This window comes from Staphylococcus sp. GDY8P198P (assembly GCF_017891615.1).
In the GTDB taxonomy this organism is placed as follows: Bacteria; Bacillota; Bacilli; order Staphylococcales; family Staphylococcaceae; genus Staphylococcus; species Staphylococcus cohnii.
In genome coordinates this window covers 346,029-403,699 of sequence record NZ_JAESJQ010000005.1, presented here as the reverse complement: position 1 = coordinate 403,699, position 57,671 = coordinate 346,029, and the positions used below count along the sequence as shown (strand labels likewise).

At 32.3% G+C, this 57,671-nt stretch carries 48 protein-coding genes and 2 pseudogenes (1 of these 50 only partly in view); 39 read left to right on the top strand and 11 right to left on the bottom strand.

Annotation, left to right across the window (positions count from 1 at the left end; genetic code table 11):
- Window positions 1-479: the 5' portion of a TetR/AcrR family transcriptional regulator gene (locus KA824_RS06340; RefSeq protein ID WP_107384328.1), read on the bottom strand. Its footprint begins 76 nt before the window's first position; 479 of the gene's 555 nt are visible here — the first part of the coding sequence; its start codon is at window positions 477-479; the stop codon falls past the left edge of the window.
- Window positions 480-627: 148 nt separating this feature from the next.
- Here KA824_RS06340 and KA824_RS06335 point away from each other — a divergent pair, with 148 nt between their 5' ends.
- From KA824_RS06335 to KA824_RS06295, 9 genes are all read left to right on the top strand, one after another.
- The gene (locus KA824_RS06335) at window positions 628-3,165 is read left to right on the top strand and encodes an MMPL family transporter (protein WP_181187343.1); all 2,538 of its coding nucleotides are present in this window, start codon (window positions 628-630) and stop codon (window positions 3,163-3,165) included.
- Window positions 3,166-3,471: 306 nt separating this feature from the next.
- The gene (gene aryK, locus KA824_RS06330) at window positions 3,472-5,754 is read left to right on the top strand and encodes a transcriptional regulator AryK (RefSeq protein WP_181187344.1); all 2,283 of its coding nucleotides are present in this window, start codon (window positions 3,472-3,474) and stop codon (window positions 5,752-5,754) included.
- 329 nt (window positions 5,755-6,083) lie between these two features.
- Window positions 6,084-7,481 (top strand): MFS transporter, encoded by a 1,398-nt coding sequence (locus tag KA824_RS06325; protein WP_107383982.1) that lies wholly within the window; start codon window positions 6,084-6,086, stop codon window positions 7,479-7,481.
- A gap of 76 nt (window positions 7,482-7,557) precedes the next feature.
- Window positions 7,558-8,733 carry a M20 family metallopeptidase gene (locus KA824_RS06320; protein WP_107384012.1) on the top strand — a complete coding sequence of 392 codons (1,176 nt, stop codon included), beginning with the start codon at window positions 7,558-7,560 and terminating at the stop codon, window positions 8,731-8,733.
- 306 nt (window positions 8,734-9,039) lie between these two features.
- Window positions 9,040-9,507, top strand: a complete 468-nt coding sequence (locus tag KA824_RS06315) for a hypothetical protein (RefSeq protein WP_107383983.1) — start codon at window positions 9,040-9,042, stop codon at window positions 9,505-9,507.
- A 40-nt stretch (window positions 9,508-9,547) separates the two neighbouring features.
- Window positions 9,548-10,240 carry an alpha/beta hydrolase gene (locus KA824_RS06310; RefSeq protein WP_107383984.1) on the top strand — a complete coding sequence of 231 codons (693 nt, stop codon included), beginning with the start codon at window positions 9,548-9,550 and terminating at the stop codon, window positions 10,238-10,240.
- A 225-nt stretch (window positions 10,241-10,465) separates the two neighbouring features.
- On the top strand, window positions 10,466-11,842 hold the full coding sequence (locus KA824_RS06305) for an MFS transporter (protein WP_432576171.1): 1,377 nt from the start codon (window positions 10,466-10,468) through the stop codon (window positions 11,840-11,842).
- Window positions 11,843-12,307: 465 nt separating this feature from the next.
- Entirely contained in the window at window positions 12,308-12,841 is a 534-nt protein-coding gene (locus tag KA824_RS06300) for a methylated-DNA--[protein]-cysteine S-methyltransferase (RefSeq protein ID WP_107383986.1), read from the top strand.
- A gap of 165 nt (window positions 12,842-13,006) precedes the next feature.
- Window positions 13,007-14,566: a BCCT family transporter gene (locus tag KA824_RS06295; protein ID WP_107383987.1), complete on the top strand. Its 1,560-nt coding sequence runs from the start codon at window positions 13,007-13,009 to the stop codon at window positions 14,564-14,566.
- Between the two features lie 256 nt (window positions 14,567-14,822).
- On the opposite strand, the gene KA824_RS06290 is transcribed toward KA824_RS06295, so the two are convergent.
- The gene (locus tag KA824_RS06290; protein ID WP_107383988.1) at window positions 14,823-15,995 is read right to left on the bottom strand and encodes a hydroxymethylglutaryl-CoA synthase; all 1,173 of its coding nucleotides are present in this window, start codon (window positions 15,993-15,995) and stop codon (window positions 14,823-14,825) included.
- Window positions 15,996-16,098: 103 nt separating this feature from the next.
- On the opposite strand from KA824_RS06290, the gene KA824_RS06285 reads away from it, so the two are divergent.
- From KA824_RS06285 to KA824_RS12865, 16 genes and pseudogenes are all read left to right on the top strand, one after another.
- A complete protein-coding gene (locus KA824_RS06285; protein WP_181187345.1) occupies window positions 16,099-17,253 on the top strand; it encodes a thiolase family protein in 1,155 nt (384 codons plus the stop codon).
- On the top strand, window positions 17,253-18,533 hold the full coding sequence (locus KA824_RS06280; RefSeq protein WP_107383990.1) for a hydroxymethylglutaryl-CoA reductase, degradative: 1,281 nt from the start codon (window positions 17,253-17,255) through the stop codon (window positions 18,531-18,533). The genes KA824_RS06285 and KA824_RS06280 overlap by 1 nt, the downstream gene beginning before the upstream one ends.
- A gap of 207 nt (window positions 18,534-18,740) precedes the next feature.
- Window positions 18,741-19,715 carry an SMP-30/gluconolactonase/LRE family protein gene (locus KA824_RS06275; RefSeq protein ID WP_107383991.1) on the top strand — a complete coding sequence of 325 codons (975 nt, stop codon included), beginning with the start codon at window positions 18,741-18,743 and terminating at the stop codon, window positions 19,713-19,715.
- Between the two features lie 425 nt (window positions 19,716-20,140).
- Window positions 20,141-21,601: a Na+/H+ antiporter NhaC gene (gene nhaC, locus KA824_RS06270; protein WP_107383992.1), complete on the top strand. Its 1,461-nt coding sequence runs from the start codon at window positions 20,141-20,143 to the stop codon at window positions 21,599-21,601.
- Between the two features lie 245 nt (window positions 21,602-21,846).
- Window positions 21,847-22,722 carry a cidABC operon transcriptional activator CidR gene (gene cidR / locus KA824_RS06265; RefSeq protein ID WP_107383993.1) on the top strand — a complete coding sequence of 292 codons (876 nt, stop codon included), beginning with the start codon at window positions 21,847-21,849 and terminating at the stop codon, window positions 22,720-22,722.
- A 418-nt stretch (window positions 22,723-23,140) separates the two neighbouring features.
- On the top strand, window positions 23,141-23,527 hold the full coding sequence (locus KA824_RS06260; protein ID WP_019470016.1) for a CidA/LrgA family protein: 387 nt from the start codon (window positions 23,141-23,143) through the stop codon (window positions 23,525-23,527).
- Window positions 23,528-24,214, top strand: coding sequence for an LrgB family protein (locus KA824_RS06255; RefSeq protein WP_107383994.1), 687 nt, complete (start codon window positions 23,528-23,530; stop codon window positions 24,212-24,214). It begins immediately after the preceding gene.
- Window positions 24,215-24,291: 77 nt separating this feature from the next.
- Window positions 24,292-26,034 (top strand): pyruvate oxidase, encoded by a 1,743-nt coding sequence (locus KA824_RS06250; RefSeq protein WP_107383995.1) that lies wholly within the window; start codon window positions 24,292-24,294, stop codon window positions 26,032-26,034.
- Window positions 26,035-26,637: 603 nt separating this feature from the next.
- Complete coding sequence (locus KA824_RS06245; protein ID WP_107505103.1) at window positions 26,638-28,032, top strand: YfcC family protein; 1,395 nt, start codon at window positions 26,638-26,640, stop codon at window positions 28,030-28,032.
- Window positions 28,033-28,216: 184 nt separating this feature from the next.
- Window positions 28,217-28,780 (top strand): GNAT family N-acetyltransferase, encoded by a 564-nt coding sequence (locus tag KA824_RS06240; RefSeq protein WP_107383997.1) that lies wholly within the window; start codon window positions 28,217-28,219, stop codon window positions 28,778-28,780.
- 148 nt (window positions 28,781-28,928) lie between these two features.
- Entirely contained in the window at window positions 28,929-29,444 is a 516-nt protein-coding gene (locus KA824_RS06235) for a VOC family protein (RefSeq protein WP_107383998.1), read from the top strand.
- A gap of 28 nt (window positions 29,445-29,472) precedes the next feature.
- A complete protein-coding gene (locus tag KA824_RS06230; protein ID WP_107383999.1) occupies window positions 29,473-30,456 on the top strand; it encodes a D-cysteine desulfhydrase family protein in 984 nt (327 codons plus the stop codon).
- 117 nt (window positions 30,457-30,573) lie between these two features.
- A complete protein-coding gene (locus KA824_RS06225) occupies window positions 30,574-30,903 on the top strand; it encodes a thioredoxin family protein (RefSeq protein WP_107384000.1) in 330 nt (109 codons plus the stop codon).
- 218 nt (window positions 30,904-31,121) lie between these two features.
- Complete coding sequence (locus KA824_RS06220) at window positions 31,122-31,643, top strand: GNAT family N-acetyltransferase (protein WP_107384001.1); 522 nt, start codon at window positions 31,122-31,124, stop codon at window positions 31,641-31,643.
- Between the two features lie 324 nt (window positions 31,644-31,967).
- The gene (locus KA824_RS06215) at window positions 31,968-32,936 is read left to right on the top strand and encodes an alpha/beta hydrolase fold domain-containing protein (protein ID WP_107384002.1); all 969 of its coding nucleotides are present in this window, start codon (window positions 31,968-31,970) and stop codon (window positions 32,934-32,936) included.
- A 228-nt stretch (window positions 32,937-33,164) separates the two neighbouring features.
- Window positions 33,165-33,394, top strand: a pseudogene (locus KA824_RS12865) (hypothetical protein); the annotation flags it as partial.
- Here the strand turns inward: KA824_RS12865 and KA824_RS06210 are convergent.
- Together KA824_RS06210 and KA824_RS06205 are read right to left on the bottom strand one after the other, a co-directional pair.
- Entirely contained in the window at window positions 33,380-34,543 is a 1,164-nt protein-coding gene (locus KA824_RS06210) for an ArgE/DapE family deacylase (RefSeq protein ID WP_107384003.1), read from the bottom strand. The pseudogene KA824_RS12865 and the gene KA824_RS06210 overlap by 15 nt on opposite strands.
- A gap of 144 nt (window positions 34,544-34,687) precedes the next feature.
- Window positions 34,688-35,011: a hypothetical protein gene (locus tag KA824_RS06205; protein ID WP_107384004.1), complete on the bottom strand. Its 324-nt coding sequence runs from the start codon at window positions 35,009-35,011 to the stop codon at window positions 34,688-34,690.
- Window positions 35,012-35,416: 405 nt separating this feature from the next.
- Between KA824_RS06205 and pgsB the strand changes: the two genes are divergently transcribed.
- From pgsB to KA824_RS06180, 5 genes are read left to right on the top strand one after another with little or no spacing between them, the layout of a single operon-like run.
- Window positions 35,417-36,574 carry a poly-gamma-glutamate synthase PgsB gene (gene pgsB, locus KA824_RS06200; RefSeq protein ID WP_019470028.1) on the top strand — a complete coding sequence of 386 codons (1,158 nt, stop codon included), beginning with the start codon at window positions 35,417-35,419 and terminating at the stop codon, window positions 36,572-36,574.
- A 1-nt stretch (window position 36,575) separates the two neighbouring features.
- The gene (gene pgsC, locus KA824_RS06195; RefSeq protein WP_046206761.1) at window positions 36,576-37,028 is read left to right on the top strand and encodes a poly-gamma-glutamate biosynthesis protein PgsC; all 453 of its coding nucleotides are present in this window, start codon (window positions 36,576-36,578) and stop codon (window positions 37,026-37,028) included.
- 14 nt (window positions 37,029-37,042) lie between these two features.
- Complete coding sequence (locus KA824_RS06190; RefSeq protein WP_107384006.1) at window positions 37,043-38,113, top strand: CapA family protein; 1,071 nt, start codon at window positions 37,043-37,045, stop codon at window positions 38,111-38,113.
- The gene (locus tag KA824_RS06185) at window positions 38,103-38,261 is read left to right on the top strand and encodes a hypothetical protein (RefSeq protein WP_181187346.1); all 159 of its coding nucleotides are present in this window, start codon (window positions 38,103-38,105) and stop codon (window positions 38,259-38,261) included. The genes KA824_RS06190 and KA824_RS06185 overlap by 11 nt, the downstream gene beginning before the upstream one ends.
- 2 nt (window positions 38,262-38,263) lie before the next feature.
- Window positions 38,264-39,856, top strand: a complete 1,593-nt coding sequence (locus tag KA824_RS06180) for a gamma-glutamyltransferase (protein ID WP_107384007.1) — start codon at window positions 38,264-38,266, stop codon at window positions 39,854-39,856.
- Between the two features lie 84 nt (window positions 39,857-39,940).
- Here KA824_RS06180 and KA824_RS06175 read toward each other — a convergent pair whose 3' ends face one another.
- Both KA824_RS06175 and KA824_RS06170 read right to left on the bottom strand, forming a co-directional pair.
- Window positions 39,941-41,029: a YkvI family membrane protein gene (locus tag KA824_RS06175; RefSeq protein WP_107384008.1), complete on the bottom strand. Its 1,089-nt coding sequence runs from the start codon at window positions 41,027-41,029 to the stop codon at window positions 39,941-39,943.
- Window positions 41,030-41,046: 17 nt separating this feature from the next.
- Complete coding sequence (locus tag KA824_RS06170; RefSeq protein ID WP_107384013.1) at window positions 41,047-42,384, bottom strand: aspartate aminotransferase family protein; 1,338 nt, start codon at window positions 42,382-42,384, stop codon at window positions 41,047-41,049.
- 550 nt (window positions 42,385-42,934) lie between these two features.
- Here KA824_RS06170 and KA824_RS06165 point away from each other — a divergent pair.
- From KA824_RS06165 to KA824_RS06155, 3 genes are read left to right on the top strand one after another with little or no spacing between them, the layout of a single operon-like run.
- Window positions 42,935-43,519: an MptD family putative ECF transporter S component gene (locus KA824_RS06165; RefSeq protein WP_107385996.1), complete on the top strand. Its 585-nt coding sequence runs from the start codon at window positions 42,935-42,937 to the stop codon at window positions 43,517-43,519.
- 1 nt (window position 43,520) lies between these two features.
- Complete coding sequence (locus KA824_RS06160) at window positions 43,521-44,240, top strand: energy-coupling factor transporter transmembrane component T (RefSeq protein WP_107384010.1); 720 nt, start codon at window positions 43,521-43,523, stop codon at window positions 44,238-44,240.
- Window positions 44,241-44,249: 9 nt separating this feature from the next.
- On the top strand, window positions 44,250-45,710 hold the full coding sequence (locus KA824_RS06155; protein ID WP_181187347.1) for an ABC transporter ATP-binding protein: 1,461 nt from the start codon (window positions 44,250-44,252) through the stop codon (window positions 45,708-45,710).
- 19 nt (window positions 45,711-45,729) lie between these two features.
- Here the strand turns inward: KA824_RS06155 and KA824_RS06150 are convergent.
- From KA824_RS06150 to KA824_RS06140, 3 genes and pseudogenes are all read right to left on the bottom strand, one after another.
- A pseudogene (locus tag KA824_RS06150) lies at window positions 45,730-46,128 on the bottom strand (transposase); the annotation flags it as partial.
- A 317-nt stretch (window positions 46,129-46,445) separates the two neighbouring features.
- Entirely contained in the window at window positions 46,446-47,075 is a 630-nt protein-coding gene (locus KA824_RS06145) for a hypothetical protein (protein WP_181187348.1), read from the bottom strand.
- Window positions 47,076-47,179: 104 nt separating this feature from the next.
- Window positions 47,180-48,541, bottom strand: a complete 1,362-nt coding sequence (locus tag KA824_RS06140) for a helix-turn-helix domain-containing protein (RefSeq protein ID WP_210123557.1) — start codon at window positions 48,539-48,541, stop codon at window positions 47,180-47,182.
- Window positions 48,542-48,886: 345 nt separating this feature from the next.
- On the opposite strand from KA824_RS06140, the gene KA824_RS06135 reads away from it, so the two are divergent.
- The 4 genes from KA824_RS06135 to KA824_RS06120 all read left to right on the top strand — a co-directional run bounded on the left by KA824_RS06135 (window position 48,887) and on the right by KA824_RS06120 (window position 53,999).
- The gene (locus tag KA824_RS06135) at window positions 48,887-49,912 is read left to right on the top strand and encodes a LacI family DNA-binding transcriptional regulator (RefSeq protein ID WP_107384232.1); all 1,026 of its coding nucleotides are present in this window, start codon (window positions 48,887-48,889) and stop codon (window positions 49,910-49,912) included.
- 200 nt (window positions 49,913-50,112) lie between these two features.
- Window positions 50,113-51,408, top strand: coding sequence for an MFS transporter (locus KA824_RS06130; protein WP_224395352.1), 1,296 nt, complete (start codon window positions 50,113-50,115; stop codon window positions 51,406-51,408).
- Between the two features lie 16 nt (window positions 51,409-51,424).
- Window positions 51,425-52,909 carry a xylulokinase gene (gene xylB, locus KA824_RS06125; protein ID WP_181187350.1) on the top strand — a complete coding sequence of 495 codons (1,485 nt, stop codon included), beginning with the start codon at window positions 51,425-51,427 and terminating at the stop codon, window positions 52,907-52,909.
- 19 nt (window positions 52,910-52,928) lie between these two features.
- Window positions 52,929-53,999: an NAD(P)-dependent alcohol dehydrogenase gene (locus tag KA824_RS06120; protein ID WP_107384231.1), complete on the top strand. Its 1,071-nt coding sequence runs from the start codon at window positions 52,929-52,931 to the stop codon at window positions 53,997-53,999.
- 350 nt (window positions 54,000-54,349) lie between these two features.
- Here the strand turns inward: KA824_RS06120 and KA824_RS06115 are convergent, their stop codons facing one another.
- The gene (locus KA824_RS06115; protein ID WP_107384230.1) at window positions 54,350-54,613 is read right to left on the bottom strand and encodes a hypothetical protein; all 264 of its coding nucleotides are present in this window, start codon (window positions 54,611-54,613) and stop codon (window positions 54,350-54,352) included.
- A 206-nt stretch (window positions 54,614-54,819) separates the two neighbouring features.
- On the opposite strand from KA824_RS06115, the gene KA824_RS06110 reads away from it, so the two are divergent.
- Window positions 54,820-55,494 (top strand): haloacid dehalogenase type II, encoded by a 675-nt coding sequence (locus KA824_RS06110; RefSeq protein ID WP_107384229.1) that lies wholly within the window; start codon window positions 54,820-54,822, stop codon window positions 55,492-55,494.
- Between the two features lie 237 nt (window positions 55,495-55,731).
- Here the strand turns inward: KA824_RS06110 and KA824_RS06105 are convergent, their stop codons facing one another.
- The gene (locus KA824_RS06105) at window positions 55,732-56,901 is read right to left on the bottom strand and encodes an ArgE/DapE family deacylase (RefSeq protein WP_107384228.1); all 1,170 of its coding nucleotides are present in this window, start codon (window positions 56,899-56,901) and stop codon (window positions 55,732-55,734) included.
- Between the two features lie 160 nt (window positions 56,902-57,061).
- Here KA824_RS06105 and srtA point away from each other — a divergent pair, with 160 nt between their 5' ends.
- On the top strand, window positions 57,062-57,661 hold the full coding sequence (srtA, locus tag KA824_RS06100) for a class A sortase SrtA (RefSeq protein WP_107384227.1): 600 nt from the start codon (window positions 57,062-57,064) through the stop codon (window positions 57,659-57,661).
- Window positions 57,662-57,671: the final 10 nt, after the last annotated feature.

Below are 57,671 nucleotides of genomic sequence, written 5' to 3'. Positions count from 1 at the left end.
TGTTCACGCATCCATTCCATAAAACCATATAAAGTAGCACCGTAAACATAAAATACTAAATCTATTGGAACGCTTTGGTCAACCGTTATCCGATGTTCGTTTGCTTTAATATCATTTTGTAGTATACGAATAAAATGATTCTGAACCGTACGTTCAAATTCTTTATCATCTTCTTGTTTATGCTTTATTTTACTAAAATCGTCAATGTGTGTGACGGATTGATCCAAGCTAGTAAAAGGGTTGTTGATACGTTCTTTAATATCTGTTGAAAAGTAATCTTTGGTTAAGTAGGTCATTAAATAAATAAGTAAATCATATTTATCATAAAAATGCTTATAAAAAGTTGTGCGATGAACCAACGCTTCATTGCAAATTTGATTTACTGAAATAGTTGAAAATGCATATTTTTCTAATAATGCATATAAGCTTTGAGATAGTGCCCGCTTTGTTTTGATTACACGCAAATCTTTTTCATTCATTCTACAATTCTCCTAATCTGTAGTTTAAGTATACGGAATTGCATATTTAGTTCTTTTTTAAATAGGGTAAATCATTATAAGATGTCAATAGAAATAATCTACAGTATATGTATAAACTATAACGTTGTTTAATTGAGGAGGCAATAGTTTGGCAAAATTTTTATACAAATTAGGTTCATTTGTTGCAAAGCACAAATGGTGGAGTGTAGTTGCTTGGGTGATTATTCTTGCAGCAATTATTATACCGCTTACAATAAGTTCGCCTAAATTTGATAATGATATAACAATGAATGGCTTACAGTCATTAGATACGAATGACAAAATAGAAGACGAATTTGGACAAGATAGTGAGAAAGCTCAAATTAGAGTAGTCTTTAAAAGTGATTCAGATAATGGCATAGTGAAGCAAGATATGACTAAAGATATCAAAGATACATTGAAAGATATTAAGGATGATGATGAAGATATTAAAAATATCTCAGATCCTTATGACAATAAACAAATCAGTGATGACAAATCTACAGCAATCGCTGATATTAATTATGATGTGTCTGCAACGTCATTAAAAGAAAATTCAAAAGATAAAGTGAAAGATCAAGTTGAAAAATTAGAAGATGATCATAACGTACAAGTGGAACTAATGGGTACAGGTATGGAATCTACTGAAGTTGGTGGTTCTTCTGAATTAATCGGAATTATTGTAGCATTTGTTGTACTTCTAATTACGTTTGGTTCGTTTATCGCAGCAGGTATGCCGATTATTAGTGCTTTACTTGGTTTAGGTACTGGCGTAGGTATCATATCATTATTAACCTATGCATTTGATATTCCAAATGTGACTTTAACATTAGCAGTCATGATTGGTTTAGCGGTAGGTATTGATTATGCACTATTTATTTTATTTAGATATCGGCAAATTGTTAAAAGTGAGCCCAATCACATTAAGGCAATAGGTTTAGCAGTAGGTACTGCAGGCAGTGCAGTTATCTTTGCTGGTGTTACAGTTATTATTGCCGTTTGTGGCTTGTCACTTGTTGGTATAGATTTCTTAGCCGTGATGGGCTTTGCTTCTGCAATTAGTGTATTTGTCGCAGTGATTAGTGCATTAACTTTATTACCAGCATTGATCAGTATTTTCCATAAACAAATTCATCCTAAACAAACAAAAACAGAGTTTGCAGGAGATGTAGATACGAAATGGTCTAAATTCGTAGTTGGTAAACCACTTGCAGCAGTACTGATTGGACTTATTATTTTAGTCGTAGCTGCTATACCGATTAATGATATGCGTCTAGGTATACCAGATGATGGTATGAAACCAGCGGATACGACTCAGAAAAAGGCCTATGATATTGTATCTGATAAATTTGGAGAAGGATATAATGGTCAAATTGCAATGCTTGTAAATGTGAAAGATCAAAATGATAATCCTGAAGCGTTGCAAAAAGATTTACAAAGTTTGAGTAAAGATATTAATGATATGGATAATGTGAAGATGGTTGCACCGCCACAATTGAGCAAAAGTAAAGATTATGCATTAGTAGCGGTAATTCCTGATAAAGGTCCAAATGCTAAATCTACTAATGATTTAGTTCATGATTTAAGAGATTATAATGATGATGCTAGAGACAAATATAATTTCAAAACCGAAGTATCTGGACAAAGTGTAATTAATATAGATATGTCGCAAAAACTAAATGAAGCTATTCCATTATTTGCTGGTGTTATCGTAGCATTAGCGTTCGTACTATTAATGGTTGTCTTCCGTTCTATCATTATTCCACTAAAAGCAGTTCTAGGTTTCGTACTTTCTTTAGTGGCAACATTAGGCTTTACTACTTTAGTAATGCAAGAAGGATTTATGTCTGAACTATTTGGCGTAGATACAACGGGACCATTACTAGCATTCTTACCGGTTATTACAATTGGCTTGCTCTTTGGTCTGGCGATGGATTACGAAGTATTCCTTATGTCCCGTATTCATGAAGAGTATAGTAAAACAGGTAATAATGAACACGCGATAAAAGTAGGTATTAAAGAAAGTGGTCCAGTCGTTGTTGCTGCAGCACTTATTATGTTTAGTGTGTTTATTGCATTCGTCTTCCAAGATGATGTGATGATTAAATCTATGGGATTATCACTTGCCTTTGGTATATTGTTTGATGCATTTATCGTACGTTTATTATTGATTCCTGCATTAACACAATTATTTGGCAAAGCATCTTGGTATATGCCAGCATGGTTAAATCGAATATTACCACATGTAGATATTGAAGGGCATGCTCTACAGGGCGAGATGCCGGCATCTAATTATGCACATATCAATCAGTCTGCAGGTAATGATAGCTATGATCGTACATTTAGCATCCGCAAACAACAAAACGCATATAATGAAGAAAATAATACAATATCTGTGGATCAAAAAACGAAAATGCTATATAACGAAATTGCACAACAAACAACGCAACGCGCATTTTTATATGAAGCTTTAAAATCATATAAAAAAGATTTAACACAGTCGCAAAATGAAAGTGATAAATCACCGGCCATTTCAACTCGTGTTGATAACAAAAACGAAAATTCGTTTGGTAGTGAAGATGATGAAATTGTTAAGCTACTAGCGCAACAAAGTGAAAATATTCGTCATTTGAATGAATTAATTGAAAAAACAATTAATAAAAAATAAAAGTTTTAGTATGTAACACACATATTTAAAGCAAAAGACTAATCCGTACAACTACGGATTAGTCTCAGACTGTCGACAAAGTCTCCGACTTTGTTGGCAGTTTTTTTATGCACGCTTTCCGCGGGCACTACCTTAGCCTGTAGTCTTCGGCTAGTGCTATTCCCGCAGGAGTCGGCATAAATCACTGCCAATATTATAGTATATTTGGAGACGCACTCCTTTATGTCTAATTAACGACAAATTAAAAAACAAAATAGCAAATACACATTTATTTTATTAAAATATATTTTAATAAAGAGGTGTGCTATGGAAAAAATTTATAATATCGAATTTAATCACAACAATAATTCAGTGTTTAATTTTAATGATGGTGTACGTATCGTTCTCGTGTTAAAAAATAAGTTGAAATTCGTCAGTGGGACTAGTATTCATAAATTTCAAGCAGGCGATGTTTTTATTATCAATCATAGAGAGCGCTATCGACTTATAGAAGAGGAAGATACCTTATATACCGCCATTCATTTGAAAGAATCGTATTTAAAGCAATATATTAGTGATTACAATGACAAAATATATATTTTAAATCCACAGACATTGCAAAAAGTTATATACCAACAAATTCTGAATGTTGTGGCTAAGATAGGTATCGTCTATATTCGAAAAGGGAAGTTTTATAGATTATATATGGAACAACTGTTAATTGACTTAATGTTTATGATTGTAAGATATTTGCCAGCTTATGAAAATATAAATCATGAACATGATGTTAATGATCACCGCTTAGATTTTGTATGTAAATATATTGAAAGAAATTTCACCAAACCAATCACGTTAAGTGAGGTGGCTGAGAAGGTGCATTTAAGTCACACATATTTGTCAAAGTTATTTACAAAACATATGGGAATTGGTTTCAATCATTATGTTAATCATATTAGAATTGAACATTGTAAAAACGACTTAGTACAAACAAATGATGCTATTACTCACATTGCCTTGAAAAATGGTTTTAGTAACTCTAATATGCTGCTGAAATATTTTAAATTAGACACCAAATTAACGCCTTCGCAATATAGAAAAAGGTATCAGGTTGGAGATATTGTGGACACTGCCAAAACAACAATTGAATCGGAAAACTATCAAATGTATCTATACTATTTAAATACTTATATCCAACAAACGCTTGGTACTATGATTCAATCTCCTTATAATCAAAAAGTCATTGATATTACGCTGAATTACAATCAAACACACGATTTGTCAGATTATGATCATGTGATTCAAATAGGTAGCCTTGATACATTACTTTTTCAAAGATACAGAAAACAACTGATAGAAGTACAACAATTTTTAGGTTTGGGCCATGTGCTTATCAAAGATCCTATTTTAAAAGGTTATATTGAAAATAAAGTTATTGAAAGTGATGAACTTATTCCTACTATACATCCATATATGAAAGTAGATGAATGCTTAAGTTTTTTATTTGAACATCACATTGGTTTAGGAATTGAAATCGATCCTCCAACATTAACATCACAATTTGTACAATATACAAACGAATTAAGATTTTTATTAGAGCATATTTATAATACAGTGCCGAATAGAAAACAATTTAAATTAGTCATTTACTTGAAGGGTAAAAAAGCCAATGTACTATTAAAAATAATAAGGTTATTTAAAGAATATTTTGAGCATACTCAGATTATACTTAATACGGACATCACTGATGTCAATGAATTGGCAACTGCTAAACAAATTTTGGATAAATCAAGTGAAAGTATTAATAGTATAGCGTTTAGTGCAAATCAAAATGATATTATCAATTTCAATTCAATTGAAAGTAAACAGTATGATTTAGCTAAACGACATATCATAGAACAGTACAATAAGATTACTGATGTGTTCAATATAAAGGGGAAAGATGTTTCGGTTGTGTTGCTTAATTGGAACACATTAACAGGTAATACAAGTCTTACAAATGGTGAATATTTTAGAGCAGGTATCATTTTTGAACAGTTGATTGATATAAATCCTCAAATACAAGCAATTGGCTACTGGCTTAATCATGAATTACACCATCAATATAATTCAAATGAGATTACCTCCGAATTAAATGGTATTGATTTATATCATCAATTTGATGGGAAAAGGCCTGCATTTTTTACAAGTATGTTTTTTAAAAAGTTATTTAACCAAGTGCTTTTTAAAAACGAAGACTGCATGGTTGTAGGGCAGAGGGACCATTTTCAAATCGTAGTGTGGGATGCAGAACATTATAATCCGTATTATACAACAAATGAACAAACAGATTATTTAAGTCATAAAGAGTACCAACTCAATATATCAAATGCCACCACTGGCTCGTATAAAATAAAGCATTTAACATTAGATAGAAATAATGGTGCACTTTATCAAGTTTGGCAGCAGTACAATACACAACATGGCATGGATACAGAGACAATCAATTATGTTAACAGAATCTCTTACCCTAAGTTAGATGTCAGCGAAGTGGATGTCGTAGATACGATTTCTTATCATTTGAAATTACAAACCAATGCAATACAAATGATTGAATTTAAAAAATACTTTTAATTGTAGTTGTAGAGTGACATAAAAATTGATATATCGCTGTGTCGTATGTTTGGCGATAAAATAATCAGCTTATTCATTTGCAGTTTGGTACAAAATGACAAAAATAATATAGTTCATTTTTGTCATTTAAAACTACAATTGTTATTTAGAAAATAATCGATACTAAAAACCACAATTATTATATATTTTAACAAAATATATCCTACTACTATATTTTATAGAGAGGATAGCAAGTATCATTTATTGAAAATGTCGATAATAAGTACATTTTCCAACTAAGCTAATCTTCCCTATTTGTCATTTTAAAAATATTTTAGGAGGATGAACAAATGACTCAACAGGGAAATACGAAGAGTTATCAAGGTGACAACAAATTAATATTAGGTATTGTATTAGGAGTTGTCACTTTTTGGTTATTTGCGCAATCTTTATTAAACGTAGTTCCTACGTTACAACAATCATTTAATAGTAATATTGGCACAATAAGTATTGCTGTTAGTATTACAGCACTATTCTCAGGAATGTTTGTTGTTGGTGCTGGAAGCTTAGCAGATAAAGTAGGGCGTGTGAGAATAACATATATTGGTTTATGGTTAAGTATCATTGGTTCTTTATTGATTATAATTAGTAACCTGCCGATATTGCTCATTATAGGAAGAGTAATTCAAGGTTTATCAGCAGCAGCGATTATGCCCTCAACTTTAGCAATTATGAAGACTTATTTTGAAGGTAAAGATAGACAGCGTGCACTGAGTTATTGGTCGATTGGTTCATGGGGTGGATCAGGATTAGCATCTCTATTCGGTGGTATGGTTTCAACTTTTATTGGTTGGAGATGGATTTTTATTTTATCTATTATTATTGCCTTAGTTGCAATGTTATTAATAAAAGGCACACCGGAAACCAAATCTGATAATACAACAAACTTGAAATTTGATTTTACTGGGTTGATGCTTTTTGTAATTATGATGTTAAGTATTAACGTCGTAATCACTCAAAGTGGTACATTTGGCATGCTTTCACCTATAATAATAGGACTAGTTATTGTATTTATTATCACAACCATAGCTTTTGTAATAGTTGAAAATAAAAAACATAATCCATTAATTGATTTTAAATTATTTAAAAACAAAGCTTATACAGGGGCGACATTATCCAATTTCTTACTAAATGGTGTTGCAGGTGCTTTGCTTGTAGCCAATACATTCGTTCAAAAAGGTATAGGTTTCAACGCATTCCAAACAGGACTTTTATCGATTACATATTTGGTTACTGTATTGTTGATGATTAGAGTCGGTGAAAAAGTTTTACAAAAAGTAGGGGCTAAAAAACCTATGTTGTTAGGTACAACGTTTAATATGGTTGGTATTATTTTAATATCATTTACATTTTTACCTAGTGCGCTATATGTCGTTGTATGTATTATTGGTTATTTACTCTATGGATTAGGTTTAGGTTTTTATGCAACACCTTCTACAGATATGGCGATATCTAATTCTCCTGAAGATAAAGTTGGTGTAGCTTCAGGTATTTATAAAATGGCTTCCTCATTGGGTGGCGCATTTGGTATAGCTTTATCAGGAGCTTTATATGGCGTTGTTACAGAAGCTACAAATGTGAAGTTTGGTGCGATGGCTGGTTTATGGTTAAACGTATTAATGGCATTGCTTTCATTCGTCATTATTCTTCTAGCTGTGCCATCGTTTAAGAAGCAAAATAGAGCATAATTCATTAATACAACGTTGTCATTTGAAAAGTATATAATGGCATTAAGGTATCGTATATTTCATTGGAGGAATGATTATAATGAAACAATTGATTGAAACATTGAAAGAAAAAGAAACACGTATGATAGAAATACGTCGTTACTTACATCAACACCCAGAACTATCTTTTTGTGAGAAAGAAACACCTAAATATATAGAAGCATTTTATGAAGGTAAAGATTGTAAAGTTGAAACGAATGTGGGTCCAAATGGTTTGAAAGTTACTATTGATAGTGGTAAACCAGGCAAGACAATCGCAATTCGTGCTGATTTTGATGCTTTACCAATTCAAGAAGATACAGGCCTAGCATTTGCTTCGAAAAATGATGGTGTCATGCATGCATGTGGGCATGATGCACATACGGCATATATGTTAATTCTTGCAGAAACACTTATTGAAATAAAAGATCAATTTAATGGTAAAGTTGTTGTCATACATCAACCAGCTGAAGAAGTACCTCCTGGTGGTGCACAAGCAATGATTAAAGACGGTGTTTTAGATGGTGTTGATCATGTATTGGGTGTTCATGTCATGAGTCATATGCCTGCAGGTAATATCTATTACAGAGAAGGTAACGTGCAAACTGGACGTGATTTCTTTAAGCTTAAAGTCAATGGTCAAGGTGGTCATGGGTCGTCTCCACATACAGCAAATGATAGTATTGTAGCAGGTGCATACTTTGTGAATGCATTACAGACGATTGTTTCAAGACGATTAAATCCGTTTGAAACGGGTGTTGTTACAATAGGTTCATTTGATGGTAAAGGACAATTCAATGTGATTAAAGATAGTATTGAAATAGAAGGTGACGTACGCGCGTTAACCGATGATACTAAAAATACAATTAAAAAAGAAGTGACACGTTTGTCCGAAGGATTGGAAGCAATGTTTGGTGTCACATGTGAATTAGACTACCATGATGATTATCCAGCCTTGTACAATGATCCTGAATTCACAAAATTTGTTGTAGATACTATACAAGAAGCGGATACTGATGCAATTTCAAGTGTTGAAAGATGTGAGCCACAACCGCCTTCAGAAGATTTTGCTTACTACGCTAAGGCAATTCCTGGCACATTTATTTATGCTGGAGCTGCACCAGAAAACGGTGATATTCATCCGCACCATCATCCTAAATTTAATATCAGTGAAAGTTCAATGCGAGTTTCTGCAGAAGCTGTAGGATTAACAGTATTAAATTATCTTAAATAAAATATTTGTGTTCATTTGTGAATGTTACCATGTGTTTACTGTGGCATACACGAGTTTACAATATTATTTAAAGCCAATTAAAATTTGAGATTAAAAGTGTGCGCATACGGAGTTTATTACATGATAAACCATCTGTATACGCACGTTTTTCGTTGTATGAAAAACAAGCATATATAGAAAAAATAAAACTACGATGAAGACTTTTGAGCTATTTCATTAATACAAAAAAGTACGTATGATAACTAAAGGTTTAATATGAGGTCATTTGGTGTATATGTTAAATGAAAAAAGAAAGGAATGATTACATTGAATGGCGAGAAAAAAATAAATACTTTGTTAGAAGACTATAATAAGCAATTAAAAAAATTATTTAAGTATGATAAAGCAAATGCGCTTGCTTTTGATAATGAAAGTAGAAGTAAAGTTGCAGAACAAAAAGGTGTTTTTGTGATTTTTGAAAATAAAACACCAATATTTGTAGGACAAGCTGGTGGATTTATGACTGGTTTTAAATTTACGCAAAAAGATTTATATGATAAATTAGGACAATTTAATTCAGCTTCAGACACTGGAACTACAAAATTTAGAAAGGCTTATATAGAACATCACGGTTTAGATGAAGCGGAAATGAAAAACATTAAAGCAAATGAAAAAAAGTTAAAGTTTCAATATATTAAAGTTAAAGATAATTTAGCTTTTATCAATATTTTAGAAATTTTAGCATTAGAGTATGCTAAGAAAAATAAAATAAAATTATTTAATTTCTCTAGTTAAAGCGTGGTGTTTTTGAACTGCTAAGAAGGTGGTGATTAAAATGAATGTTAAAACATTTAAGATTCATTTTCAAGAACATGTGATTTTTGTGAAATTGCCCAAAGCATATGATGAAAAGAAAGAAAGTGGCTATCCGCTGATATTAGTGCAAGATGGAGACGCGTTATTTAAAGATGTTGAGCGAGATATTATATTTGTCGGAGTGCTTCCCAACAATAGAAATCAGGAATATAGCCCATGGGGAGCAGTCGTAGATGGGATTAATTATAGAGGGGAAGCAGATGCTTATATTTTATGGATAACTAAGCATTTGCTTCCTTATTTAAGAAAATGTTTTAATATATCTCAAAGAACTGAAGATATCGGTATAGCTGGTGCTTCATTAGGCGGATTACTTTCTTTGTATACATTATTTAAAAGTCCAGAAAGTTTTGGCCGTTATATATTAATATCACCTTCAGTATGGTATCCAGGATTTGTGGCATTTATGAAACAACAAACGATTATTAAAGAGGACAAACAAATTTATTGGTATGTAGGAGAGCTTGAAGGACAGCAACAGCTTAGCATTAAACAAGAAATGTTTGTTCAAACAGAATTAGCTGTAGATATATTAAGTGAATTAATGATTTCTGAGAAGGCATTACTCTATTATACTATCAATAAAAGAGGCCAACACAATGTAACGTACTTCAAAAGATATTTTGCTAAAGCGATCAAAAAATTATTTTGATATTGTCAATTTTAAGAAAAAATTAAGTTTTTTAAATTTAATTATCAGAAAATTCATAATAATTAGAGGGTAACATCCCAATTTTCTATAAAATAGTGATAATATTTTAGGTATATGAATTTTTATAAATTGTATTATAACTCATTATAGTATTCAAATTTATAAAATGATGAACGAATGGATTCATCATTATCATTATTTGAAATAGGGGATGCTTTTATGACAATGAAGACAGAAAAAGTCTCAGGTAGCATGTTGTTAACTGGTATTGTTTTATCTATATTAACATATTGGTTATTTGCTCAATCTTTTTTGAATATTGGGCCTAAAATACAAACTACTTTTGATGCGAGTCCAGATATCGTAAATATTTCAGTGAGTTTAACATCATTTGTGACAGGTGTATTTATGGTAGTGGCTGGGAATATATCAGATAAATTTGGTAAAGTGAAATTAACTAGAATTGCTTTAGTGTTGAGTATTATCGGTTCGCTGATGTTGATTGTTTCTGGAAATATTGTGATGCTACTACTTGGTAGAATTGTACAGGGCTTTTCTGCAGCGATTATCATGCCAGCCACAATATCTATAGTGAATGACTTTTTTGATGGAGATGATAGACAAAAAGCACTCAGTTTTTGGTCAATCGGTGCATTTGGTGGTACTGGCTTATCTTCCTTTTTTGCAGGTGCAATGGCTACATTTATTTTTTGGCAATCCATTTTCATATTATCGATTATATTATCAATCTTGGCTTTAGTTTTATTGCGTGAATTACCAGAAAGTCGCATTAATAAAGCGGAAGCGAGCCCGTTTGATTATATAGGTTTAATTATTTTTATTATTATGATTGGTAGTATTAGCTTTGTAATTACACAGGGTTATAAAATAGGATGGCTAAATGCTGTAACAGTAATGTTATTTGTCATATTTTTAATTTGTATATACATATTTTTTAAAGTAGAACGAGTCAAAAAGGTGCCATTTATTGATTTAGATTTATTTAAAAATAGACCTTATATTGGTGCTGTTTTAGCTAATTTCTTATTAAATACTGGCGTTGGAGTAATTGCCTTATTAAATATGTACGTACAAAGTGGTTTGAAATTAACAGCTTTCCAAGCAGGATTGTTAACATTGCCTTATTTAATTTCGTTATTGCTTGTCATTCGCTTAGGTGAGAAAAGTATAAAAAGATTTGGTGCCAAACGTGCGATGATTATTGGACCAATATTTACTGGTTTAGGTGTATTAATGTTTAGTTTGACATTTTTTGATACTGCTATTTATGTTGTTGTAGCGCTAATTGGCGCTGTGTTTTTTGGTGGTGGTACAGGATTATTTGCTACACCAGCTTTAAGTACAGCGGTTTCCACGACACCACCAGAAAAAGTTGGTGTCGCTTCAGGTATTTTTAAAATGGGCTCTACATTAGGTGGTGCATTTGGTATTGCAATTATGACTTCTATTTTTACTGGTATTATTCAGAGTGGTCAAAACATGCATATTGCTGCAGGTGTAGGCTTCATAGTAGGGACTTGTTTAGTATTATGTGGTGTTTTAGCAAGTGCAATCGTTATACCAACACGGAAAGTTAAATAGTGAAGACATTTCTTTTATTCATAGTTACGTTGAGTCTGGGACATCATTGATTTGTTCCAGGCTCATTTATATTGTCAGTAGATGGGTTAAGTGAAAATTAACACCACTACTCAATTTATTGAATTAATAGGGCTTATGAATGAACTTCAGCTCGGGTCATCATTTTAAATTTTTTAAATACTAGTCCTCTTTGTTGGTATAGGACGACGAAATTTATTTGCATAAAATTAGATTTTTCTCTTGTCCTTTATCATAAAGCAAGTGAATTGAGTGGTCAGGTGGAAATAAATATATCATGGTAAATTGAGTCCAATGTAGTAATTGCGCTTTTTGGTACGCAGTAACTAAGAAGCTATGTATTTACTTACGAGGGCTTTCTATTATGAAGAAGTATCAAGATCTATTTTACATTAAAATTTAAAAGGATTATGATAATTACAAAATATACTAGAAAGAAGTGATACGATGCACTATAAGACATATTATGAATCACCAATTGGTCGGGTTGCACTAACGTCGGATGGCGAAGCAATTACAGGATTGTGGTTACCTAAACATGATGATTTTGAATCAAATTATGATGAATCGTTAACAGAAGCAGACTTACCAATTTTTGAAAAAGCGATTATTTGGCTTGATAAATATTTTTCTGGAAATAATCCTAAAATAGATTTTGCACTAAAACCTATAGGAACCGAATTCAGGGAGCAAGTTTGGGATGTTTTATTGAAAATACCATATGGAGAGACTGTCACTTATGGTGATATTGCTAAAGAAATAGGTATTAAAAGAAATAAACCAAATATGTCTTCACAAGCAGTGGGTGGTGCTGTTGGTACAAACCCGATTTCTATTATAATTCCATGTCATAGAGTAGTTGGCAAAAACGGTAGTCTTACTGGTTACGGTGGTGGCATTGATACTAAAATTGAGTTATTGAAACTGGAAAAAGTAGATATGCAAACACTTTATAGACCGAAACATAGTACAAAACCGTAAATATAACATAGTTTCCTGACTGAAAATTATTGTAAGTAAATATTATTATTTTATACATTTTGTATTTTTTATCAATAAAATTTCCTAAAAATATAAAGTTGTTTCTCTTACTCAGTGTGTTATCCTATAAAACGTCTTTTTATTATTATTAGAGGGGTGGAAAATTTGGATAATACAAAAAAGTCGTTTTCTAGTGTGTTTATCTATTCGGCACTAGTCGTAGGCTTATTAGTAGTTATTGGAGCTATCTTTCCAGCTAAATTTGGAGAAATTACTGGCGTTATTTCTTCTTGGGTAACAAAAACGTTTGGCTGGTATTATATGTTACTGTATACAGTAATTTTAGGTTTTTGTGTATTTTTAGTCTTCAGCCCTATTGGGAAATTGAAATTAGGTAAACCAACAGATAAACCGGAATTTCACACGGTATCTTGGTTAGCGATGTTATTCAGTGCAGGTATGGGCATAGGTCTCGTATTTTATGGTTCTTCAGAACCGATATCACATTATTTAGCGCCGCCAACAGCAGATCCTGAAACAAAGGAAGCAATGGCACAAGCCTTTAGATCCTCATTTATTGATTATGGATTTCATCCTTGGGCAGTATACGGTGTAGTGGCATTAGGCTTGGCATATTCTCAATTTCGTAAAGGAGAAAATGGCTTAATTTCTAGAACGCTAAGACCAGTGTTGGGTGATAGAGTGGATGGCCCAATTGGTGTCGTAGTAGATGTTTTAGCGGTGTTTGCTACTATTATTGGTGTAGCAGTTTCTTTAGGTGTAGGCGCAATACAAATAAACGGTGGTTTAAATTATTTATTTGGTGTGCCGAATAATGCTGTTGTTCAAGGAATTATTATTGCTGTAGTTACAGTGTTATTTTTATATAGTGCGTGGAGTGGCTTGAGTAAAGGTATCCAATATTTAAGTAATTTAAATATGTTTTTAGCAGCATTATTACTTATTGTTATTTTTATTGTAGGACCAACCGTACTGATATTAAATATGATGACAAGTGGTACTGGTGATTACCTTAATTCACTTATTTTTAATAGTTTAGATGTAGCACCATTAAATGAACAAAAAGCTGAGTGGTTGAAAAGCTGGACAATTTATTATTGGGGCTGGTGGATGAGCTGGAGTCCATTTGTTGGTATATTTATTGCGAGAATCTCTAAAGGTCGTAGTATTCGCGAATTTGTAATTGCCGTATTAGGTGTACCAGTTGTGATTAGTATTATTTGGTTTAGTGCATTTGGTGTAACTGGTATAGACGTAGGGCAATCTCATAGCGAGATATTTAAAATGCCACCAGAAACGCAATTATTCGGTATATTTAACGAGTTGCCATTTGGATTTATACTATCAATTATTGCGTTAGCATTAATCGCTTCATTCTTTATCACTTCTGCAGACTCTGCAACCTTTGTTTTAGGTATGCAAACTGCATATGGTACATTGAATCCGTCAGGATTTATAAAAATTGTTTGGGGACTTGCATTAGCAGCTATCGCGTATGTACTATTATTGGCTGGTGGTGACACTGGATTAGATGCACTGCAATCTGCGGCAATTATTTCAGCATTACCGTTTAGTTTTGTAGTTATCTTAATGATGATTTCCTTATATAAAGATGGAAATGAAGAACGTAAATATTTAGGGTTATCGTTACAACCCAAAAGAGATATTGAAACGCAAGATTTAGACGAAACGAACCGTGGTTAAATCTCATAGGTAATCTAATCATAATGTGTTTAACATAATAAAAGAGGATGGCTTTTATGTAAGTGAATTAAAAGTCATCCTCTTTATTTTATATAAAAAAACCCGTAATTGAATATCAAAAAATTCATTTACGGGCTTGAATATTTGGAATTGTATTTAACCTTCGATTTTAGATAAAGTTTTTTAGATACATATACCATTTTCTATGTCACCAATCATACTAAATGAAGTGAGGTAAGATTAAGTGAATTGAAACTTAATTTAATGTATTATAATTACGAATATGATCACTGATGCTTTCGAGATAGAAAATACCTTTTGTTTCATTTGCTAACTCTATATCATGATCAAATTCAAGGTTGTCGAAACGTTTGAAAAATGTTTCATATGTGTCAACAGAGATTTCTGTACGATGATTTAATAGATCTTTATGTTTTTCTATATCAAGTGCATCTTGATAGCCTTCGACTAATTTACCACTAAAGAATTCACCAACAGAACCTGAACCATAGCTGAACAAACCAATTGTATCACCAGCGTTTAATTCAGTATGTGTTTCTAACAATGAAATTAGACTTAAGTACAATGACCCAGTATAAATATTACCTACATAACGATTGTAATAAGTTGCTGCGTCATACCCTGTAGTTAATCGTTCTTTAGTTTCTGTGTTGATATCTTCTGTTAAGATAGAATCGAGTGCTTTTTTACCCATTTTAGTAAATGGTACGTGGAAACATAATGATTTAAATGTATCTAATGTAGTATTATATCTACGTGCATATTCATTCCAACTTTCTTGGAATGAGTGGATATAGGCATCTTTTGATAATGCACCATCCACTAACGGGTACGGTTGTCCACTTGGACGCCAAAAATCGTATACATCTTCTGTAAATGCGACTGCGTCATCATTTAGTTCAAGAATACGTGGGTTTTGTGTTATCATCATAGCAACTGCACCTGCGCCTTGCGTTGGCTCACCGCCAGATTCTAGACCATAGCGAGCAGTATCACTAGCAATAACTAAAACTTTTTCGTTAGGGCGGCTGGCAATATAATCTTTCGCTAATTGAATAGCAGGCGTAGCAGCGTAACAAGCTTCTTTCATTTCAATACAACGCGCGAATGGTTGAATACCTAATAGATTATGTATTTGAACCGCAGATGCTTTAGCAGAATCTATAGCAGATTCAGTAGCAACAATAACCATACTAATTTGTTTTTTATCATCTTCAGTGATGATTTCTTTGGCAGCATTGGCACCCATAGTTACAATATCTTGGCTCATTGGGCTAACTGCCATTTCATTTTGCCCAATGCCAATAAGAAATTTATTTGGGTCAACTTGACGAGATTCGGCAAGTTTAGCCATGTCTACATAAAAATTTGGAACATAAAAATTGATTTGATCAATACCAACTGTCATAAAGTGTATCGACACCTTTCTTTTAATAAATAAGCAATTGTATCATATCAAATCATATGTATAAAAGACAATTATTTACAATATGCTCAAAAGGAGAATAATAATGAAAAAAATAGCAATCGTAAGTGCCAAGCGGACACCTATAGGAAAATTCAGAGGTAAATTAAGTAATTATACTGCAGTAGAATTAGGTACAAAAACGTTAGAGGCTGCTATGTCAGCCATTAATCTCAAACCTGAAATGATAGAGCAAGTCATTTATGGCAATGTACTTCAGGTTGGAAGTGGCCAAAATCCTGCACGACAAGTTAGTATCAATGCTGGTGTGCCTAATACAACACCTGCGATGACGATTAACGAAGTTTGTGGTTCTGGGTTAAAATCTATCATACTTGGCAAGCAACAAATCCAATTAGGAGAAGCAAAAGTAGTAGCTGTTGGAGGTATTGAAAGTATGACAAATGCGCCCAAAATACTATTTGATGAAGAAACAACACCAGTTGAAAGTTTTATGCATGACGGTTTAACTGATGCATTTCTAAATGTACCAATGGGTGTTACAGCAGAGAAAATAGCGGAAAAATATAATGTCACACGAGAACAACAAGATGCGTTTGCGAACGATTCACAACATAAAGCAGCGCAAGCTTCAGAAGCAGGTAAATTTGATAATGAAATTGTTACATTAACAGATAATGAAGGCGAATTAATGACGGTAGATGAAGGCATTCGTGGCAATAGTAGTATTGAAAAATTAAGTACTTTAAAAACAATATTTAAAGAAGATGGCACTGTCACAGGTGGGAATGCTTCAAGTATCAATGATGGCGCATCAACAATTATTTTGATGGATGCGGATTATGCAAGGCAAGAAGGCTTTGAAATTATTGCAACATTAGGTGAACACGCGGAAATTGGCTGTGATCCTACCTATATGGGGTACGCGCCGTATCATGCAGTGACGGAATTATTAACAAAATCCAAGAAAGACATGGAGGATATTGACGTTGTGGAAATGACAGAAGCATTTGCTGCTCAAAGTATACCGGTTAAAAACAATTTAGAGATACATCCTGATAAGCTTAACTTATATGGTGGTGCCATTGCTTTAGGTCATCCAATAGGTGCAAGTGGTACACGATTGGTGACTACTTTAGTAAATATCTTATCACAAGAAAATAAACGAAACGGGATTGCAACTGCATGTATTGGTGGCGGTTTAGGTATCGCATTATATGTAGAAAAGGGGAATGCCTAATGTTACCTTTAGGTAAAGATTTTCGCCATTTATCACGTGAGGAGAAGTTAGATTGTCTACTTGATTATGGTTGGTTGAATAAAGATAATCACGATATGTTATTAACACATCCTTTAATTCCAGAAGAAATTGCCAACAGTTTAATTGAAAATGTGATTGGTCAAGGTGCGTTGCCTGTCGGGTTACTACCTGAAATTATTGTAGACGACAAATCATATGTTGTTCCAATGATGGTTGAAGAACCCTCTGTTGTTGCAGCTGCAAGCTATGGTGCAAAGTTAGTCAACGAAACAGGTGGGTTTCATGTCGTAGCTAGTGAGCGATTAATGATTGGACAAATTGTTTTTGATAACGTAAAGGATACACAACGTTTATCTCAAAATATTAAAGATCTTGAGCCGAAGATTAAGCAAATTGCAGATGAGTCTTATCCTAGTATTATTGAAAGAGGTGGCGGTTACCGTCGAATTGAAATAGATACTTTTCCAGAAGCGGAGTTATTATCGCTCAAAGTATTTGTAGATACAAAAGATGCAATGGGTGCTAACATGTTAAATACAATATTAGAGGGGATTTCTGCATATTTAAAAACGGAACTTGAAGATGTAGATATATTAATGAGTATTCTATCTAATCACGCCACTGCTTCTGTTGTTAAAGTACAAGGTGAGATAGATATTCAATCACTATCCAAAGGTGGACGTGACGGTGCCGAAGTAGCACGTAGAATGGAAAGAGCATCTGTGTTAGCGCAAGTAGATATTCATCGTGCAGCGACGCATAACAAGGGTGTGATGAATGGCATTCACGCAGTTGTCTTAGCTACAGGTAATGATACGCGTGGTGCTGAAGCTAGTGCTCACGCATATGCGAGTAAAGATGGACAGTATCGAGGTATAGCTACTTGGCAATATGATGTAACACGCCAAAAATTAATTGGTACGATTGAGGTGCCAATGACACTGGCAACAGTTGGTGGAGGTACACGTGTCTTACCTATTGCTCGAGCTGCTTTAGATTTAATGAAAGTTGATTCAGCACAAGAACTTGGTCATGTTGTAGCTGCAGTTGGTTTAGCTCAAAACTTTGCAGCATGTCGTGCACTGGTTTCGGAAGGTATTCAAAAAGGTCATATGAGTTTACAATATAAATCATTAGCAATTGTTGTGGGTGCGCAAGGTGATGAAATCGCTAGAGTCGCTGAACTGTTAAAAGAAAAACCGAGCGCAAATGCAGCTATGGCAGAACAGATTCTCAATCAAATTAGAGAAGCATATTAGCGATTGAATTATATTTTTGATAGGTATCATTGAGACTTTAAAATATTTAATATGATTGATGGAGTAATGACTCATTGTTTTCATTACTCCGTCTTTTTGCGCAATAAATGACTTTGAATTAAAATATAAATATTTTATTTTGTGATTTGAGTTCCATATAATATAAATTACAAGCTCGAAAGAAAAGATTAAAAGAAAAGAGGGAGTATGATGGGGAATAATCTACCGGCATTATCATATGATCACAAGAATCATTCTGTGGTGCCAATTTTAGCATCGGAACAAAGTCTACAAACAATAACTGCAGAACCTTGGTTGGAAATTTCAGATGAAGGATTACAATTAGAAGGTTTATGCTTTGATAGAAATGGTGATTTAACACTTTGCGAAGTGTTTGGGGGAACTGTTTTTCATGTGACTTTGCCAGACAAAAAAGTAACTCAGCTTTTTACATCACATAAAGAAAATCCTGCAGCTGTTAAAATCCACAAGGATGGAAGATTATTTGTTTGTTATTTGGGTGACTTTGAGCGTTCAGGCGGCGTGTTTGCAGTTAATGCTGAGGGAGAAGCAGAAGAGACGATTGTGTCAGACATTGACACAGAATATTGTGTAGATGATTTAGTGTTTGATAGTAAAGGTGGATTTTATTTTACTGATTTTAGAGGATACTCTACGAATCTTAAAGGTGGCGTATATTATGTTGCGCCAGATTATAAATCCATAACACCTGTGCTTCAAAATTTAGCTGTTGCCAATGGCGTAGCTTTAAGTACTGACGAAAAAACACTTTGGGTAACTGAAACAAATGCGAACCGATTACATCGTATTGATTTACTAGAAGACGGTGTAACCATTGCACCATTTGGCGCTTCTATACCTTACCATTTTACTGGACACGAAGGGCCAGATTCATGTTGTATAGACAGTGATGATAATTTATACGTAGCAATGTATGGACAGGGCAGAGTATTAGTGTTTAATAAAAAAGGTTATCCTATTGGACAAATTTTAATCCCGGGTCGTGATCAAGGGCATATGCTTCGTTCAACCCATCCAGCATTTATCCCAGGGACGGATCAGTTAGTGATTTGTGCTAATGATATTGAACAAGGCGGAGGTTCTTGGATTTATACGGCGAAAGGCTTTGCAAAAGGTCATCATAGCTATCAATTTCAGTAAATATGCCTCATAAAAATGCTTTAGAGCGCGGATAGAAATCTAATTTTATTAAAATAATTTCGTCATCTCAGCTTGGCAAAGATGACGAATATTGAAGAAAGTATAAAATGATTACCTGAACTTCACTTCATGCATAAGCACTACTAACTCAATTACAGACAATATGAAAAAGTCTAGGACGAAGCAATGTCGTCTAGACTTTTTTAGTATATACCACCTTTGTTAATCGCATTTATATTTTATTGTTGTAAAAATCAAAGAATTTAAATCATTATTTGAAGTTTACAGACAGGAGAGTAAGTCGAGTAATGACGCTGATTTTAAGTATAACAATAAATTAATTGAGATGAAATTCATTAAAAATTTATAAATATACTATTGAAAGCGCATACATTTTTAAGTATGATATAAAATAACAAAGGTAGGTGTTTGTTATTTTAAAGCCAAAAGATAAGCATAACGAAGAAAAACATGATTTAAAGAAGCCACTAGGTGTTACGTCGGCGGTCGTTACATTGTCAATTATGATTATTACGATGTTAATAACTGTGGCTGTATTAGAAAAAGAACCTCATATTCCTCTAATGATTGGTACTGCGGTCGCTATCATTGTGACTATGTTGCATGGATATGAATTTAGTGAAGTAGAAGAAATGATGTACAAGGGCATACGGCATGCTTTGCCAGCGATTGTTATTATTATACTTGTAGGTTTAGTTATTGGCTCATGGATTGGTAGCGGTGTCGTAGCAACAATGATATTTTATGGGCTTCAGTTAATAGACCCTCGTTATTTTTTAGCAGTTGTAGTTATATTATGTGGTGTCGTAGCGTTAGCTATCGGTAGTAGTTGGTCGACAATGGCTACTGTTGGTGTTGCATCAATGGGTATTGGTGTTAGTATGGGTATTTCTCCAGGCATGGTCGCTGGTGCAGTCATTTGTGGTGCTTATTTTGGTGATAAGATGAGCCCATTATCAGATACGACAAATCTTGCTTCAGGATTATCTGGTGTTGAATTATTTGAGCATATTAAACATATGTTCTATACCACAATTCCAGCTGTGATTATTGCGTTAATTGCATTTTTCTTTATTGGTATGCAGTATGGTAATAAAAATTTTGATACGAAGCGTATCGATGCAATTCTTAACACTATGCAAGATAATTTTGTGATTACACCATGGTTGTTGTTAGTACCTTTAGTAGTTATTGTATTAGTAACGTTCAAAGTTCCAGCTATTCCAGCAATTTGTGTCGGCATTATATTTGGATTTTTTGCTCAAATTTTTGTACAAGGTGGAAGCATAACGGAAGCGCTGACTGCTTTGCAAACAGGATATACGATTGAATCAGGTAATAAACTTGTAGATGAACTGTTTAATCGTGGCGGTTTAGAATCAATGTTTTATACGATTTCATTGACTTTAGTAGCGATGACTTTTGGTGGCGTATTGGAATATTCGGGTATGCTATCTGCATTAATTTCGGTGATTTTAAAAGTAGCGAGAACAACTGGTTCATTGATTGCATCAGTGATTATTTCTTGTATCGGCACTAACTTTACATGTTCAGAACAATACATATCTATTATTGTACCTTCTAGAATGTATGCGAGTGCTTTTAAAGACAAAGGCTTACATCCTAAGAACCTATCTAGGGCATTAGAAGATGGTGGAACATTAACTTCAGTATTCGTACCTTGGAATACATGTGGTGTATTTATCGCATCTACGTTAGGCGTATCGGTAATGGAATATGCACCATTTGCTATTGTGAATTATACAGTTCCTATAATTTCAGTTATTTTTGGATTTATTGGGTTTAAAATAATTAAATTAAAAGATTCAGATGAAGGAAATACAGACAATGCTAACTTAGCTTAATTTAGCGGAGTTTATGAAAATCTATCATTTACTATAAAAAGAGGGGAAATCAAGTGTGATATTTGGTTTCTCTTTTTTATAGTGAAAATGAGCATAGAAATTGATTATACATATCAGGATGATTTTTCAATAATCCTAATCATTTCAATACATTAAATAATGCATAAACTAAAAAGATTGAAAAAATAGTATATAACCGTATACTAGGATATACACATTGAAGTTAAGTATAGAGGAGCATGCATATGGATATTAAACATATGAAGTATTTTGTAGAAGTAGTAAACCAACAAGGTATGACAAATGCATCTAAATCATTGTATATCGCTCAGCCAACGATAAGTAAAGCAATTAAAGACATTGAAAAAGAATTGAATATGCCATTGTTTGATCGAAGCAAACGTCAACTTGTCCTAACGGATGCTGGCTCAGTTTTTTATCATAAAAGTAAAGAAATCTTATCATTATACAAAGATCTGCCTAAAGAAATTAATAGTTTATTAGGTTTAGAAACAGGTCATATTAGCATTGGTTTGTCTGCAGTCATGAATATGAATAAGTTTATTCATATTTTAGGTGAATTCCATCAGCAGTATCCTAATGTAACGTATAACTTAGTGGAAAACGGTGGCAAAATGATTGAACATCAATTAATTAATGATGAAATAGATATAGGAATTACAACATTACCAGTAGACCAATCTATTTTCCATTCCTTGCCATTATATCAAGAAGAGTTGAAATTAGTTTTGAATAAAGAACATCGTCTTGCTCAATATCAACAAGTGAAAATGAGCATGCTAAAAGACGAAGATTTTATACTTTTTAATGAAGATTTTTACTTGAATGATAAGATTATCGAAGCGGCAAAAAATGCAGGTTATATACCTAATACAATATCCAAGATTTCACAATGGAACTTTATTGAAAATCTTTTAAATGCTCATTTAGGTGTAAGTATTTTACCAGAGAATATAGTGGGATTATTAAACAGTGACTTTAAAAATATAACACTTGAGGATCCAGGCATGAGTTGGGAATTAGGTGTGATATGGAAACGAGATAAATATTTAAGTTATGCAACCAGACAATGGATAGATTTTATGAAACAACGTTTATAAAGACGTAGGTTAGTATTCATATTATGTGATAATGAAACAACATTTGAATAAAACGATTGAATCAATTGTGTGTTAATAATAGAAATTTCAACCATAGCGTAGAGTAATTTTAGGTATTGGTGGGAGTAGATTGCGCAATCAAACGGATGTTTTGATTCCAATCCTGTTCCCACTATTTTTAGTTGTAAAAGCTATGCTATGAAATCATTTGAAAAGGACACATAGTAAAATAGTTGATTTGTTTTATTAACTATAGCTAATTGGAATATGTAAAATCGCTTTCATAGAAAAAAGTAATTGTTATTATGAAAAAACAATATTTTTATTATATTTAATGGCGCGTTATACTTAGTCATGTAATCAACAAAGTAGTTAAAAATAGTCAGCAGTTCAAAAGTAATAAAAAGGGTGATGAGTATTGCAGGTAGCGCTAAAGATAATCAAAATTATGTTTCAAGCATTAATTATTATGGGTATTACTTTTATTGGTAATAAAATTCAAATGATTTTTGATATTCCGATTGCAGGTAGTATCGTTGGATTAATATTATTTTTCTTATTACTACAATTTAAAATTATTCCAACAAAATGGGTAGAAGAAGGCTCTAAATTTTTCTTAGCTACCATGGTATTTTTCTTTGTTCCATCTGTCGTAGGTATTATGGATGTCGCTAATATGATCAATTTTAATTTTATTTTATTCTTTATCATGATTGTTCTAGGCACATGTTGTGTTGCTTTAATTTCAGGGTTTATTGCTGAAAAAATGGTTAAAGCTGAACAATACGGGAATGGTCAAGATTAGATGGTACTTCTAAAAGCATTGTTAATGATTCTACTGACAGTTTTTATGTACGTTGGAGCAAAAAAATTACAGTTTCAATACCGGAGCCCATTTTTAAACCCTGCACTTATATCATCAATTGGAATTATCGTTGTATTATTGTTATTTAACTTAGATTATAAACAATATATGGTCGGTGGAAAGTGGATACACCAACTGTTGAATTGTACAGTGGTAACATTAGCGTATCCACTATATCAAAATCGTCATAAAATATTAGCTAATGGTAAAATTATATTTAGTAGTGTGATTACAGCAGTAATTTTGAACTTTGCATTTGTTTATGTCATATTAAAAATGTTTGGTTATTCAAAAGAAGTTATTGTTACGATGTTACCAAGATCAATTACAGCTGCTGTAGGTATTCAAGTATCTCACCAAATGGGTGGTGTGGATGCAATAGCAGTGTTATTTATCGTAGCAACTGGTTTAATCGGGAGCATTTTAGGTGCGTATTTGATTAAATTTGGAAGATTTAAAACTTCTATTGCAAAAGGTTTAACATTTGGTAACGCATCACATGCTTTTGGTACAGCTCAAGCACTTGATATTGATTTAGAAGCAGGTGCGTTTAGTTCAATTGGTATGATTTTGACTGCATTATTAAGTTCAATCGTTCTCCCGATACTCATAATCTTTTTATATTAAGCGTAGTGTTAAAACACAGTATTAACTATTTTAGGGTAAAAATAAATCGTTAAAATTTGGAAGGAGCAATTTTTACAATGGCAAAAATTAAAGCAAATGAAGCATTAGTAAAAGCATTACAAGCATGGGAGATAGACCACTTATATGGTATCCCAGGAGATTCTATAGATGCGGTAGTAGATAGTTTAAGAACTGAAAGAGATAATATTGAATTTGTTCATGTACGTCATGAAGAAGTAGCAAGTTTAGCAGCTGCAAGTCATACAAAATTGACTGGTAAAATTGGAGTTGCATTAAGTATCGGTGGTCCAGGGGTCGTTCACTTACTTAATGGTATGTATGATGCGAAAATGGATAATGTTCCTCAACTTATTTTAGCAGGACAAACAGATAGTACAGCTTTAGGAACAAAAGCATTCCAAGAAACAGATATTAGCAAAATGGTAGACGATGTAGCTGTTTATAACCGTCAAATCTCTGAGAATGATAAAGATATATTCGGCATTGTTAATGAAGCAATCCGTACGGCTTATGAGAAAAAAGGTGTTGCAGTCTTAATTCTGCCAAATAACCTATTGACAAACAAAGTGAAAGATACAACAAATACACCAGTGGACACTGCACCACCAGCACGTGTTGCACCAAAACCACGTAGCATTAAAAAAGCCACTAAGCTTATTAATAAAAGTAAACGTCCGGTTATGATTATCGGTACTGGTGCTAAACATGCTAAAGACGAAGTGCAAGAATTTATTGAAGCGGTTAAAATTCCGTCAATCATTACTTTACCTGCTAAAGGTATTTTAGCAGATGCTCACCCATATAATTTGGGTAACTTAGGTAAAATTGGTACTAAAGTGTCTTATCAAACGATTCAAGACGCTGATTTACTAATAATGGTAGGTACAAACTATCCTTATGTTGACTATTTACCTAAGAAAAATATCAAAGCAATTCAAATCGATACAAATCCAGAAAATATTGGACATCGTTTCGACGTGAATGCAGGTATAATTGGTGATAGTAAATTAGCATTGCAACAATTAACAGATAGTGCCAAACACGTGAAAAATCGTGATTTCTTAAATAAAACATTAGAAAGAAAAGCAACTTGGGATTCTTGGATGGATAAAGATAAAGCAGATGAAAGTTCACCAATCCGTCCAGAACGTCTAATGGATGCAATCAACCAAGTGAGAACAGATGACGCGATTTTCTCAATCGATGTCGGTACATCTACTGTATGGTCAACACGTTATTTAGATCTAACAGTGAATAATAAATTCATCGTTTCTAGTTGGTTAGGTACGATGGGCTGTGCATTACCAGGTGCATTAGCAGCAAAACGTGCTTACCCTAACCGTCAAGTAGTGGGTATAGCAGGCGATGGTGCGTTTGAAATGGTAATGCAAGACTTTGCAACAGCAGTACAATATGATTTACCAATGACTATATTTGTTTTAAATAACCAAGAACTATCATTCATTAAATATGAACAACAAGCTGCTGGTGAATTAGAATATGCAATCAACTTCACTGATATAGACTTAGCACAATTTGCGGAAAGTTGCGGTGGCGTTGGTTATACGCTTAAAGATCCTAATAGAATTGATGAAGTTGTAGAAGAAGCAATGGCTCAAGATAGACCAACAATTGTCAACGTTTATGTTGATCCAAATGCTGCGCCATTACCTGGTAAAATTGTTAAAGACGAAGCAATTAATTACGGTAAATGGGCATACAGATCTATTACTGAAGATAAAAAATTAGATTTAGATGAAATTCCTCCAATGTCAACAGCTGTTAAACGTTTCTTCTAAGTTGATATAAGTAAAAAATTAGAGACTTTAATTTCTCTGACTAAAAATAAACGCCAATTTCTATTGAAATATTATAGAAATTGGCGTTTTCTTTGCTTTGTGAAGTTTTGCATCACGTTCGTCTTGAATCGAAACCTAATAAATTAAAATGATGTCATAGTGTGCTGAAATCTAGAGGAATGATATGAGCGAGAGACTACAGACTCGAATCATATCTCAGGCAAGCATGCACGTTTAAAAACATAATATTTTAAAAGATATAAAATAGCTGCAACATGAAATGATTAGCTTGAATGGATTTAAGTCAAAATATTTTTCATTTGTACTAAATATCTCCCATCGTGATTTTGTAACGTGCTGACGCCTAGGGAAAAGATATGAGCGAGAGACTACAGGCTCGAATCATATCTCAGGCAAGCTATGCACGTTTAAAATCATAATATTTTATGATTTAGTTAAAGATATTTAAAAATAGATTGAAAATTCAGCATAATATCTATAAAGTGTATTATTATAACAGTAATTTATTAAATTGATTGATCAGGTTATTTTTTAGATTATGATTTTTTTCAATTAAAAACCATTTAATGGGGGATATTTAAAATGTTCAAATCAATTTTTAAAAAGATAACATTTAAAACACCACATACATATGCATTGTTATTATTTATCATTGTTGTGGCAAGTTTACTTACATATTTAATACCAGCTGGGGAATATGCACGTGAAAAAAAAGATGGACAAACATTAGTTATATCTGGTTCATATCAAGAAGTGTCACAACATGGCGTTTCGTTTTTTGATATATTTCGAGCAATTCCAGAAGGATTACAGAGTGGCGCTGAAATTGTATTTTACATTTTCTTAGTGGGTGGCGCATTTGGTATTGTCCATAAAACAGGCGCATTTGAAAATGGTGTGAATAAAGCAATGAACACATTAGGATCTTATAAAGTACTAATGATTCCATTGACTATGACGATATTTTCTATATTAGGTTTTTCAATTGGATTAGCAGAAGAAACGATTATCTTTGTTCCTATTGGAATTATTATAGCGAGAACATTAGGATATGATGCGTTGACTGGAGCAGCAATGGTTATACTTGGAGCAGCAAGTGGCTTTATTGGTGGTATGTTAAACCCATTTACTGTAGGTGTTGCACAATCTGTAGCGGAGTTACCATTATTTTCAGGTTGGGGGTTGCGTTCGATTATTTATATCTTTATCTTGTTGGCAGCTATTACAACAGTGATGATATATGCACGTAAAGTGAAACAAGATATGTCGAAAAGTATTGTATACGAACTGGAAAAAGTTGAAGGACAATCTACGGAAGCGATGGATACGCCACGTTTTACGAAGCGACAGAAAGTTGGTTTACTACTCATTGTTGCAGCGATCGTATTAAATGTGTTTGGTATTTTTAATTATGGTTGGTCCTTTAACGAGATGAGTGCTAACTTCTTATTGGCAGGTTTACTTGCAGGTGTCATAGGAGGATTGGGCGTCAACGGTACATTTGAAGCCATGATAGAAGGTATGAAAGATATTTTGTTTGGCGCAATGATTGTTGGCTTTGCTAAAGGTATTATTGTCATTTTAGAAAATGGCCAAGTAATAGATACCATCGTACATGGTATGACAACCTTGCTTACAGATGTACCTTCCTCGGCAGTTATCATCGCGATGTTTATCTTACAATTCTTTTTGAATTTCTTTATACCATCAGGTTCTGGACAAGCATTAACTACTATGCCATTAATGGTACCAATCTCTGACTTATTACATATCAATAGACAAATTACTGTACTTGCGTTTCAATATGGAGATTCAATCAGTAATGTCTTATTTCCAACTTCTGCAATTTTAATGGGTGCTTTAGCTGTTGGAAAGATATCTTATACTCAGTGGCTTAAATTTGCTTGGAAATTAATTTTAGTATGGGTAATCATATGTTGTATTGGTATGTCTATTGCCTTAATAATAGGTTATTAAGTAATAATTTGCTAAGTCATTTAGCTAACTTGAACTTCATGTTATTAGGAGTAGTCTCAGATATTAAAGTATTAATTAGATATCTGAGGCACTCCTATTTTTTATGTCTAATCATTAAAATGTTGAAATATTCAGAAATTACAAATAAGATATGATATAAGACATAATTAAAGAAGGTGAGACAATGCAATATAGACCGTTTATAGAAATACTGCCGAACGTTTCATTAAGACCACCAGATCTTAAAATGGCTGAATCATTATTTGAAACCATTCAAGAAAATTTTACGCATTTATCACGATTTTTAGATTTCATTACTGAAGATCTCACTGTAGATGCGGAAAAATCATATTTAAAAATGATGATACAACATCAAGCTGAAAGTAAAGGTCAATTATTTCTAATCTATTATGAAGATGAATTGATTGGCACAATAGATTTACATAAAATCGATTTAAAAAATAAAAAAGCAGAAATAGGTTATTGGATGGCGAAAGGATATACAGGTAAGCGAATTGCGACGGAAAGTGTTGTGTTTATATGTCATTATGCATTTGAAATTTTAGAATTGAATAAACTCACGATTATTGCAGACGTAAGAAATATTGCTAGTAATAAAGTTGCTAAAAATGCAGGTTTTCATTTTGTCGCAACTGATATTCAGGACATGTATGATGGTGAAAATTATCAAGATATGAATCGATATATTTTATTGAAAAATCATTTTGACTTGGCTGAAAGTCATTAAATGCTAGATTGATTGCCTGTATAGCACATGCTTAACAGTATCCGGTGTGTCCAAGTCACAAGCAATTGTTAGTAAACTTATTGTATTGACTGATATTAGCTATGATATGAAACAGACGAAAAGGATATATAAGGAGGATTACGACTTGATGGCTAGAGGTATTAATCATATTGGTTTAACTGTACCTGATATTGAAATAGCAACGGCTTTCTTTAAAGAGGCTTTAGATGGTCGTATTGCTTATGATAGCCAAACTAAAATGGATGAACCTAGAGGTGGCCAATTTGTTGAACATGTATTAGGACTGGAGAATGGTGCTGAAATTGTTAAAAAGAGAATGATGGTGTTCAATGATGGCCCCAATATAGAGATGTTTGAATTTGTATATGCAAATCAAAAAAACGCTGTAAATTTACAAGACATAGGTTATACACATATTTCATTTTACGTGGATGATTTTGAAGCATCCCTTAATAAAATCAAACAAGCTGGGGGAGAACCTATCTCTGAACCTCACAGTAATACAAAATATGAAGATACAGCTGGTAATCGTACGGTATATGTTAAAACTCCATGGGGAAGTTTAATTGAGTTGCAAACGATACCAAATGGTTATTATTATCCTAGAGATAGCGAGGCAAGTGTATTTATTCCGGACGTGTAAGAAATATTGACGCAGGAGGTTAAAAATAATGTTAAATAGAAAGTTAGATGTCGCCAACTTACCCACGCCTATTCATAAGTTAGAACACTTAAGTAAACGTTTAGGCAAAGAAATTTATATTAAAAGAGATGATTATACTGGCACTGAAATATCAGGGAATAAAGTAAGAAAGTTAGAGTATACGATACAATATATAATTGATCATGGCTATGATACGATTATTACAACAGGTGCAATCACATCTAATCATGCCAGAGCAACAGCAGCACTATGCGCAAAATATCAAATTGAATGTCATCTCGTGTTAGAAGGTACAATGAAATCTTTTGAAGGTAATTTATTCTTAGATGCTATGCTTGGTGCACATGTACATGTGATTGACGACGATCAGTCTCGAGAAATAGCGATGGCACAATTGAGTCATACACTAGAAAGTAAAAACAAAACACCTTTTATGATACCAACTGGCGCATCAGATTGGATAGGTACGCATGGTTATATCAATGCTTTTGAAGAGGTTATAGAACAAGAGGCTGAATTAGGTTGTCATTTTGACTCTATTAATGTAGCTGTAGGCTCAGGTGGCACATATGCAGGTTTATGGTTTGGTAAACACAGTCACAACCTACCGACAAAGATAATTGGTTATGCAGTCAATGAAAGTGCAGCAGCCTTTAAAAATAAAGTGCAAACAATCATTAATCATTTAGATGAAAACATAGATACATTCGATACAATTACCATTAATGATAGTTATATTGGATTAGGTTATGCACAAGCAACAGATGAAGAATTAGCATTTTATATTGATATTGCACAACAAGAAGGTATTGTTTTAGATCCAACCTACACAGGAAAAGCTTTTAGAGGTATGGTTAAAGAAATTCAAGAAGGAAAATATGATGATCAACAAACAATTTTGTTTATTCATACAGGTGGACTACAAGGTTATACAGAGGAAACTAGAACACGTATTCAACGATTACTGCCAAATTTCAATAATGATTTGTAAATATATTTAGATATGAGGATTACGTACACATTTTGTAGTCAAAAGCATATAAATTGCGAAGTATACTATATATGGTGCATAATATTAAACACTTTATAATTAAGGAGGGTGTTCTATATGACTCAAACATTAAGTTCCATGGATGAATATCATTCATTTATTAACAAACATCCGCTCGTAGTCATTCATGTAATGAGAGATAATTGCAGTGTTTGTCATGCGGTATTGCCACAAATTGAGGACATGTTGCGTGAATTCCCAGACATACCATTAGGTGTGGTTAATCAAAGTAATGTAGAAGAAATAGCTGGTGAATTATCTATCTTTACAGTACCGGTTGATTTGATCTTTCTCAACGGTAAAGAAATGCATCGTCAAGGTAGATTTATTGATATGCAACAAATAGAACACCAATTATCCATAATGTATGAAAGTTTAAAATCATAAATGAATATGAAATAGTTGTGCATTATAAGTAATTAGACATCCTGTTGTTAGTTTATTAACATAAAAGTAATACTAATAATAGGATGTTTCAATTTAAAAACCTTATAATTAAAAGTAAATTGTCTAAAATAAAAATGAGGTAAATTAAATCACAAGTATCATATATAATAAAAATAATGTATGATAAGATTAATCTATTGAATTGAGGAGGAGTATTTATGCGCATAGAAAGAATATGTCCGAATGAAGCTGAAGCGCTGTATACTTGCATGAAAAAGATTGATCAAGAGACACAATACATGCTCTATTTACCTGATGAAAGAAGTTTTAATAAAGATAGACTTGTTGATGATATTAAACACAATTTCTATATTGGTGTTAAAACTGATGAAAATGACATTCTAGGATATTTATCTGTACATATTAGTAGATTAGCGAAAATTAAGCATATCGGTTATATTGTGACCGGTGTGATAAATGAAAAACACCATCAAGGGTTAGCAACAAAGATGTTTCAAGAAACAATAAAATGGGCTGAGCGTAAAGGGTTAAGAAGACTAGAATTAACTGTCATTACAACTAATACTCCGGCAGTTAAATTTTATGAGAAATTAGGATTCAAAATTGAAGGTATCAAACATGAATCTATTTATATGGACCATCATTTTTATGATGAATTATATATGTCAATGATGATAAATCAATCATTTTCAATAGATTCAGCTATACTCGAGAGCTAACTTAATACAAATTAACATTACATCATTTCGTAATGAAATGTACAATACATATTAATAAAATGAGTTAACGATAATTCAACTTCGCTCTAGTTTTGGAGAATTGTATCAAAAAGGCGTTTTATAGCATTTTCTTAAAAGGATTATTTGCTATATTTTGATGTGTGAAGCGCACTTGTCACACAACATATTTGAGCATGGTAGGCTTGTGTGAGGTGTTAATGTTTAAGTGTTTATTAAACTTATGGATGGAGCACAATATATAGTTTAGTTTATTGTTGATACTAACCAAGTCACGAAGTAATTGTTCATTGGAGGTAATATGAAATGCTAAAAAGAATATTAACCATTGCAAGTGTTAGTGTGATAGCTTCATATTTATACGCCAAGCTTTTAGAAAAACGTAGTTATAAAAGCTTTTTGTATGAAATAATGATTAGAGCAACAAAGATGAAACAACCATTTGAAAAGAAAGCAAACGCGCAAAAAGCGCTTGAATTTGTTAAAGAACAAACACAAGGCGAGTACGAAGGTACGAATTATAACTTTGACAATGCTGTTTATACTAAAAAAATTCACAATGTAACCAATTATATTGTGAATGATAAAGAAGATCGTCAACAAAAAGTAGTGATATACATTCACGGTGGAGCGTGGTTCCAAGATCCACTGCCATATCATTTTGAATATATAGATATGTTGGCAACAGCCTTTGATGCAAAAGTAATAATGCCAATATATCCTAAAATTCCACATGCAACATATAAGGAAACTTTTGAATTACTAGAAGAGATTTATAGACGTGAATTAGAACAAAAGGTGAGTTCAGAGCGTGTTGTTATCATGGGCGATTCGGCTGGAGGCCAAATTGCATTATCTTTTGCACAGTATTTAAAAACAGTGAATATGTCACAGCCAAGTGATATTGTGATGATTTCACCAGTACTGGACGGTACATTTAGTCATCCTGAAGTTTACAATTATGAAAAAATTGATCCCATGTTAGGTGTTGAGGGCAGTAAATATTTAATTAGTCTATGGGCTGGTGAACTGTCATTAACGGATTGGAGAGTTTCGCCAATTTACGGATCATTCAATGGATTAGGAAAAATAACCATTTCAATTGGTACAAAAGAAACGCTTTATCCTGACGCGGTTAAATTATCGCAAGTGTTAAATGCTCAAGGTATTCATCATAACTTTATCCCAGGATACCAGCTATTTCATATTCATCCTATCTTCCCAATTCCTGAAAGAGCACAATTTATCAATAAGTTGAAAAAAATTATAGACTGATTTAATCATGTTTTAACGCGATAGAGAGTCTGGAACATAAATTTCAAAAAAATAGCACTCAGATGATTTAATTCAATTCATCTGAGTGCTTCTTTTTTATGCAATATTTCGTATTGTTGGCTCGCTTTCTTTGGGGACAGTTTCAGACTGCCCTGTTCCCTCAAGAGTCTCCCCAAAATACGTCACATTATTGAACACGAAAAATGTAGTATAGGTTAGGAAAACAAACGGATCAAAAGCGAACTTGGCGTTGTATTAATGGCACTTGATATAAGAAAGTAGTAGATCAACGAGCTAACTATAATCAAAATAATAATGAAAAAGACAATTTCTATATTATTTCAATAGAAATTGTCTTTTTTCACTTGTCCAAGAACTTTATGTCCCATGTTCATTTGATTTTATACTATTTTATCAAAATGGTATTTATAATCGATTTACAATCATACTTCGTTTGAATTATTTAAGTAAGTAGAGAAGAAATCTGTAAATAAATCAACAAATGTCAGATATTTATCTTTTTCCACGTGTTCATCTACTTGGTGTGCTTGGCTTACAGCCCCAGGGCCATACATGATAAATGAAAAGTTTTCATCTTTGTCTACTAGTAAATCAGACGCGTCGGTAACACCAGGTGAAGCTTCAGTTGGTAATGTAGTATTTAAATATTTTTCTCCCATTTCAACAGCAAGTTCAGCTAATTGGTTTTGTCCTGTAGTATAAACAGGTGGTCTAGACATGTATGTGTCAATATCGATATCCGTTTGTTCAGTTTCGACTTGTTTTAAGATTTCGTTGAAATATGAGATGAACTGTTCGTTATCATGCTCAGGAATCGTACGAATATTAAATTCAGACTCAGCATGTTCAGGAATGGAATTCACCTGATTACCACCGTTGAAAATTGTGGCATTCATAATTGCATTGCCTAATAAATCATTACTTTTAGTGAATTTTTCAAAGCCTTCATCAGCTTTATAAACAAATTTTACTAATGGTGAAATTGCATTGAAACCAAGTTGAGGCATAGAACTGTGTGAAGCCTTGCCACGAGAAGTGACGCGAATATCCATTGATCCTTTATGTGCATAAATAATTCGATCTTGAGAAGGTTCAGCAATCACTAGTGCATCAACATCATTCATATATCCTTTATCTTGAAAAGCTTTTGCGCCTTCACCTACAATTTCTTCACCAGCAGTTGCTAGTAAACGAATTTTTCCGTGTTGTAATAAGTTTTGATCATGAATATCTATCATACTGATTACTAATGCTGCTAAACCTGATTTCATATCAGCTGAGCCACGTCCGTAAAGTTTACCATCAACTTCAGTAAGTTTGAATGGATCATACGTCCATTTACTTTCATCGCCCGCAGAGACAACATCCATATGACCGGAGATACCTAATACTGGACCATCTTTACCGATTTCAGCAACTAAATTTGCGCGACTGTCGTTAATTTTAATGATGTCGGATTTTATGTCATGTTCTGCTAATAACTTTTGCAGATATTCACAAACTTCGATTTCATTGTCATTAACTGATTTAATGCTAATCAAGTCTTCTAATATTTGAATTTTTTCTTGATCAGTAAATTTACTCATAATAAAAACCTCATTTCAGATATAATAAGAAAACTAATATCTTTATTATATCTGAAAATTCAGACGCTTTGAAATTATACCCCTTTGTAAAAAATACATAATAACTAGATTTTGAACAAATTGTCAAAAATAGGTGACAAAAAATTAAACATGGTTTTTAGATGCGTCATTATCTAAAGACCATGTTTTTATAGTGTTATATTGATTGATTGTTGGTTGAGCCACGTGTTTTGATTGCAAATGTTTAGGGATAGAGCGGTTTTCTTGTGTAGATGGTTCAGAAGGTTTTGAAGTATTGTTGGTCTCATCTACATTTTCAATATGTCTTGTATTATCTGTATCAAGTACTGCACCACGCATATCATTACCTTGGAAGCTACCTACTAAAATCATGATTAAATAACCACAAGTTATGAGTGCAACAATAATGAGATAAAGTGAAACAGTTAGCTTTACAGGTTTGCTCATGTCCATCCTCCTAAAGTATCTTTAATTCCTTTCACCCTTAAGATAACATTCGAATTTTAATAATGTGTAAATTTCAAGTAAATATTATATTTCATATTTTCAGCCTTTATTATTAATTGATGAAAAAATTTTTATAATATTTTTTACTTAAATTTTTTTATTGAAGAAAAAGGATTAACGTTGATATGAAAGTATTTCATTTAACCTTTAATATAATTTTACATTCAATTAACAGTTAATTTATAGACTTTATATAAAATCAACAACTACGTGGTAGCATGTCAGTATTGAAAGGTATAAAGATTTGTTTATACACAAAGGCCATTTTTTGTGCTAGATATTTTCACTAGATTAATGATCTTTGCACGCATTTAATAAATACGCAGATGAAAAGAGGGACAGAGTTTGCTACTAATCATAATTTGTATAGGCGTAATTCTATGGCTAGGAATTGTCGAAAAACGAAGACATTCTGACAGATTAGAAAAGATTCCTATACGTATTAATATAAATGGTATTAGAGGTAAATCAACGATTACACGCTTGATTTACAGTATTTTGCGGGAAGATAAATACCGCGTGATTGGTAAAACAACTGGTACAGATGCACGCATGATGTATTGGTTTACACCAAGAGAATATCCTGTATATAGAAAACCTCAAGGTGCAAATATAGGTGAACAACGTGATATCGTCAGAAAAGTTGTGAAGCAAAGAGCTAATGCATTAGTTAATGAGTGTATGGCAGTTAATCCAGACTATCAAATTACATTCCAAAAAGATTTAGTGAAAGCGAATATTGGCGTCATTGTTAATGTAATGGAAGATCATATGGATGTGTTAGGGCCAACGTTAGATGAGGTTGCTCAAGCATTTACAGCAACTATTCCATACAAAGGTCATCTCGTCGTAATGAAAGATGATTATACTAAATTTTTTGCTAAAGTAGCTAAACGGCGTAAAACAAAATTAATTGTTGTTGATAAGGAAGAAGTACCAGAATCATATTTACGAGAATTTGGATATATTGTCTTTCCGGATAATGTAGCAATTGCAATGGGTGTAGCTGAAGCATTAGGTATCGACAGAGATACTGCCTTAAGGGGCATGTTAAATGCACCACCTGATGTAGGTGCTGTAGAAGTTAAATACTTTAATGCAAATAATACAACTAATGTGTATGTGAATGCTTTTGCAGCAAATGAGCCACAGTCTACTAAAGCCATTTTAAATAAAGTAGAGTCATATAATTACCCATATCAAAGAATCGTGATTATCTTAAATTGTCGTTCAGACAGGGTAGATAGAACTCGACAATTTGCAGAGAATTTCATAAAAGATGTACCGTTCGATACATTAATTTGTACCGGAAAAAGTACTCAAATGGTTACGGAAGTAATGAGAGAATTACCTGATAAAAAATATTTGAATTTTGAAGGTAAAAATATAAATGAAGTTGAACGTGCGCTTTATGCAGAATCACACAATGCTTTGATTTTCTGTGTTGGTAATATTCATGGACCAGGAAAAGAAATCGCACAATATATAGAAGGGATACATTAATATGATAGGTTCAGAGTTATATTTTTCATTATTCGTGGGGATTGTTTTAAGCCTCATTTTTGCCGAGAAATTCGGTATTAGTCCTGCTGGATTAGTTGTACCAGGATATCTAGCTCTCATATTTGATCAACCAATCATGCTACTATCTGTACTAATCATTAGTTGCATTACATATTTTATTGTGAACCATGGTATTAGTCGCTTTGTCATTCTCTACGGGCGTAGGAAATTTGCTGCAATGATATTAACTGGAATGGTATTAAAATTTATATTTGACTTAATTTACCCCTTAACCCCGTTTGAGATGGTAGAAATGTCCGGTATTGGTGTCGTAATACCAGGTATCATTGCAAATACTATACAAAAACAAGGTGTTGTAATTACTTTATCTACATGTATGTTACTAACATGTATTACATACATTGTTTTATTCTTTTATAGCTTTATTAATTAGTAAGGAGCAGATATATGAAGCAATCTAAACGATTCTCTATCGATGAGCGTGTTTTGAAATGGACAAAACGCCATAAAAGAAGGAATTCCATATATACCGGCTTGATATTAATTATAGCGTTGATTTTGTTAGTATTTGTGTTGAAGCATCAGGATTTTGAGCCTGTTAAAGCTATGAATAAAGGAAAAGATGAAATTAAACTAACATATCTAGGTAATGTGGAATTAAATAGTCATACGAGAAAAAACAATATTAATGATACCTTTAGCGCCGTTGAAGACATGTTAAAAAACAGTGATTATTCAACAGCAAGTTTGAAACTAACCAAATTTTCGGATGATAGAAAAACAAATATTACTAAAAATTTAGAAAATGTAATGTTTTTAAAAGGTTTAAATATTAAAAGTTTAAATATCATAAATCAAGTCACTGATAATATTACAGCAAGAGATTTTAGTAGAGCTGTTGAAGCACAAAATGGTTATAATTTTTTAACTGGTAATGGTTCTAATCCTATTAACAGTAAAACAGTACAACAAACGGTGAAAGGTAAGAAAGTAGCAAACGTTTCCTTTACAGACGTTGAGTCTGATTACACAGATCCATTGAAAAATACTACGTCCATCAGCTTGGAACCCAATATCTATGTTCCATTAATAAAAAAATTGAAAGAAAAAAATGATTATGTAGTAGTTAATGTGGACTGGGGGATAACTGATGAAAGGTCAGTAACAACAAGACAAAAAAAATATGCACACTCTTTAGTAGATGCGGGTGCTGATGTCATCGTCGGACATAATACAGTTGTTCAGGAAATTGAAAATTATAAAGACGCTAGCATTTTTTATAGTTTAGGTAATGTCACCTCAGAAGGTTTCTTATCAAAGAATAAACAAGGCTTAGCTGTCCAACAAAATTGGAATGGTAAAAATTCTAGGTTTATGATCACCCCAATAAAAACAGTGGGTGGTAAATTGACTAAATCTACACCCAACAAAATTGAAGAAACTAAATTATTAAACAATATAAAAGGTGACAACATTAATCTTAAAAAAGAGAATGGAGGTTATATTTATGAACATTAAAGACCATTGGGTAAGTATTACAATCATTTCAGTTGTATTGATAATATTCTTACTAATTGTATTCGCTAGAGCGAATGAAGGTTTAGACCATTATGAACAAAATGAACTTAAATCTTCACACCATCAATATTTGTCTAAAGGAGCTTAGCTATGAGTATTTACAATAAAAAAACGCTCATCGTAATATTACTCCTTACTATTATCATATCCTTCACATTTTATATGATTACGAAAAAGGATAATTATAATAAAGATGATTTATATGAGAATAAAATTGCAGATCATCAACAAGACATATCGGATAAAAATTACGGTGTAGCTTCCAATAATCCGATTGCTACACGTGTTGGAGAGAAAATTTTGCAAGATGGCGGTAATGCAGTTGATGCTTCAATCGGTGTCTCATATGCGCTTGCTGTCACTGAACCACACTCATCAGGTCTAGGTGGTGGAGGTGCAATGCTGGCTTACGATGGTCAAGAAAATGTTGCGCCGAAACAATGGCAATATAAAGATATTTCTTCCTTTAATTACAAACAAAAAGATAAAATCGGTGTGCCAGGTTTCGTTCGAGGTCTTGAAGATGCACATAAAGAAGCGGGGAAAATGGATAGAAAGAAAATCATGAACTATGTTATTCCTTTAGCTGAAGAAGGTTTTGAAGTTGATTCAGAACTAGAAAGAAGTTTGAAACTATATGGTTCGGACGTAGATAGAGATTCACCTTTCTTTGAAGGAGAGCAAACAAAAAGAGAAGGTGATGTCATTAAACAACCAGCTTTAGCTAAAACATTAAAAGGTATTAGAGACAATGGTCCTAATTATTTCTATGATAAAGTTGGTAAAAGTGTCACTAAGCAAACGGATGACAAACTAACAGAAAAAGATTTTCAAAGTTATAAAACGGAGAAAAAAGAGCCAGTGAGTACAGATTACTTAAATAATAAAGTTTATGCGGCTTCAAATCCTTTAGGAGGATCATTGATGCTTCAAGGTTTAGAAATTGACGAAGCTACAAATAATCAAGCAGCTCAAGGTAATCGTCTAGATTATATTACTGGTATATTAAAATCTAGAGATTTAATGTATCGAAATAGGGATATTGTAAATGGACAAGATGAAGATTATGATGAATATCTTTCACAAGATTACTTGTTAGGTAGATTAAATGAAATTAATTTTGAAAGTAATTTTAATACCAATAACATCGATAATACAAGTACAACACACTTTGTAGTAGTTGATAAAAATGGACAATTGACAAGTACAACGAATACATTAGCAAGCTTCTTTGGTTCAGGAAAGTATATGAAAGAAGGGTTCTATATGAATAATTCATTGAGCAACTTCTCTTCTAATCCATCTAGTCCAAATTATGGTGCGAAACACAAGCAACCACGTTCATTTACTTCACCGAGCATCGTAGTTGGTCCTGATTATTATATGGGTATAGGAACGCCAGGTGGTAACAAAATTCCGACTACATTAAATGAGGTGATTATTGATTACTTACGTAACGATGGTACGCTACAAGAATCTATCAATAAACCGCGTTTTTATAACGATGGAGGCAAAATCTTTTATGAAAATGCTACTGACCAGCAAGATATAGACATTTTCAAAAGTTTAGGTTTTGAAATTGAAGAAAAACGTAATGATCCTAACTTTGGAAGTGTACAAGCTGCGCTTTATAATAAAAATGATAAAACAGTAGAAATCGGTCATGATGTGGGGAATAGATAGTCTGTTTTCAATAAACTCAATAAAAAAGTCCAAGGCACAAATTAATGTCTTGGACTTTTTTTATTGAATTTTAACGGCTGTCATTTATGTACTACGTTTATTGACGAAATTATTATATAACGTACGCACAAAAATGATAACTACAACAATTGCTCCTATATAACCTACAAATGGATATATAATGGATACTAATTCTCCAAAAGGTAATGTACCACAAATTATAAAAATAATACCTAACACAACTGTTACAGGAACGCTAAGTTTTGATGGGAAAATCTTCATAAATTCATTTTTAACTAACCAATACATTGGTGCAGTTGTAGAATAAATCCCTAATAAAATACATACTGAAAATATAAATGCTATAAACGGCGCAATCGTATTACCTAAATAAAGTACAGGAACCTCTAATTCAAATACATGATCAGAATGCACTAATAGCGCAATAATCATTACAATTACTGTTAACATCAACACAGAGCCTCCAACAATTCCAGTAATACCAGCTTCTTTTCTACTATTTGATTGTTGACCAAGTTGTGAAAAGAAGATACTGCCTGCTAAGATGTTGTAACAGAAAAATAATCCGCCAGATTGCCACCAATGTGTTGTTGGTTGTAAATTTTTAGCGCTTTCTGGTAAATAGAGCATATTAGATAAACTACCGATATTTGAGAAGAAAACAATTAAGCAAATACCAATTGTTAAGATGACAATAATCGGTCCAACGGTACCAATAATATCGACTAACTTTTGTAATCCTAAAATAACTGTAATCATTGCGACAATGCCCATACCTAGTACACCGACTAGATTTGGGAGATGGAATTGTTCTGCTACTACAGCTCCTGTACCAGCAATCATGATGACAACAATGCTAAAAATAAAAATAATTGTAAAATATTCAATCAGCGTACCCAAGATGTTGCCGCAATAATACTTAAATATTCTGCCTGGCTGTTTTAATTGAAGATCAAATCCTTTCATCATTAAGGTGGAGCCAAGTAGACAGAATAATAATGCGCTAACTAAAGCTCCGAATATACCATATATGCCAAAGGATGCAAAAAATTGCATAACTTCTTGTCCAGTTGCAAAACCAGAACCTATGAGATAAGCGATGTAAGCACCGCTAAGTTTTATAACATTTGTGAGTTTTATTTGTTGTTGCATCATTGATCCCTCCAATTTTACCAACCTTGACCAGCAATGTCGTAATTGTCTAATTTTCCAGATGCTAAATCTTCAATCGCAGATTCTAAGACATTTAATGCTGTATCAAGTTGGTTATACGTTATGACTAACGGAGGTTGGAAACGGAGTACGTTTCCAGCTACTGCAATAATAACAACACCATTATCAAAACAGCGATTGCAAATTTTTAATGCGGCTTCCGCATCACGTGTCTTATTTTCTTTATCAGAAACGATATCTATGCCGATAGATAACCCTTTACCTCTAACATCTCCAACAGCATCAAATCGTTCAATCCATGAATCCATACGGTTACGTACATACTCACCTTTATCTGTACTCGCTTGAAGTAAATTTTCATCCTCTATCATACCAATTGTAGCTAATGCCGCTTCACAGCTTACTGGATTAGCGCCAGTTGTAAATAAATGTGCTGGTGCTTCTAATGTATCCATTATTTCAGCACGACCTACAATTGCAGACATAGGCAGACCGCCTGCTAACGATTTTCCAAATGTAATCAAATCTGGTTCAATATGATAATGTGAAACTGAACTCCATTCACCAGTACGACCAAGTCCTTGTTGGATATCATCCACTGCTAATAATATGCCGTGAGCTTTACATAAATCTTGTAAAGCTTTAAAGTAACCATCGACTGGTTCCAATAATCCACCATCACCTTGTATCGTTTCAATCACGATACAAGCTACTTCATCAGCAGGTACATATTTTTCAAACATTTCTTTAAGTGGCGCAAGATATTCATCGACAGTGTTAGCGTTTGGACTACCAAACATACCTCTGTATCTATCAGGGAATGGAATATGATAGAATCCTGGTAACATTGGGCCATACTTTTTTCTCATGTTTAAACTTATGGCAGACATCGATAATGACCCATATGTAGAACCGTGATAAGCATTAACGAAACTGATGATATAAGGTCTTCCTGTATACGCTCTTGCAAGTTTAACGATGCCGTCGTTTGCATCTGAACCAGAAAGTCCGAAAAGTACACGTTTTTCATAATCCCCTGGTGCAATTTCACAGAGTTTCTTAGCAAGTTTAACTAAAGGTTCATGATACATATAAGCAGGCGTATAGTGTATGAATTTATCTACTTGTGATTTAATAGCATCTGACACTGGTTGAGGTGCATGTCCTACATTTTGTGAACTAGCACTCGCAAGTAAATCGATATATGTATTGCCATCCATATCAACAAGTGTTGCGCCATAGCCATGAGAAATAGCTAATGGATAGTATTTTATTCTTCCCGGTTTCGCAAAATACTTACTATCTTCATTGATTAATTGTGCAGCTCTCTCCATTTTCTCCATAATTTTCAATCCTCCCATGTATTACTTAATATAAGTCGGTTTAATAGTTATACAAATTAAATACACACCTTTTACTTCATATCCCGTTGTTTAAAGAGAAAGGTGTTATTAAATATTTTTCGTTTACTTCAATAATTTTTAAAAATGAAATGAAGTAGTGGTACGTATGAATATACTAAGAAAATTCGGAATTGTAAATATATTCTGAAAATTTAAAGTTGAATAACACTTAAAAAGTGTAATATGACACATATAATCTTGAGGAATGGATTGTATGATGACAAAATGTATTATCTTTGCTTTTAGAAATGACGTATTGATTTTTGTGAAAAATAAGAATAAATGAATATCTAAATGTGAAATGGAAAGTTAGTTTTTGAGAAGTTTTTCGTTTATAATATAAATAATAGGAGCTATGCAATACGATGTAATTGATAATTATTTTCAATTATAGTATCTTGAGTCTACAATGATGTTATAGCTTAGTTATGTCTACTTGTAATATTAATATTTATCGTTATGTGTAAAGAGGGAGTTTTAGATGAATAATAGTAAGATAGAAGTTAAAGATTTAATAAATATAGGACTCTTTACGGCAATATATTTTATTTTTATAGCACCTCCTGGCATTTTAGGTATTATACCTATATTCATGTTATTGCTTCCTGCAATGGTTGGTTTAGTAGGTGGCATACCTATTATATTACTGATATCAAAAGTTCGAAAATTTGGTGCATTGACGATATGCGGTACGATTGTAAGTCTTATTTTAGCTATAATGGGGCATCCATGGATTGCGTTGATATTTAGTATACCTGTTATATTAATTGCAGATGGCTTAATGGCCATGAAACACTATAAAAGCTGGAAATACAATTGTTTAGGGTATATTCTCTTTTCCTTTTGGCCTATTGGTACATTTATACCATTTTACTTTATGAGAAATTCATATTTATCTTTTATTCAAGACAAATACGGTATTGAATATCAGAATACTGTCGCCACTTTATTTTCTGTTGAAATGATACCAGTTATTATTATTACTACAATAATTGGTGCATGGATTGGCGTTTATATAGCAAAATTAATTTTAAAAAAACATTTCAAACGTACAGGTATGATTTAAAATGTATAGTCAAACTATCCCACAGACCTATTTATTAAATTTAGACCCAAGAATTAAAATTGCGTTAATCTTGATGATATCACTAGTTGCATTAACAGGTGGCGTTACAGGTGTTGAAGTGTATTTAAGAGCAATAATAATACTTGTTCCAGCATTACTATTATTATGTATTAAGAAATATACAATAGGGTTATTCATTTTGATTTTAACTGTGATAGCGTGGTATGGAGAAGCATTTGTAACGATTGGTGGTAACCAAGTTGCCACATTATTGATTTTTGTACCTTCGGGCATCATAACACGCTTTTTACCTTCACTTGCAATGGGCTATTATATTTTTAAAACTACACAAATTGAAGTGTTAATAACAGGATTAGAACGGATGAAATTATCAAGAAAAATCACGATCCCGATTGCCGTTATGTTTAGGTTTTTGCCAACAATTAGAGAAGAGTCAGCTGCTATAAAGGATGCTATGAAAATGAGAGGTATATCTTTGAAAATCGCCTTTATACATCCAATACAATATGTTGAATATCGTGTTGTCCCATTACTAAACAGTGTTGTGAAAATTGGTAACGAATTAACAATTGCTTCAATTACACGCGGTTTGAATTTAACGCATAGACGTACATCAATTATTTCCCTTAAAATTCGTTGGTTAGATTGGTTGTTATTAATATTATTACTGTTACTTTGTATCATTTATTATGTAATGTGAGGGTAGAATATGATTCAATTAAAAGATGTGTCTTTTAAATACGAAGAAAGCAAAAGCAAGATATTAAATAATATTAACCTTACTATTGAAGATGGTGAGGTTATTTGTTTAACTGGGACTTCAGGCTGTGGAAAAACTACCTTAACGAGGTTGCTTAATGGTATTATTCCTAACTTTTATAAGGGAGACATAGACGGCCAAATTTTAATAAATCATAAAGATGCACAACAGCAAGATGTTTATGAGTTAACACAACAAAGTGGCTCTGTTTTCCAAAACCCAAGGTCACAATTTTTTTGTTTGAATACGACAAGTGAACTTGCATTTGAACTTGAGAATTATGGTATATCACCCAGTCAGATTATGACACGAATCAAAGAAGCTGCTGAACAATTTAATTTTAAACACCTTTTAGATAGGGACATATTTAATTTGTCAGGTGACGAAAAACAAATGCTGGCTTGTAGTGCTATTCAAGTATATGGTCATGAATTGATTATTTTAGACGAACCTTCGTCAAATTTAGATTTTAATACCATTTTTAAAATACAACAAATGATCAAAATTTGGAAAAATGAAGGTAAAACAATTATCATTGCCGAACACCGTTTACATTATTTAACTGAAGTAGCAGATCGCTTTATTATAATGAAAGATGGGAAAATAAGTGAAATTTATGAAAACGAACAATTTAATGCTTTATCAAATAAACAATTAGCAACTCTAGGATTAAGAAACATTCATTTAGAACAATTGAATGTAAAAGCTAAACGTAATAATAAATTGGGATACTTAAATTTGCAAAATTATTATTTTAAATATAAAAGAAGACAGAAATTAGCTTTAAATATAGATGATGTCAATATTAGTAAGGGCAAAGTGACAGCGATTATTGGTCATAATGGCTCAGGTAAATCAACATTTGCACGTTGTTTAACAGGTGTCGAGAAAAAATTTAAAGGCTTTATTGATACTGGAGAAAAGAGGATAAAGACACAACAAAGCCTAGTAGATACTTATTTGGTATTTCAAGATGTTAATAATCAATTGTTTGCTGAAAGTGTGGAAGAAGAACTGAGGTTGAGTAATCCAACTTTAGATGATGAGACAATAAAGCGATGTTTGCAAAACTACAATATATCTGAACATTTTGATAGACATCCTTTATCGCTATCTGGAGGAGAGAAGCAGCGTTTAGCTATTGCTAGCGCAGTAGAAACGAAACGAGATATTCTGATTTTTGATGAGCCTTCTAGCGGTCTAGATGGTCATCATATGCGTGAAATGAGTACAATCATTAATAAATTAGCAAATGAAGGGCATACTGTGTTAGTTATAACTCATGATTATGAAATGTTACTTTCATGTGCAGATGAAGTGCTTCATTTGGAAAAAGGTAAAGTTAAAAAACAATATGAGATTAATGAAGATACTGTTGGATATTTGCAATCATTTTTTAATATCGTTTAAAAAATAAAAAATTTAAATATTATAAATGAGTAAACGAGTTCGGGATATAAATGTATCTGACTAAACAGAAAACGATAATTTCTATTGAAATATGTAGAAATTTGTTGTTTTCTTTATTTTTCTTAAATTTAATGCCATTAGGACAAATCCTAATTCTCTTTTGCCTTTCTCTATCCCTCGAACTGGCATTCGAGTGAAACCCAAAATAGCCTTCATGAATCCAAAAACTGGTTCTACATCAATTTTTCTTTGACTGTAGATTTTTTTAGTCTCTGGTTCTGAAAGCTGTTGATTAATTTGAGATTTAAAATATTCCCAATTAAAATGCTTCATTATCTTCTTATTCGTTTTTGAACTATTTTTTCATACATAAATTTTTAAGTGGACATTTTAAACAATCATCACATTCGTATAATTTGAGTCATGTTATAATCTTTATACATAAGGCACCTCGTTAATTTGGTTTAGTAGTGTTTATTAAATTATACGAAAGGGCCTTATTTTTTGAATAAAAATGCAAATTGTACTGATTTTGTAACGTGCTGACGCCCGGGGGAATAGTATGAGTGAGAGACTACAGGCTCGAGCCATACCCCAGGCAAGCATGCACGGTCAAAATCGGAAGATTTTAAATATAAAGAGGACAAATCCATTGTTAAGGATTTGCCCACTTATTTTGAGAATGGGGATTTATGTCACAGTCTCTTTTACTTTGCTTTCGAATCATTTTGTTCATCAAGAGTGAATCGGAAACATGATATATTTTATTTCTGATTCTGAAACTTTAATCGTCAATAAATTATGATAACTATGCATCGTTAACTTAGAAAGAGGAATATTTGCATTGTTGATTTGTTCGAGAATTTTGGAATCAATATAACTTAAGTCAAGATTATTTGGGATTAACTGTGATATGAGACCGTGATTTTCATTAAGTACTCGAGTGTAAACTGGAAAATCGGTGATGTAATTATGAACGATATTTGCAACCAGGTCAGATTTTTGTGTTGAATAATTTAAAGTATTAAATAATAGTATGTGAAAGTGGTGCTTAGATTTTCCAATTAAACCGTAAGGCAATTTAGCGATATGCAAATTAAAAAAAGGTTTTAATAAACTGAAAACGTGAACAATTGGCATCGTACTACAATTATGGTTAACCAACATAAATTGGTCATCATCTTCAGAAAAATATGGAAATGCAAAGCCACCAATTAATGTTTGGAATTCAGTTAATAAATGCATAAGTAAAATATGTGGTGATACGGACATTGCTTTATAGTAATGTTTTAAATTAGAGTGCGTGACATTATTAAAAATTATCTTTTTAGCAATAGATGGATGTAATTGGTTTAAAAATAGCATGATGAGCTGACGGGTATCAAAAGTATTATCAGAGTTGAACCAATTTTTTGATAGTATGCTTTTTAGTAAGTAGCAATCAGTATCAATAAAATAATAATCTGCATTCAATGTACCAATATTTTTTGGAACCTTGCAAAATTCCCACTATTTTCTAGGATGTATCTAACATTTACCGCACATTTCAAAGTGGGAAATTGTTGTTTAAAGTTTTCAATTAATCTTTGATCATTTTTAAACGTTTTATGATTTGTCTCAACAAGCAAACTAACATTTGAAATATTATCATTAAGTAGTGTTAATAAATTTAATATTTTGATGATTTGATAATCAATTGTTTGCGAAAAAGGCGGGTTGTCAACTTTTAAAGTTATTTCAAAACCTTTGATAAGCAATTGCTTGATCGCTTCAAAGACGTTGTGATAATCTAATTTGTTTAAATCATCGAAATTAGTGTGAAGTAAAATTAAATTTGGCTTTGAAATTAGCGATAGTATTTTAATTGAAAAATTTGAGCGATTAAATGAAATTAACTTATGTAAATCTTCAAATGTGATAAAAGTACGTGTCACATTAAATTTGTGAGTATACTTCAGTTTATCCAAAACGATTTGATTAGACGAAATATGTTGATTATGAGAAAAGTTATACATTTTGTTGATAATCTTAGTTAAGTTAGATGTGCTTAAAGAAACTTGGTACGGTGAATTCAAATCATTTTTCCTGAATTGATGAATATAGTATTTTGGTGGCATTTTTACATAAAATTTGAAGTTTTTAGAATATGTACTAACGTTAGTGTAACTATATTTTAATGCGACATCGTAAATACTTTGTTCCTTTTCTAATAAATCAAATAGGGATAATGCAATTTTAAGAGAACTTGTATATTGTTTGAAATTCATATTTAATATTTTGGAAAATAAAATAGATATATACGATTGTGATATATAAAAAGCTTTAGACACTTGCTTTGTAGTTAAAGGTTCATTGATATGTTTATGTATGTATTGAGTCAGACGTTGAACTAAAGGATGCTTGGTATACAAAGTTGGTAGATATTGATCATCTAAATGGACTTTTGCTTCTTTAAGTAAAAATTCAATAATATTTGATATATAAAGATGCATGTATTTTCGATTTTGAATGTGATTATGTAATTTTTGCAAAATTAAGTTACGAAATTGCTCTATATATTTAACTTGTTTGATATCAAAAAAGGCGTTAACGATGGATTTATCCTTTTCTATAAATAAAGGGAGTGGTATTTTAAGTTCTATTAGATTTTCAATATCAATATATTGATATAAATCTGCATTATTAATTATACAAGCATGGGCAATGGTTATCATCGATCCATTTAAATTTATTTTACACGACTTATTTATAGGAATTAAGATAATGATTTCATTTATGCATCTCGCTAATTCAGTCATATAATGATTTTTTATTGATAGAGAACTTATCACAAAGATCACCTTTACTTTATTATGTGACACTCACAATTAAATTATTAACGTTATTGTACAACTGACGCATACAAAATAGTTAGGTTACAAATAAAGTTTATTAAAATGATAGTAAGAATTAATAATTCGTATTTTGAATATAAGGGTAAATTGCAAAATCTTTATTTTGGAAAATAAAACACCCTTTGAAGTAATAAAATGATTAGTGTCCATTCAAATTACGCGATAATGAAAAATTTCCAAAATTTATGATAGCGTTTGCATTTATTATTATAAATATATATAATGAATTTAGCTGACAAGAATATGTCGAAACAAATAACTTAAACGTTTAAGGTGGGGGATATGGTAAAAAACAAACCTACACTACATGATGTAGCAAAAGTTGCTGATGTATCTATTGCGACCGTTTCCAATGTTTTAAATAACAAAAGTACTGAATTAGGAAAAAAGACGAGGCAAAGAGTATTAGATGCAATTGATAAACTGCACTATGAACCAAACCAATTTGCAAGAAGTTTAAAAACTGGACAATCTAATTTAATTGTTTTCATTGTACCTGATCAAAATCCCTTTTTCACAGAAATACTGACAGAATTAAATAACGAATGTCAAAAACATCAATTACATGTAGCTGTTGTGTCGTCAGAGGAAAATGAACTAAAGCAACAAGCCTTAATAGAAACGTTTATCGCACAAAATGTAAGCGCTATTATATTAGTGCCTGTAAAATCTAAATTGAAGTTAAAGAAAGAGTGGAAGCAAACACCTATCTTGACAATAGATAGAAAAATAGATGGCGCAGATTTACCTTCTATAAGCGTAGATAACAAAAAAGCAGCGTTTAATGCAACTCAAAGAATTATTGATAGTACCTGTAAAAATATAGGGTTATTGTTAGCAAATCCTGATATTAGCACAACCTCAGAGAGAAAATTGGGTTATGAACAAGCGTTGAAGAAAAATAATATAAAGTTAGATGAACAAATTATTTATTATAGTAATCAGCAACTGGGCACGGATGCGCAAATTGATAGCGGCTATCATGCGACGAAATCATTAATTAATAAACATGTTCAAGCCATTGTGGCAACTAATCATTTATTGTTATTAGGTGCGTTACAAGCAATAAAAGAGAGTGGCAAAAAAATCTCTAAAGATGTAATTATAATTGGTTTTGATGATAGTTATTGGAATGAAATTTATACTCCGAAATTATCAGTCATTTCACAACCTACAAAAGAGATAGGTCGTGTCGCTGGAGAAATGATCAATCATCTAATTCAAGGGGAAAATGTTTCTTCGGTAAAACTAGATACGAAATTAATTATCCGTGAATCATGTTCATTTGCTGAGGATAAGACATTATGATTAAAACTTGAAAACATATTCTTAATCTAATAGCTGTTGATGCTTGTTATGGTTATATACAGTTGAAAAGCTATAGTTATATAGATTATTTAAGCAAGACGGGTTTTTAAAATCATTTGATTTTAATCCCGTTAACTTAATCACTAAAACTTAAACGTTTAAGTTTATTTTAATCATTTTTTAAATAAGGGGGAAATATTTTGGATAACGTTACAATTTCTAAAGATAGTCCAAAAACATGGATGGGTATTCCGAAAATTATTTTTATTGCACTTATAGCTATATTTATTTTTATGACAGGAGATGGTATTGAACAGGCATTTTTATCAAAAAATATTGTTGATATCGGCTTTTCTAGTGGTCAGGCTTCTTTAGTTTTTACAGTTTATGGTGTGATGGTAGTTGTGGGGTCATGGCTAGCGGCTGTTTTATCTGATGTTTACGGTCCTAGGAAAATAATGGCTTTAGGAACGGTGATATGGCTGATTTTCCATGTGCTTTTTTTACTGTTTGGAATAGGAATGGAAAATTTACCCATGATGTTAGTGTTATACGGTATTAGAGGATTGGGTTATCCTTTGTTTTTATATGGTTTCTTAGTATGGGTGACCTATATTACTGATAAAGCAAGACTAGCCACAGCAATAGGTTGGTTTTGGGCAATGTTCTCAGTAGGTATGGGAGTAATTGGTACTTATTTGCCTAGTTTCACTATTCCATTTATAGGTTTTAATGGAACATTATGGATGTCTTTAATATGGATTTTTATCGGCGGTTTAATCGCATTTATAGTTGTAGGAAAACGCGATGTAAAACCGAATATAACGCTTTCAGTTAAACAAAGATATACTAAAGTATTAAAAGATATCGGCGTCGTGTATAAAAATCCAGACATTATTAAAGTTTTTATCGTACGTATCATCAATCAATTATCATTATTTGGGTTAGTTATTATCTTCCCAGTATTATTTACGGAAACTATTGGTTTTTCAATGCAACAATGGTTATGGACATGGGGGACAATGCATGTGACATGTATCGTTGGAGATGTAGTTTGGGGTATTATCGCTGATAAAATTGGTTGGAAACGCCAAGTAATGTTATTCGGTTGTATTGGTTGTGGCATCACGACATTATTATTCTATTACTTACCAATTCTAAGTGGTGATGTGTTTGCAATCGCAATTTTATGTGCAGTATTATTTGGTATCACTCAATCAGCATTTGTTCCTATTTTTGCGATTTTTACAGCCTTAGAGCCCGATCATATTGGTGCTACACTTTCTTCACATAATCTTGCGGCAGGATTGAGTAATTTTATTGCACCATTAATTGCTACGCTTATTTTACCATTATTTAATGAAGTGGGCGTTGTATGGGCTTTTGCAATTTGTTATTTCGTAGGTGCAGCAATCACTTATTATATTAAAGTTCACCAACCTGGCTTTGGAGACGATAAAGTTAGAACATTAAACACACAAGTTGAAAATTATTAAGAAAGGGAGAGGTAAAGTGGAAAATGTTGTACTTGGTGTAGATTTAGGTACGAGTTCAGTGAAAATTATCGCTGTGAATAAATGTGGTCATGTTATTGAACAGTCAAGTATTCCTTTGAAATTGAGTCAACCATATGCTGGTTATAATGAACAGGATCCTGAATCGTGGGTTGATACAGTAAAAGAAGGTATAAAAAAATTGATAAATAAAGATGCAATGGCAAATATACGTATTAGCGGTCTTTCATTTTCTGGACAAATGCACGGTTTAGTACCATTGGATAAATCATACAAACCTATTAGAAATGCAATATTATGGAATGACACTAGAACTACTAAACAATGCGAAGAACTAGAAAATAAATTTGGAAAAACGCTTTTAAATAATCCTATACTCGAAGGTTTTACATTACCTAAACTTTTATGGATGAAACAGAATGAGCCGGATTATTGGCAACAATTATCTGTGTTTTTGCTGCCTAAAGATTATGTACGCTATCGATTAACAGGTCATATTGCTATGGAATATAGTGATGCAGCAGGTACGCTTCTCTTCAATCCTAAAACAAATAACTGGGAAAAAGAAATAGGTGATAAGTTGAGCTTTGGTGATATATATCCACCGTTAGTACAGTCGCATAGCTACGTCGGTAACGTTACAGAAATTGTAAAAAATGAACTTGACATTACCGAAGATATTGCTGTTTTTGCAGGTGGCGCAGATAACGCATGTGGTGCACTAGGTTCTGGTGTTATAAAAGAAGGTCAAACGTTATGTAGTATAGGAACTTCAGGTGTGATTTTATCGTGTACTTCAAACAATGAAGTAGATTATGGCCACAATATTCATTTCTTTAAACATGCCATGCCTAATATGTCATATGCAATGGGCGTTACGTTAAGTGCAGGTCATAGTTTAAATTGGTTAAAAGAAATGCTTTTTAAAGCATATTCTTTTGATGAAATCTTGAATTTTGCTGAGAAATCTACAATTGGAGCAAATGGGTTATTGTTTTCACCATATATTCAAGGAGAGCGGACACCACATGGTGATGCATATATTAGAGGAAGTTTTATTGGCATAAATAGTAATACAGAAGAAGCGGATTTTGCACGAGCTACAGTCGAAGGTATTACTTATTCACTGTATGAATCTATTGTATATATGAGAGAAAACGGTAGGCAAATTGATGAAATTATTTCAATTGGTGGAGGTGCAAAAAACAGATTTTGGTTACAAATGCAAGCCGATATTTTCAATACTCAAGTCACTGCATTGAAATATGAAGAAGGACCAGGTGTAGGTGCAGCGATGCTCGCTGCATATGGTTTAGGCTGGTTCAATACAATGGAAGCTTGTGCTAAAACATTTATAGCATTAGGAGAGACATATAAACCTAATAAAGAAAATCATAAAAAATATAAGCAGTATTTTGAAGTTTATAAGAATATATACGCACAGACAAAAACGATGACAGAGAGCTTATTAAAGATTAATTAACTTTTAGGAGGAATTTAAAATGAGTAATAATATTCCAGAAACAATGAATATTTCAATATTAAATAAACCATTTGAGATGGAACTTAAAGAAGTAGATGTACCTAAGTTAGGACCGACAGATGTTTTAGTAAAAGTGAAGGCAGTAGGTGTTTGTGGTTCAGATGTTCATTATTATGAACACGGTCGTGTAGGAGAATTTGTAGTTGAAAAACCACTAATTTTAGGACATGAATGTTCGGGAATTGTTGCTGATATTGGTCCAGAAGTAACAAATTTTAAACCTGGAGATAGAGTTGCTATTGAACCTGGTGTTCCATGTGGAGAGTGTGAATACTGTAAATCTGGTAAATATAACTTATGTCCAGACGTTAAGTTTTTAGCCACACCTCCTATTGACGGCGCTTTTAGTCAATATATAAGTCATCCTGAAGGGTTTCTATTTCATATTCCTGATGCGTTATCATATGAAGAAGCAACATTAAATGAACCATTCTCAGTCGGTGTACAAGCATGTAAACGTGCGAACGTTCAACCAGGTTCTACAGTAGTAATTATGGGCATGGGCCCAGTGGGGTTGATGGCTGTCGTAGCAGCAAAAGCTTTTGGAGCTACAAAAATTATCGTGTCAGATCTTGAACGAATAAGATTGGATGAAGCATTAGAACTCGGTGCAACACATGCTATAAATATTAAAGAAGAGGATGTTATAACTCGTATCAATGAAATAACAAATCATAGAGGTGTAGATTATGCTTTTGAAACTGCAGGCAATCCTACTGCACTACAAAATGCATTAGCGGCCTTGAACAATGGAGGAACTTTAGCAATAGTTGGCTTGCCTCAACAAGAAAACATTGAATTAAATATACCGTTTATTGCTAATCATGAAATCAATGTTGTAGGTATTTTTAGATATGCTAATACTTATCCAATGGGCATTGAAATGTTATCTTCAACTGCAGCAAATTTAAATACAATGTTTACCGATTCATATGATTTAGAAAATGCACAAGAGGCTATGGAAAGAGCGAGAACAAACAAAAGTGGTTCATTAAAAGTTATGGTTTATCCTAATGGAAAATTAAAGTAAGCGCATTATAAGAAGATCTAAAATCACTGCCTGAAAGTGATTTTAGATCTCTTTTCAAATGAGCAATTTTTGCACATTTGTTGAGAATGCAGTGCGATATCATTTGTGTTAATGGGTGCATAAAGTTTAATTCTGGGAATGGAATATAACTATGATGATAGATGGCAATAAAAGCCTAGAGATATAGCATGAAACATTCTCTTAGAATATTATATAACTTAAAATGTATTGTTACAATATAAAATTCATAAAAATTAAAATAGTTAGATGATACGCGTTATAAATAAAAAATAGTTACTTTACTGTAATAATATAAAATTGAGCTTTGAATGATTGAATAACAATGATATTTACTTTTCTTTTTGATAAAGTTCAAATGCTTTGTACAGAAATAATAGGAAAGAGATGATTAAAAACAAAGTGAATAAACCATTGAAAATAGGATTGCTAAAAAATTGAAAAATGGTAATAGCGCTCAATGATTCTAAAAATACTGAACCGGTTGTTTGTATTTGTAAGAAGTCAAATGAAAATAAAATTAAAGTAATCATCAACATATAACCTGTGGCGATAAAAAAGAGGTTTAATAAATCTAATAGAAACATTCTTCTCATAACAACCAGCCTCCCTTCTTACTGTTCTATAACCGTTTTGTAGTATAATAAAGCTATAATTAAAAAATTTACAAAAAATTAATAAATGATAGAATGCATCACCTTTCAATGACCTTTATCATTTTACAAAAATGATAAGAAACTGTTTGACTTTGTTGAAACGTGATAAAGAATAGTAAATGTGTGTTTTGAATAGGAGGTTTAAAATGTATAAAGCAATTATTTTTGATGTTTATGGAACACTTTTTGACATGTCCTCTTTAAAAAAAGGTATGACCCAATTTGATGATGAACAAGCAACATCTATTTCTAAACTGTGGAGAAAAACGCAATTAAATCACATGTTTTTAAAACAAATTATGCAACGATATATCCCATTTGATGAATTAACAAAAGAAGCTTTACGTTACACAATGGATGAGCACAAAATAAAATATGATCGAGAAGATATAAATCGTTTGTTTGATGCTTTTTTAAATTTAGAATATTTTCACGAAGTACCTAAAGTACTTGCCCAGCTGAACAGCATGAATATCAATGTAGGCATACTATCCAATGGAAACGATAATATGCTTAGACCATTGATTGATAACTCTGAATTAAGTGAAGATATCAATACGGTTATGAGTGTTAATGAAATTAAGCAATATAAACCAAGCCCTGCAAGTTATGCATTGATTTTGAAATATAATCATTTGAAAAGAGAAGAAATATTGTTTGTTTCTTCTAATTCTTGGGATGTAACTGGAGCAACAAATTTTGGCTTTGATACGGTTTGGGTGAATAGACAAAAAGAACATTTTGATTATAATGGACAGAATCCTACAATAACAGTTAATAATTTAAATGAATTAATTAATTGGTTAGAGATGAAAAAATAAATATTCATGTTCATCCATAATGATTACAAGAAACCAAAAGTCTTAGTGACTTGGATGAAAAGATGGCGTACACGCTCGGATTATCATACATCATATTTCAAGCAAGCATGCTACGGTCAAATTTGTCTAAAAGGACGAATCCACTTCATATGGATTCGTCCTTTATTTGAGTATGAGGTTTATATTTTAGCCTTTACTTATTGAGCTCATGGTAGTTACATTATGTGTTTTGTTATTTTATTTAGAAGTATTTAAATATTGTGGTAATAATTGGCTATATAAATCTATAAAAGCTAGATAAGTATCTTTATAAACATATTCATCAACTTGATGTGCTTGGCCAGTTTCGCCTGGACCATACATTACAAATGAGAAACGTTCATCTTTATCCTTCATTAAATATGATGCGTCTGTAGTTGCAGTAGAAGAAGTTACTTCTAGGTTTCTATCAAAATAAGAATCACCTAAAGATTTAGCCAATTTTAAGAATTCATTATCCCCTTTAGTATATACAGGGTCACGATTTACATAAGGATTAACAGTAATATCAGCGTCACTTTCTTGTTTAACTTGATCTTTTATACTGTTAAATAGTGCTTCAAATTTATTATTATCGTAATCTGGTATAGTACGCATATTAAACAATGATTCAGCATAAGCTGGTATTGAGTTGACTTGATCACCACCGGAGATAATTGTTGAATTCATTGTTGGGGTACCGAGTAATTCACTTTTAACATCTACTTTGTTATAAGCTTTGTTTAAATAATGAATAAAATCAACCAAAGGATTAATTGCATTATAACCTAATTCAGGCATTGAGCTGTGTGAAGATTTACCTTTGGATATAACTTGAATATCCATTGTACCTTTATGTGTATAAACAATGCCATCTTGTGAAGGTTCTGCAATTAATAAAGCTTCGACGTCATCCATATAACCTTTTTCATGTAATAAAGCAGCGCCATCACTCGTTACTTCTTCTCCAGCAGTCGCCATAAATCTGATTGTACCTTGATTTAATGTACCAGCTTCTTTAATTTCTATTAAACTAATTGCTAAAGCAGCTAATCCAGATTTCATATCTGCAGCGCCACGTCCATGTAATCTACCTTGATCATCTTCTGTGAGCTTAAATGGATCATAATTCCATAAATTTTCATCACCCGTAGTGACAACATCCATATGTCCTGAAACACCAACAACAGGTTTGCCATCACCAATTTCTGCCACTAAGTTAGCTCTCGTAGTTTCACCTTCAAGTTTTTCAATGTTGGTTTGAATTCCGTATTTATTAAATAAATCCTGTAAATAATGTGCGACATCAAGTTCATTTTCATTCACAGATTGAATTTCAATAATGTCAGATAATATTTTTACACGTTCATCATCTGAAAATACTGACATACAAACACATCCTTTATATATATTGAATACTTTAGTATCTACCACATTATGAAATTTTTAAAACTATAAAAGGTTTTATGGAGAAATTAACGTTGTTAGATAATGAGTTGTGCTATACTTACAATGAATATTTTGATTTAGAAAAAGGAGTATTCGTTACATGAAAAAATGGGGAAGTAGGCTTGTCACACTAATTGGTGTAGCACTCATCATAATAGCGATTTATTTATTTATAAAACCAAAAATTGATAATTACTTTGCACAAAAAGACAATGAAAATAAAATAGAACATTATGACAAACAATCTAAAACCTCTGAAAATGAGAAAGTAGAAATACCTAAAGATAAGACAAAAATGGCAGGATATTTATCAATCCCTGATGCAGATATTAAAACACCTGTTTATCCAGGACCTGCCACGCCCAAACAATTAGATAGAGGCGTAAGTTTTGTGGAATCAAACGAAACATTAGAGGATCAAAATATCGCAATTGCAGGTCATACATTAACGGGTCATTCGGATTATCAGTTTTCTAAGTTACCTGAAACAAAAAAAGGAAGTAAAGTTTATTTTAAAGTTGGAGATGAACGAAGAACGTATAAGATTACTAAAATTTATGATGTGAAACCAGATGAAGTCGAAGTGCTAGATGAACAAGCATCGAATAAGAAGCAGTTAACATTAATTACATGTGATAATTACAATGAGCAAACAGGTGAGTGGGAAGATAGAAAAATATTTGTTGCCGAGGAACTATAGCATACTAAAT

Coding starts and splice junctions, on each gene's coding strand:
- KA824_RS06225 (WP_107384000.1), top strand. CDS start 30,574: ATGACTCAAACATTAAGTTCCATGGATGAATATCATTCATTTATTAAC.
- KA824_RS06170 (WP_107384013.1), bottom strand. CDS start 42,384: ATGGAGAGAGCTGCACAATTAATCAATGAAGATAGTAAGTATTTTGCG.
- KA824_RS06180 (WP_107384007.1), top strand. CDS start 38,264: ATGAGTATTTACAATAAAAAAACGCTCATCGTAATATTACTCCTTACT.
- aryK (WP_181187344.1), top strand. CDS start 3,472: ATGGAAAAAATTTATAATATCGAATTTAATCACAACAATAATTCAGTG.
- KA824_RS06105 (WP_107384228.1), bottom strand. CDS start 56,901: ATGTCAGTATTTTCAGATGATGAACGTGTAAAAATATTATCTGACATT.
- KA824_RS06110 (WP_107384229.1), top strand. CDS start 54,820: ATGTATAAAGCAATTATTTTTGATGTTTATGGAACACTTTTTGACATG.
- KA824_RS06255 (WP_107383994.1), top strand. CDS start 23,528: ATGGTACTTCTAAAAGCATTGTTAATGATTCTACTGACAGTTTTTATG.
- srtA (WP_107384227.1), top strand. CDS start 57,062: ATGAAAAAATGGGGAAGTAGGCTTGTCACACTAATTGGTGTAGCACTC.
- KA824_RS06325 (WP_107383982.1), top strand. CDS start 6,084: ATGACTCAACAGGGAAATACGAAGAGTTATCAAGGTGACAACAAATTA.
- KA824_RS06155 (WP_181187347.1), top strand. CDS start 44,250: ATGATTCAATTAAAAGATGTGTCTTTTAAATACGAAGAAAGCAAAAGC.
- KA824_RS06190 (WP_107384006.1), top strand. CDS start 37,043: ATGAAGCAATCTAAACGATTCTCTATCGATGAGCGTGTTTTGAAATGG.
- KA824_RS06245 (WP_107505103.1), top strand. CDS start 26,638: ATGTTCAAATCAATTTTTAAAAAGATAACATTTAAAACACCACATACA.
- KA824_RS06230 (WP_107383999.1), top strand. CDS start 29,473: ATGTTAAATAGAAAGTTAGATGTCGCCAACTTACCCACGCCTATTCAT.
- KA824_RS06310 (WP_107383984.1), top strand. CDS start 9,548: ATGAATGTTAAAACATTTAAGATTCATTTTCAAGAACATGTGATTTTT.
- pgsC (WP_046206761.1), top strand. CDS start 36,576: ATGATAGGTTCAGAGTTATATTTTTCATTATTCGTGGGGATTGTTTTA.
- KA824_RS06120 (WP_107384231.1), top strand. CDS start 52,929: ATGAGTAATAATATTCCAGAAACAATGAATATTTCAATATTAAATAAA.
- KA824_RS06165 (WP_107385996.1), top strand. CDS start 42,935: ATGAATAATAGTAAGATAGAAGTTAAAGATTTAATAAATATAGGACTC.
- KA824_RS06145 (WP_181187348.1), bottom strand. CDS start 47,075: ATGCTATTTTTAAACCAATTACATCCATCTATTGCTAAAAAGATAATT.
- KA824_RS06250 (WP_107383995.1), top strand. CDS start 24,292: ATGGCAAAAATTAAAGCAAATGAAGCATTAGTAAAAGCATTACAAGCA.
- KA824_RS06220 (WP_107384001.1), top strand. CDS start 31,122: ATGCGCATAGAAAGAATATGTCCGAATGAAGCTGAAGCGCTGTATACT.
- KA824_RS06160 (WP_107384010.1), top strand. CDS start 43,521: ATGTATAGTCAAACTATCCCACAGACCTATTTATTAAATTTAGACCCA.
- KA824_RS06135 (WP_107384232.1), top strand. CDS start 48,887: ATGGTAAAAAACAAACCTACACTACATGATGTAGCAAAAGTTGCTGAT.
- KA824_RS06290 (WP_107383988.1), bottom strand. CDS start 15,995: ATGACAGTTGGTATTGATCAAATCAATTTTTATGTTCCAAATTTTTAT.
- KA824_RS06280 (WP_107383990.1), top strand. CDS start 17,253: ATGTTACCTTTAGGTAAAGATTTTCGCCATTTATCACGTGAGGAGAAG.
- KA824_RS06235 (WP_107383998.1), top strand. CDS start 28,929: ATGGCTAGAGGTATTAATCATATTGGTTTAACTGTACCTGATATTGAA.
- KA824_RS06205 (WP_107384004.1), bottom strand. CDS start 35,011: ATGAGCAAACCTGTAAAGCTAACTGTTTCACTTTATCTCATTATTGTT.
- KA824_RS06210 (WP_107384003.1), bottom strand. CDS start 34,543: ATGAGTAAATTTACTGATCAAGAAAAAATTCAAATATTAGAAGACTTG.
- cidR (WP_107383993.1), top strand. CDS start 21,847: ATGGATATTAAACATATGAAGTATTTTGTAGAAGTAGTAAACCAACAA.
- KA824_RS06285 (WP_181187345.1), top strand. CDS start 16,099: ATGAAAAAAATAGCAATCGTAAGTGCCAAGCGGACACCTATAGGAAAA.
- KA824_RS06275 (WP_107383991.1), top strand. CDS start 18,741: ATGATGGGGAATAATCTACCGGCATTATCATATGATCACAAGAATCAT.
- KA824_RS06115 (WP_107384230.1), bottom strand. CDS start 54,613: ATGAGAAGAATGTTTCTATTAGATTTATTAAACCTCTTTTTTATCGCC.
- KA824_RS06215 (WP_107384002.1), top strand. CDS start 31,968: ATGCTAAAAAGAATATTAACCATTGCAAGTGTTAGTGTGATAGCTTCA.
- KA824_RS06240 (WP_107383997.1), top strand. CDS start 28,217: ATGCAATATAGACCGTTTATAGAAATACTGCCGAACGTTTCATTAAGA.
- KA824_RS06175 (WP_107384008.1), bottom strand. CDS start 41,029: ATGCAACAACAAATAAAACTCACAAATGTTATAAAACTTAGCGGTGCT.
- KA824_RS06300 (WP_107383986.1), top strand. CDS start 12,308: ATGCACTATAAGACATATTATGAATCACCAATTGGTCGGGTTGCACTA.
- KA824_RS06305 (WP_432576171.1), top strand. CDS start 10,466: ATGAAGACAGAAAAAGTCTCAGGTAGCATGTTGTTAACTGGTATTGTT.
- KA824_RS06185 (WP_181187346.1), top strand. CDS start 38,103: ATGAACATTAAAGACCATTGGGTAAGTATTACAATCATTTCAGTTGTA.